Origin of the sequence: Enterovibrio nigricans DSM 22720 (assembly GCF_900167155.1) — a bacterium.
Taxonomy (GTDB): domain Bacteria; phylum Pseudomonadota; class Gammaproteobacteria; order Enterobacterales; family Vibrionaceae; genus Enterovibrio; species Enterovibrio nigricans.
Map to the genome: position 1 here is coordinate 1 of NZ_FUXU01000010.1, position 57401 is coordinate 57401.

At 47.6% G+C, this 57401-nt stretch carries 57 protein-coding genes and 1 riboswitch (1 of these 58 running past the window's edge); of the genes, 28 read left to right on the forward strand and 29 right to left on the reverse strand.

Annotated elements, in window-relative coordinates:
* The 5 genes from B5D35_RS05755 to B5D35_RS05775 form a co-directional block, all read left to right on the forward strand.
* Nucleotides 1–213, forward strand: a 213-nt coding sequence (locus tag B5D35_RS05755; RefSeq protein WP_170915131.1) for an ATP-binding protein, incomplete at its 5' end; no start/stop codon positions are given.
* A gap of 9 nt (nt 214–222) precedes the next feature.
* Nucleotides 223–1680 carry a helix-turn-helix domain-containing protein gene (locus B5D35_RS05760; protein ID WP_078751642.1) on the forward strand — a complete coding sequence of 486 codons (1458 nt, stop codon included), beginning with the start codon at nt 223–225 and terminating at the stop codon, nt 1678–1680.
* Nucleotides 1681–2189: 509 nt separating this feature from the next.
* Nucleotides 2190–2423: a FeoA family protein gene (locus tag B5D35_RS05765; protein WP_078751643.1), complete on the forward strand. Its 234-nt coding sequence runs from the start codon at nt 2190–2192 to the stop codon at nt 2421–2423.
* Entirely contained in the window at nt 2413–4698 is a 2286-nt protein-coding gene (feoB, locus tag B5D35_RS05770; protein ID WP_078751644.1) for a Fe(2+) transporter permease subunit FeoB, read from the forward strand. The genes B5D35_RS05765 and feoB overlap by 11 nt, the downstream gene beginning before the upstream one ends.
* Nucleotides 4695–4919, forward strand: coding sequence for a FeoC-like transcriptional regulator (locus B5D35_RS05775; protein WP_078751645.1), 225 nt, complete (start codon nt 4695–4697; stop codon nt 4917–4919). The genes feoB and B5D35_RS05775 overlap by 4 nt, the downstream gene beginning before the upstream one ends.
* 78 nt (nt 4920–4997) lie before the next feature.
* On the opposite strand, the gene B5D35_RS05780 is transcribed toward B5D35_RS05775, so the two are convergent.
* Nucleotides 4998–5426 carry an HIT domain-containing protein gene (locus B5D35_RS05780; protein WP_078751646.1) on the reverse strand — a complete coding sequence of 143 codons (429 nt, stop codon included), beginning with the start codon at nt 5424–5426 and terminating at the stop codon, nt 4998–5000.
* A gap of 291 nt (nt 5427–5717) precedes the next feature.
* Here B5D35_RS05780 and B5D35_RS05785 point away from each other — a divergent pair, with 291 nt between their 5' ends.
* Nucleotides 5718–6320 (forward strand): DUF924 family protein, encoded by a 603-nt coding sequence (locus tag B5D35_RS05785; RefSeq protein ID WP_078751647.1) that lies wholly within the window; start codon nt 5718–5720, stop codon nt 6318–6320.
* Nucleotides 6321–6369: 49 nt separating this feature from the next.
* Here the strand turns inward: B5D35_RS05785 and B5D35_RS05790 are convergent, their stop codons facing one another.
* Both B5D35_RS05790 and argS read right to left on the reverse strand, forming a co-directional pair.
* Nucleotides 6370–7392: a GGDEF domain-containing protein gene (locus B5D35_RS05790; RefSeq protein ID WP_078751648.1), complete on the reverse strand. Its 1023-nt coding sequence runs from the start codon at nt 7390–7392 to the stop codon at nt 6370–6372.
* A 132-nt stretch (nt 7393–7524) separates the two neighbouring features.
* Nucleotides 7525–9255: an arginine--tRNA ligase gene (argS, locus tag B5D35_RS05795; RefSeq protein WP_078751649.1), complete on the reverse strand. Its 1731-nt coding sequence runs from the start codon at nt 9253–9255 to the stop codon at nt 7525–7527.
* 339 nt (nt 9256–9594) lie between these two features.
* On the opposite strand from argS, the gene B5D35_RS05800 reads away from it, so the two are divergent.
* Entirely contained in the window at nt 9595–10167 is a 573-nt protein-coding gene (locus B5D35_RS05800) for a VOC family protein (protein ID WP_078751650.1), read from the forward strand.
* Between the two features lie 73 nt (nt 10168–10240).
* On the opposite strand, the gene purU is transcribed toward B5D35_RS05800, so the two are convergent.
* Entirely contained in the window at nt 10241–11077 is an 837-nt protein-coding gene (gene purU, locus B5D35_RS05805) for a formyltetrahydrofolate deformylase (protein ID WP_078751730.1), read from the reverse strand.
* Nucleotides 11078–11283: 206 nt separating this feature from the next.
* Between purU and yoaA the strand changes: the two genes are divergently transcribed.
* The 6 genes from yoaA (at nt 11284) to rnd (ending at nt 18357) form a co-directional block, all read left to right on the forward strand.
* Complete coding sequence (gene yoaA, locus B5D35_RS05810) at nt 11284–13242, forward strand: DNA repair helicase YoaA (protein WP_078751651.1); 1959 nt, start codon at nt 11284–11286, stop codon at nt 13240–13242.
* A complete protein-coding gene (gene tsaB, locus B5D35_RS05815; protein WP_078751652.1) occupies nt 13243–13938 on the forward strand; it encodes a tRNA (adenosine(37)-N6)-threonylcarbamoyltransferase complex dimerization subunit type 1 TsaB in 696 nt (231 codons plus the stop codon).
* A 50-nt stretch (nt 13939–13988) separates the two neighbouring features.
* Nucleotides 13989–14279: a chromosome segregation ATPase gene (locus B5D35_RS05820; RefSeq protein WP_078751653.1), complete on the forward strand. Its 291-nt coding sequence runs from the start codon at nt 13989–13991 to the stop codon at nt 14277–14279.
* A 137-nt stretch (nt 14280–14416) separates the two neighbouring features.
* Nucleotides 14417–15280 carry an alpha/beta fold hydrolase gene (locus B5D35_RS05825; RefSeq protein WP_078751654.1) on the forward strand — a complete coding sequence of 288 codons (864 nt, stop codon included), beginning with the start codon at nt 14417–14419 and terminating at the stop codon, nt 15278–15280.
* A 114-nt stretch (nt 15281–15394) separates the two neighbouring features.
* Nucleotides 15395–17080 carry a long-chain-fatty-acid--CoA ligase FadD gene (fadD, locus tag B5D35_RS05830; protein WP_078751655.1) on the forward strand — a complete coding sequence of 562 codons (1686 nt, stop codon included), beginning with the start codon at nt 15395–15397 and terminating at the stop codon, nt 17078–17080.
* A gap of 152 nt (nt 17081–17232) precedes the next feature.
* The gene (gene rnd, locus B5D35_RS05835; RefSeq protein WP_078751656.1) at nt 17233–18357 is read left to right on the forward strand and encodes a ribonuclease D; all 1125 of its coding nucleotides are present in this window, start codon (nt 17233–17235) and stop codon (nt 18355–18357) included.
* Between the two features lie 43 nt (nt 18358–18400).
* Here the strand turns inward: rnd and minE are convergent, their stop codons facing one another.
* From minE to minC, 3 genes are read right to left on the reverse strand one after another with little or no spacing between them, the layout of a single operon-like run.
* Nucleotides 18401–18664: a cell division topological specificity factor MinE gene (gene minE, locus B5D35_RS05840; RefSeq protein ID WP_078751657.1), complete on the reverse strand. Its 264-nt coding sequence runs from the start codon at nt 18662–18664 to the stop codon at nt 18401–18403.
* A 3-nt stretch (nt 18665–18667) separates the two neighbouring features.
* Nucleotides 18668–19480: a septum site-determining protein MinD gene (minD, locus tag B5D35_RS05845; RefSeq protein WP_078751658.1), complete on the reverse strand. Its 813-nt coding sequence runs from the start codon at nt 19478–19480 to the stop codon at nt 18668–18670.
* 19 nt (nt 19481–19499) lie between these two features.
* Nucleotides 19500–20162 carry a septum site-determining protein MinC gene (gene minC, locus B5D35_RS05850; protein ID WP_078751659.1) on the reverse strand — a complete coding sequence of 221 codons (663 nt, stop codon included), beginning with the start codon at nt 20160–20162 and terminating at the stop codon, nt 19500–19502.
* A 353-nt stretch (nt 20163–20515) separates the two neighbouring features.
* Here minC and B5D35_RS05855 point away from each other — a divergent pair, with 353 nt between their 5' ends.
* Both B5D35_RS05855 and B5D35_RS05860 read left to right on the forward strand, forming a co-directional pair.
* Nucleotides 20516–20791 carry a YcgL domain-containing protein gene (locus tag B5D35_RS05855; protein WP_078751660.1) on the forward strand — a complete coding sequence of 92 codons (276 nt, stop codon included), beginning with the start codon at nt 20516–20518 and terminating at the stop codon, nt 20789–20791.
* Nucleotides 20792–20801: 10 nt separating this feature from the next.
* Complete coding sequence (locus tag B5D35_RS05860; protein ID WP_078751661.1) at nt 20802–21779, forward strand: lytic murein transglycosylase; 978 nt, start codon at nt 20802–20804, stop codon at nt 21777–21779.
* Between the two features lie 188 nt (nt 21780–21967).
* Here B5D35_RS05860 and B5D35_RS05865 read toward each other — a convergent pair whose 3' ends face one another.
* The gene (locus B5D35_RS05865; RefSeq protein WP_078751662.1) at nt 21968–22366 is read right to left on the reverse strand and encodes an H-NS family histone-like protein; all 399 of its coding nucleotides are present in this window, start codon (nt 22364–22366) and stop codon (nt 21968–21970) included.
* A gap of 342 nt (nt 22367–22708) precedes the next feature.
* Nucleotides 22709–22890: riboswitch (Lysine riboswitch) on the forward strand.
* Nucleotides 22891–22979: 89 nt separating this feature from the next.
* On the opposite strand from B5D35_RS05865, the gene B5D35_RS05870 reads away from it, so the two are divergent.
* Complete coding sequence (locus tag B5D35_RS05870; protein WP_078751663.1) at nt 22980–24560, forward strand: Na+/H+ antiporter NhaC family protein; 1581 nt, start codon at nt 22980–22982, stop codon at nt 24558–24560.
* 171 nt (nt 24561–24731) lie between these two features.
* Nucleotides 24732–25310, forward strand: a complete 579-nt coding sequence (locus tag B5D35_RS05875) for a thymidine kinase (RefSeq protein ID WP_078751664.1) — start codon at nt 24732–24734, stop codon at nt 25308–25310.
* 48 nt (nt 25311–25358) lie between these two features.
* Here the strand turns inward: B5D35_RS05875 and B5D35_RS05880 are convergent, their stop codons facing one another.
* Genes B5D35_RS05880 through B5D35_RS05900 form a run of 5 tightly spaced genes read right to left on the reverse strand, consistent with a single transcriptional unit; the run spans nt 25359 to nt 29914 of the window.
* A complete protein-coding gene (locus tag B5D35_RS05880) occupies nt 25359–27125 on the reverse strand; it encodes a bifunctional molybdopterin-guanine dinucleotide biosynthesis adaptor protein MobB/molybdopterin molybdotransferase MoeA (protein WP_078751665.1) in 1767 nt (588 codons plus the stop codon).
* Nucleotides 27122–27706: a molybdenum cofactor guanylyltransferase MobA gene (gene mobA / locus B5D35_RS05885; RefSeq protein ID WP_078751666.1), complete on the reverse strand. Its 585-nt coding sequence runs from the start codon at nt 27704–27706 to the stop codon at nt 27122–27124. The genes B5D35_RS05880 and mobA overlap by 4 nt, the downstream gene beginning before the upstream one ends.
* Nucleotides 27690–28391 (reverse strand): ATP-binding cassette domain-containing protein, encoded by a 702-nt coding sequence (locus B5D35_RS05890; protein WP_078751667.1) that lies wholly within the window; start codon nt 28389–28391, stop codon nt 27690–27692. The genes mobA and B5D35_RS05890 overlap by 17 nt, the downstream gene beginning before the upstream one ends.
* A 12-nt stretch (nt 28392–28403) precedes the next feature.
* Nucleotides 28404–29102, reverse strand: coding sequence for an ABC transporter permease (locus B5D35_RS05895; RefSeq protein WP_078751668.1), 699 nt, complete (start codon nt 29100–29102; stop codon nt 28404–28406).
* The gene (locus B5D35_RS05900) at nt 29102–29914 is read right to left on the reverse strand and encodes an ABC transporter substrate-binding protein (protein WP_078751669.1); all 813 of its coding nucleotides are present in this window, start codon (nt 29912–29914) and stop codon (nt 29102–29104) included. Before B5D35_RS05900 ends, B5D35_RS05895 begins: the two co-directional genes overlap by 1 nt.
* A 291-nt stretch (nt 29915–30205) precedes the next feature.
* Between B5D35_RS05900 and B5D35_RS05905 the strand changes: the two genes are divergently transcribed.
* Nucleotides 30206–31588 (forward strand): sigma-54-dependent transcriptional regulator, encoded by a 1383-nt coding sequence (locus B5D35_RS05905; protein ID WP_078751670.1) that lies wholly within the window; start codon nt 30206–30208, stop codon nt 31586–31588.
* Between the two features lie 24 nt (nt 31589–31612).
* Nucleotides 31613–33646, forward strand: a complete 2034-nt coding sequence (locus tag B5D35_RS05910; protein WP_078751671.1) for a sensor histidine kinase — start codon at nt 31613–31615, stop codon at nt 33644–33646.
* An 8-nt stretch (nt 33647–33654) separates the two neighbouring features.
* On the opposite strand, the gene B5D35_RS05915 is transcribed toward B5D35_RS05910, so the two are convergent.
* Nucleotides 33655–34557 carry a helix-turn-helix transcriptional regulator gene (locus B5D35_RS05915; RefSeq protein WP_078751672.1) on the reverse strand — a complete coding sequence of 301 codons (903 nt, stop codon included), beginning with the start codon at nt 34555–34557 and terminating at the stop codon, nt 33655–33657.
* The gene (locus tag B5D35_RS05920; protein ID WP_078751673.1) at nt 34550–35380 is read right to left on the reverse strand and encodes a formate dehydrogenase accessory sulfurtransferase FdhD; all 831 of its coding nucleotides are present in this window, start codon (nt 35378–35380) and stop codon (nt 34550–34552) included. Before B5D35_RS05920 ends, B5D35_RS05915 begins: the two co-directional genes overlap by 8 nt.
* Before the next feature lie 173 nt (nt 35381–35553).
* Between B5D35_RS05920 and B5D35_RS05925 the strand changes: the two genes are divergently transcribed.
* From B5D35_RS05925 to B5D35_RS05965, 9 genes are all read left to right on the forward strand, one after another.
* Nucleotides 35554–36009 (forward strand): DUF3305 domain-containing protein, encoded by a 456-nt coding sequence (locus B5D35_RS05925; protein ID WP_078751674.1) that lies wholly within the window; start codon nt 35554–35556, stop codon nt 36007–36009.
* Nucleotides 35999–36607: a DUF3306 domain-containing protein gene (locus B5D35_RS05930; RefSeq protein ID WP_078751675.1), complete on the forward strand. Its 609-nt coding sequence runs from the start codon at nt 35999–36001 to the stop codon at nt 36605–36607. Before B5D35_RS05925 ends, B5D35_RS05930 begins: the two co-directional genes overlap by 11 nt.
* Nucleotides 36608–36832: 225 nt before the next feature.
* Complete coding sequence (locus B5D35_RS05935) at nt 36833–38599, forward strand: 4Fe-4S binding protein (RefSeq protein ID WP_332870299.1); 1767 nt, start codon at nt 36833–36835, stop codon at nt 38597–38599.
* A 9-nt stretch (nt 38600–38608) separates the two neighbouring features.
* Nucleotides 38609–39223 carry a TorD/DmsD family molecular chaperone gene (locus B5D35_RS05940; RefSeq protein WP_078751676.1) on the forward strand — a complete coding sequence of 205 codons (615 nt, stop codon included), beginning with the start codon at nt 38609–38611 and terminating at the stop codon, nt 39221–39223.
* Nucleotides 39224–39273: 50 nt separating this feature from the next.
* Nucleotides 39274–39483: a twin-arginine translocation signal domain-containing protein gene (locus B5D35_RS05945; RefSeq protein WP_078751677.1), complete on the forward strand. Its 210-nt coding sequence runs from the start codon at nt 39274–39276 to the stop codon at nt 39481–39483.
* A 26-nt stretch (nt 39484–39509) separates the two neighbouring features.
* The gene (locus B5D35_RS05950) at nt 39510–42365 is read left to right on the forward strand and encodes a formate dehydrogenase subunit alpha (protein WP_078751678.1); all 2856 of its coding nucleotides are present in this window, start codon (nt 39510–39512) and stop codon (nt 42363–42365) included.
* A gap of 15 nt (nt 42366–42380) precedes the next feature.
* Nucleotides 42381–42989: a formate dehydrogenase FDH3 subunit beta gene (gene fdh3B, locus B5D35_RS05955; protein WP_078751679.1), complete on the forward strand. Its 609-nt coding sequence runs from the start codon at nt 42381–42383 to the stop codon at nt 42987–42989.
* Nucleotides 42990–43034: 45 nt separating this feature from the next.
* Nucleotides 43035–44042: a formate dehydrogenase subunit gamma gene (locus B5D35_RS05960; protein WP_078751680.1), complete on the forward strand. Its 1008-nt coding sequence runs from the start codon at nt 43035–43037 to the stop codon at nt 44040–44042.
* 173 nt (nt 44043–44215) lie between these two features.
* Nucleotides 44216–44986, forward strand: a complete 771-nt coding sequence (locus B5D35_RS05965) for a 5'-methylthioadenosine/adenosylhomocysteine nucleosidase (RefSeq protein WP_078751732.1) — start codon at nt 44216–44218, stop codon at nt 44984–44986.
* A 74-nt stretch (nt 44987–45060) separates the two neighbouring features.
* On the opposite strand, the gene arsJ is transcribed toward B5D35_RS05965, so the two are convergent.
* From arsJ to hisB, 14 genes are all read right to left on the reverse strand, one after another.
* Entirely contained in the window at nt 45061–46287 is a 1227-nt protein-coding gene (arsJ, locus tag B5D35_RS05970) for an organoarsenical effux MFS transporter ArsJ (protein ID WP_078751681.1), read from the reverse strand.
* Between the two features lie 44 nt (nt 46288–46331).
* Nucleotides 46332–46826 carry a cyclin-dependent kinase inhibitor 3 family protein gene (locus B5D35_RS05975; RefSeq protein WP_078751682.1) on the reverse strand — a complete coding sequence of 165 codons (495 nt, stop codon included), beginning with the start codon at nt 46824–46826 and terminating at the stop codon, nt 46332–46334.
* 28 nt (nt 46827–46854) lie between these two features.
* Nucleotides 46855–47856, reverse strand: a complete 1002-nt coding sequence (locus tag B5D35_RS05980; protein WP_078751683.1) for an ArsJ-associated glyceraldehyde-3-phosphate dehydrogenase — start codon at nt 47854–47856, stop codon at nt 46855–46857.
* Nucleotides 47857–47867: 11 nt separating this feature from the next.
* Nucleotides 47868–48209, reverse strand: a complete 342-nt coding sequence (locus B5D35_RS05985) for a metalloregulator ArsR/SmtB family transcription factor (protein WP_078751684.1) — start codon at nt 48207–48209, stop codon at nt 47868–47870.
* 161 nt (nt 48210–48370) lie between these two features.
* A complete protein-coding gene (locus B5D35_RS05990) occupies nt 48371–49093 on the reverse strand; it encodes an RluA family pseudouridine synthase (RefSeq protein WP_078751685.1) in 723 nt (240 codons plus the stop codon).
* A 99-nt stretch (nt 49094–49192) separates the two neighbouring features.
* Entirely contained in the window at nt 49193–50248 is a 1056-nt protein-coding gene (gene pseI / locus B5D35_RS05995; protein ID WP_078751686.1) for a pseudaminic acid synthase, read from the reverse strand.
* Entirely contained in the window at nt 50245–51831 is a 1587-nt protein-coding gene (gene pseG / locus B5D35_RS06000) for a UDP-2,4-diacetamido-2,4,6-trideoxy-beta-L-altropyranose hydrolase (protein ID WP_078751687.1), read from the reverse strand. Before pseG ends, pseI begins: the two co-directional genes overlap by 4 nt.
* Nucleotides 51828–52529 carry a pseudaminic acid cytidylyltransferase gene (gene pseF / locus B5D35_RS06005; RefSeq protein ID WP_078751688.1) on the reverse strand — a complete coding sequence of 234 codons (702 nt, stop codon included), beginning with the start codon at nt 52527–52529 and terminating at the stop codon, nt 51828–51830. Before pseF ends, pseG begins: the two co-directional genes overlap by 4 nt.
* A gap of 9 nt (nt 52530–52538) precedes the next feature.
* Nucleotides 52539–53687 carry a UDP-4-amino-4,6-dideoxy-N-acetyl-beta-L-altrosamine transaminase gene (pseC, locus tag B5D35_RS06010; protein ID WP_078751689.1) on the reverse strand — a complete coding sequence of 383 codons (1149 nt, stop codon included), beginning with the start codon at nt 53685–53687 and terminating at the stop codon, nt 52539–52541.
* A gap of 236 nt (nt 53688–53923) precedes the next feature.
* Complete coding sequence (hisIE, locus tag B5D35_RS06015) at nt 53924–54556, reverse strand: bifunctional phosphoribosyl-AMP cyclohydrolase/phosphoribosyl-ATP diphosphatase HisIE (protein ID WP_078751690.1); 633 nt, start codon at nt 54554–54556, stop codon at nt 53924–53926.
* Nucleotides 54553–55326, reverse strand: coding sequence for an imidazole glycerol phosphate synthase subunit HisF (gene hisF, locus B5D35_RS06020; RefSeq protein WP_078751691.1), 774 nt, complete (start codon nt 55324–55326; stop codon nt 54553–54555). Before hisF ends, hisIE begins: the two co-directional genes overlap by 4 nt.
* Nucleotides 55308–56045, reverse strand: a complete 738-nt coding sequence (gene hisA / locus B5D35_RS06025) for a 1-(5-phosphoribosyl)-5-[(5-phosphoribosylamino)methylideneamino]imidazole-4-carboxamide isomerase (protein ID WP_078751692.1) — start codon at nt 56043–56045, stop codon at nt 55308–55310. The genes hisF and hisA overlap by 19 nt, the downstream gene beginning before the upstream one ends.
* A 2-nt stretch (nt 56046–56047) precedes the next feature.
* Nucleotides 56048–56644, reverse strand: a complete 597-nt coding sequence (gene hisH / locus B5D35_RS06030) for an imidazole glycerol phosphate synthase subunit HisH (RefSeq protein ID WP_078751693.1) — start codon at nt 56642–56644, stop codon at nt 56048–56050.
* Nucleotides 56644–57401, reverse strand: partial view of a bifunctional histidinol-phosphatase/imidazoleglycerol-phosphate dehydratase HisB gene (hisB, locus tag B5D35_RS06035; protein ID WP_078751694.1) — the 3' portion only. Its footprint extends 310 nt past the window's final position; 758 of the gene's 1068 nt are visible here — the last part of the coding sequence; its start codon lies beyond the right edge, outside the window; it ends in the stop codon at nt 56644–56646. The genes hisH and hisB overlap by 1 nt, the downstream gene beginning before the upstream one ends.

The following is a 57401-nucleotide window of genomic DNA, read 5'->3' on the forward strand; positions in this document are numbered from 1 at the left end:
CAGGGCAGCGTGGTTGTCACAAGCAATTTACCGTTCTCACAATGGTCAAATGCGTTCGCTGATGACACCACACTCACGGCTGCACTGCTGGATCGACTGCTTCATCACTCTCACATCATTCAGATAAGTGGAGAGAGTTATCGGCTAAAAGGGAAAAGGGCGTTAGGGACAGTGCCAACCGTTCTACAAAATGAATCGGAGAGGCAGGGATAACTACCATGGGTGGGTCAATTTTACTTCGGCGATAGCGTCGCTAAGTGGATCAGTTTTAAGTCGGCGTTGACAGCGCGTCTGTTATCAATTGTCGATCTAGACGAGGACGGTATTTGGTTGGGCACAACGCATGGTGTTATTCGCTACTTTGATGGCAGTTTTGAAGAAATAATCTCAAAAGGTGAGGTTGGTTCGGTTAAGTCACTCAGTGTCAGTGATGGAGGGGATTTGTGGCTGGTGGCAAGCGACGGGGTCTTGCGTTATTCCATGACAGAGAAAGCGCCTGCAGTGACTATTTTAAACCACCTCGAAAATGGTAGGGTCCTTTGTGCATATGTGCAAGATGAGGCGATCACTTACATAACAACGAATGGTGTCTTTAGGAAATACAAGGGGCACACGTTAAAACAAAGCGTACTGACCACTCAGCTTACTTCGCAGTCTGTCAGATACTTTTGCGAAATGAGTACGCAAGCCGTCTACTTTGCAGGTGATTTGGGTGTGTTTTATCTATCAACGAACACGCTTGATAAGCTCTTCAATTTGCCGCTAAGGCCATCGTTTGTCAGTACAGTGTACATTGATGATTTGCCTTATAGCTTGGGGCCTCTGAGTCAAACTCCGCTGTTTTCCGTGCTCGCTAAATCAACGGCAAGAATTGATATCAGCCAAATGCCTTTCAATCTTCGAGAAGGGGTAACGTACAAATTAGAGGGGGGAGGGAAAGATACTTGGCATAAAACGAAAGATAATCAGCTGATTTTCTCTGCGTTAGATTCTGGTGATTACACACTGGTCCTAAAAGAATCCACTGGCGGAGAAGAAACACAGCGGCAAGTTTTTTCGTTTACCGTTGTCAGAGTATGGTATGAAAAACTTGGTGTTATGATTGTCAGCATTCTTGCCATGGCTTGGTTATGCTTTTTTTATTTTCATAAGAAGAGCGCAAAAAGGGTGTCAAAAATAAACCTTTTTTCTCCAGATATCACTGAGAAAGTGCACCTGGCTGAGGAAACGGATAGTGCGGATCTCGTCAGTGTAATTAAACCTCATTTTCCTGAAATGGCTCTAGAACCCACCATAGAGCTTCGTGAGATCGCCTCACAACACGACCAGAAGGCGCTGGTGGCAAATGATGAGCTTTGGAAGAATAATGTGCAAGGTGAGATAGATAAGCATTATGGCGACCCTGAATATTCGACATCGTCTCTGGCAGGTGCCCTGTTTATATCAGAAAGAAGTTTACAGCGTCGGTTTAAGGCAGTATTTGGTTATACGTTCAAAGAGGCTCTGATTTCTGCTCGTTTAGAAAATGCTAAACACTTGCTTGCTAAAGGCGAAAAGGTATCCGATGTATCAATTGCTTGTGGGTTTAACGAGCCGTCCTACTTTTCGAAATCGTTCAAAGCAAGATTTGACTGTATGCCAACGCAATATAGAGAGAGATTTGAAGAGAAGAGTGTGTAAAAAAAAGAGCGTGGTATAGCCATCGGACTATACCACGGGCGTCAAAGACACCTTCGCTTGCTGCCGGAGGTATGTGGGAGGTCCACACACCATCTGGAATTTGGTTCCGTTTAACTTGAATTCATTTAATCGTTTTATCCGCTCTCCTCGATAGTAATTTCCCGCCATTTTTTCAATTCCATGAAAAACCCGCCTAAATTTTGTTACGCGTCGAAAAAAACACCGCCCCGTCAAAGCTTTGACAGTGGCAATTAACGATTTTGACGAATTTTCAACGGTTCTGTAATGGACATACTCGGGAAAGGGACCTTGTTGCATTCCGGCGAAAATGGCTGGTTTTTTACGTATTTAACGTGAGAATTAACGGTTTTAACGATCGACTCTAAACGTGAATGTTGACTGCGCGACATTCAATTCGGGGCTTACTTGATCAAAAACAACTTTATTTGTGACACATTTTGCAATACTTTACTCGCAAATGTGTCTGATTCTCATTTAAGTTGTGATCTATGAAGTTGTCTGAATTAAAGCCTGGAGCAAAAGGTAAAATCGTCTCGATGTCGAATGTTCCCGCGATCCCACGTAAGAAGCTAATGGCCATGGGCGTGCTGCCTGACACCGACGTCAGTGTGGTTCGATTTGCGCCAATGGGCGACCCAATACAGGTAAGGGTTAGAGGTTGCGATATCGCGCTTCGTTTGAGCCTCGCAGCGAATATTGAGGTTACAGCAAATGTTGAATAAAGAATTGCTGACAGTTGGTAATCCGAACTCCGGTAAAACAACGCTGTTTAATCGACTGACAGGTAGCCGTCAGGAGATTGGCAACTGGGCAGGCGTAACGGTCGATAAGAAGACAGGCCGTGCAATGCTCAATGATCACACTTTTTCTCTGACCGATCTGCCTGGTATTTATACGTTTGACCATGCTGATGGTGAGAATAGCTTAGATGAATCAATTGCAGTAAAAGCACTCTTTACACTGCCAAGTGACCTCGTCGTGAATGTGATTGATGCAAGCGCACTGGAAAGAAGCTTATATCTGACATTACAACTGCGCGAGCTGGGTCGCCCGATGGTCGTCGTCCTCAATAAAATGGATATCGTTGAACAGCAAGGATTCCATATTGATACCCAAGCCCTGTCCGATGTGCTTGGATGTGAAGTTCTGACGGTTACCGCCACTTTGCCCGAATCAGTCGAAAACTTTAAAACGTCACTTGCTGATATCTCAAGCATCAGCCAAGGCGTAACACCGACCGCGCTGAATTATGGCAAGGACATTGAGGCTGCGATCTCTGATTTATCAGCCCACATCAAAATACAAGGTTTGGATTACGCGCGAGCAAATGCAATTCGTCTTTTGGCGGGTGACCAACTTCTGTTGAATCAACTGAATGAAAAGACACAGCAATACGTTGCGGATGTCATCGCCGAATTAGAAAACCACGTCGATTTGGATTTGATGATTGCCGATGTCCGCTACACGCGCGTTGCCGAAATCTGTCACAGTGTAAAAACGCAGGTTGTACCACTAAAGACGCGAGTCACTGACGTCATTGATAACATCGTTTTGAATTGCTATTTAGGCCTGCCTATCTTTTTCGGTGTGATGTATTTGATGTTCATGTTTTCGATTAACATTGGTAGTGCATTCATCGACTTCTTCGACATCAGCGTAGGTGCAGTTCTGGTCGATGGTGGTCATCATTTGCTGGATAACCATTTACCAATATGGCTGGTAACGATTATTGCTGACGGCATTGGCGGCGGTATTCAAACAGTAGCAACGTTTATCCCGGTGATCGCCTGCTTGTATCTCTTTATGTCATTACTGGAAAGTTCTGGTTATATGGCACGAGCGGCCTTTGTTCTTGACAAAGCCATGCAGAAAATTGGTTTGCCAGGTAAAGCGTTTGTTCCTTTGGTGCTTGGTTTTGGCTGTAACGTACCCGCTATTATGGCAACGCGTACCTTAGATCAGGAAAGAGAACGTCGCTTGGCTGCGGCCATGGCCCCGTTTATGTCGTGTGGTGCGAGATTGCCAGTATATGCCTTGTTCGCGACGGCATTTTTTCCTGAAAATGGTCAGAACGTCGTGTTTCTGCTTTATCTAATGGGGATTGCCGTGGCGATCTTCACGGGCATTGTACTGCGCCATACCCTCCTCCCTGGCGACAGCGATGCGATGTTAATGGAAATTCCTCGCTACGAATGGCCTCGTGTCAAAGATGTCACTTTGAAAACGTGGCACAAACTGAAACGTTTTGTCTTGGGTGCGGGTAAAACCATTGTGGTGGTTGTGACGATTCTGAGCTTTTTGAACTCACTCGGCACGGATGGTTCTTTTGGACATCAAGATTCAGAGCAATCAGTGTTGTCGAAAGCAGCACAATTCGTGACCCCTGTCTTCGCACCCATCGGTATTGAAGAAGACAACTGGCCGGCAACGGTAGGTATTATCACCGGTATCTTTGCGAAAGAAGCCGTCGTTGGAACGCTAAATAGCTTGTACTCGACCACGCAAAGTGAACAAGCACCAGAATTCGATTTAGTGGCAAGTTTGAAAGAAGCGTTGCAGACAATCCCGGATAATTTGTTGGGGCTCAACTACGCTGATCCACTGGGTATTGATGTGGGTGATTTGCCGAATAAAGAAGCCGTGGCCGAAGATCAAGGCGTAGATATGAGCATCTTCGCGAATCTGAACCGCCACTTTACGGTTGAAGGTGCATTTGCTTACTTGGTCTTTATCTTGTTGTACACGCCATGTGTAGCTGCAATGGGGGCGTATGTTCGTGAGTTTGGTCGCCCATTTGCAGGCTTTATTGCCGGGTGGACGATGCTACTGGCGGTGGTGGTTACGGTTATCTGTTACCAAGCAATGATGCTGACTGTTACACCGTTGCCAAGCGCACTTTGGATAGTGGGAAGTGTGGCTATCATGCTGTTTACTGTTGTAGGGCTAAAACGGTACGCGAAAAGCGGCAATAACAAACTGAGTCCGGTGGCGATATGATCTTGATTGAGCTGAAACAGTACATTATTGATCATCCAAATTGTTCGCGAAAAGAAATGGCAAAAGCTTTTTCGCTGTCAGAAGATGGCGTTGACGCAATGCTGACTGTTTGGGCAAAGAAAGGCATGTTGAAAACCACTGTTCGCAGGAAAGGTAGAGAAGAAACCCTGCATTACCACTGGGTGCAAAAAGATGAGTTGGGGTTATTGGTTATTCAGTAACGTGGACTCACTGAGAAAAAAAGCGCGGAGGATGAGCCGCGCTTTTTTTTGCCTAATTTATTTGGAGCCAGAATTACTTTATGCCAGAACAAAGTGTTCAATGGATGATAAGTGCTGTTTCCAGGTAGCCGCTACATCATTCTGAACAGCTTCTTCGCGGATGATTCCTTTGGTGTTCCCCCAAATTGGCCCAGGCCAAGCTACGTCATCTTGGAAGCGGGCGATATGATGAATATGAAGTTGCGACACCATATTGCCCAATGCGCCGATGTTGATTTTGTCTGGATGGCTCTTTTGCTCAAGTAATGATGCTACTGCTGATGATTCTGTAATAAACAGCACTTGCTCTTCTTCAGACAAATGATGGATTTCTGTGATCCCTTCAATTTTCGGAACCAATATTAGCCAAGGGCCAATGTCCTCTTTACTGAGTAACACACGGCACAGTGGCAAATCGCCAAGCCAAGTGGTATCGGCATCCAGACGAGGATGAAGTGAAAAAGCCATTTTTGGTCTCTGTTTTGGTGATTTTCAAATAAAAGTAACGACTAATCCCTGCAATGTAAACCAAATCACTCCCCTGAAATGGATTACTCAATTCGTTGCGTAAAGTTGCGTGATAGTTGCTCAAATGTCACAAAAGGGTGCAAAGGGAAGGTTTTTACGCTCAATGAATCAAAAAGCGGATTAGTCTAAAAGTGTATACCCAATGAATGCAAAGGAGCTTGCACACTACGTCTGGGATGACGTCGCCGTACCTTTGGGAAGGGCGAGTGAAAAATACCGTGAGGGCGAAGAATGGATTATATCGAAGTGCTTGATTTCTGGTTTGGTGATGCAGAAATACCAAGTCCTAATGAAGAAGTTAAAGCGTTGTGGTTCGATGGTGTAAACAGCGCAGATAACACGATACGAGAAAGATTCTTACCTCATGTAAGTATGGCGGGGGAAGGGAAGCTTTCTCAGTGGCTATCGTCGCCGGAAGGCGCGTTGGCGCACATCATTTTGTTGGATCAGTTTAGTCGCAATATCTACCGTGGTTTGAGCGCAGCATTTCGCTATGATGACTTCGCATTGGCTCTATGTAAGCGAGGCATGGCGAGCGCGCAAGACATGGCGTTAGTGCCAGTACAACGTGCGTTTTTTTATATGCCTTTGCAACATTCAGAATATTTGGAAGATCAGGAAGAATCACTTTTCCGCTTCAGTCAGCTTTGTGATGAGGTATCAGAAAACGATGAAGCGGGCTTGTTAGAAAACTTCTATCGCCATGCGCGTTCTCATTACGATGTCGTGAAACGCTTTGGGCGTTTTCCCCACCGAAATGCTGCACTTGGGCGGCTATCCACAGAAGAAGAATTACAGTGGTTAGCGGATGGTGGCGCGCGGTTCAAGCAATAGAGCAATCACGCGCTCTGCTAGTATAAGCGCGTGACGTCAATACGGATGACTATCTGGTTCTAGGCATCACGCAGTTTCTACCTCTACCTTTGGCATCATACAAAGCCTCATCAGCACGAGACAGCAATTCACTCATGTCTTCTCCCGCGAGGCGACTGGCCACACCAAATGATGCTGTAATCGAGTTGATTTTCTGGCCCGATTTTTTATCAGTCACGGACAGTCGTTCGAGTGTTGCCCTTGCCTTTTCAGCGATACTCCATGCGTTGTTAAATGAAACGCTGGGTACTAAAGCGGCAAATTCCTCCCCCCCGAACCGGTATACGGATGCATAGTCTTTCATCGAATTCTCAAGCTTATTGGCGACAAGCTTTAAGACGTTATCACCCATTTGATGACCGTACTCATCGTTGAAGGCTTTGAAATGATCGATGTCGACGATGATGAGACTAACTTCAACATTCTGCACATTGAAATCGGCCATTTGTTGGTCGAACGCGCGACGGTTAAGGCAGCCAGTTAACGCATCATTGGTTGCCTGCGTTTTGTACTCCTCTAGCTTCTTTTTCAGCGTATCAATTTCCGCTTTTTGTGTGGTCACTTGAAGTCGATATTGGGATGTTGCACTGAGCAGGTGCTGAGAGCCTTGAAGCAATTCATGAATGACTTGCTGATTGTCTGCGCCAGAAGACGCTTTGATTTGCACGTCTTCGAGTTTGGTAACGGACGAAGACAAAATATCTTGAAACTCTTCGGTATCAGATACTGTGGTATCCATTGAATTGCCGAGGTCTGCGACAAGGTTTTCAACTTTCAGGCGAAAGTTATCGAGCTCTTTTTTGCTGTCACCAATTAAAAAGGATTCGATGAGGGAGTCACATCGATCTCTCGAACAGGTGCCAAATTTGGCGACGGTTGCATCGACGGCTTGGTTAAGCTCTGGATGGGTTCCTGCACAATAGGTGTACCAAAGCGAGAAATAATGCGGCGTAGTTGGCACCTTGTATTTCACCATTAGTGGCACCGCGCGCTTAAAAATTCGTGTAGCTTCGAAAAATGCGTATTCACTCATGCCTAAAATTCCAATATCACTTGTATCAATAATGATAATCAATGGTGTGTTAAAATTTAATGTCACATAAAAAAGCCCCGCAATAAAGACGCGGGGCTTAGTAGTTTTGTGAGAGCGGTTACGCTTTAGGGATTACATACGCTCTAGCGTTTTAATACCTAGCAGATCAAGACCTTGTTTGATGGTTTTTGCGGTCAGCGCTGCCAACTTCAAGCGGCTTTGCTTTGTCTCGCCTTCTGCATTTAGAACAGGGCACGCTTCATAGAAACTAGAGAAAGAACCCGCCAATTCAAACAGATAAGCACACATGATGTGTGGTTGACCTTCACGCGCTACAGATTGAACGGCTTCTTCGAATTGCAACAGCTTAGAAACAAGTGCTTTTTCTCTTTCATCGGCAATGATGATGGTGCCTTCGAGAGCATTTGCATCGATGCCCGCTTTGTTGAAGATTGATGTCACACGGGTGTACGCGTACTGCATGTACGGTGCCGTGTTGCCTTCAAACGCTAGCATGTTGTCCCAATCGAAGATGTAGTCAGTGGTACGGTGCTTAGACAGATCAGAGTATTTAACCGCCGCCATTGCCACAGTTTCAGCGATGTTCGCTTTCTCTTCTGCAGACAGGTCTGGGTTTTTCTCTTCGATCAGTTTTGCTGCACGCACTTCTGCTTCATCCAGAAGATCGGCCAGACGAACAGTGCCGCCAGCACGCGTCTTAAACGGACGACCGTCTTTGCCCAACATCATGCCGAAAGCATGGTGCTCAAGGCTCATTGATTCAGGTACGTAGCCTGCTTTGCGAACGATGGTCCATGCTTGCATCAGGTGCTGGTGCTGGCGTGAATCGATGAAGTAAAGCACGCGGTCCGCATTGAACGTTTCGTAGCGGTATTTTGCACATGCAATGTCAGTGGTGGTGTACAGGAAGCCGCCGTCACGTTTTTGGATGATGACACCCATCGGTTCGCCGTCTTTGTTTTTGTACTCATCCAAGAACACAACCATCGCACCGTCATCTTCCACAGCCAGGCCTTTTTCTTTAAGGTCTGCTACGATGCCGGCAAGCATGTCGTTGTACATGCTTTCACCCATTACGTTTTTGTCTGTCAAAGACACGTTTAGGCGGTCGTAGTTACGCTGGTTTTGCTCTAGCGTGATTTTAACCAGTTGCTGCCATTTTTCTTTGCAGTACTCGTCACCACTTTGCAGGCGTACAACATAGTTTCGTGCAGTTTTCGCAAACTCTTCGTCTTCGTCGTACAGCTTCTTAGATTCGCGGTAGAAGCCTTCAATGTCGCTTAGATCCATTGAAATGTCGCTACCTTGTGCTTCATGACGCTCAAGGTTGGCAATTAGCATACCGAACTGTGTACCCCAGTCACCCAGGTGGTTAGCGCGGATGACATCGTGACCCAGAAATTCCAGCGTACGCACAACTGCATCACCGATGATGGTTGAACGCAGGTGACCAACGTGCATTTCTTTCGCTACGTTTGGTGCGGAGTAGTCAACAACAATATTTTGTTTGTCGGCCAGTGCAACACCAATACGGCTGTCAGCCAGCGCAACATCCGCTTGTGCACCTAGCCATTCAGGGCTTAGGAAGATGTTGATAAAACCAGGGCCTGCGATTTCAGTTTTTGAAGCGACGCCTTCCAGGTCAAGAACATCCAGCACTTTCTGAGCGAATTCGCGAGGGTTGCAACCCAGTTGTTTGGCTACGCCCATGATGCCGTTAGCCTGATAATCACCGAATTGCGCTTTTGCAGATTGACGAACTGCTGCTGGGCTACCTTCAGGTGCACCTGCTGCAACCATTGCCGCAGCGACTTTATCGTTAAGAAGGGCTTGAATATTCACTTGTTTACCTTAATTTTGTTTCCCGACAAGAGTGCGTTGCCGGTTCAACTGAACTTGTCTGACGCTAAAGTGAAAAATCCGTCAACAATACCCAATGCAAGCGAGTGCAAACAGGGCATGGTTGACGGCTTTAGCTATGAGACTTCAGCACTCAGAGACATCCGCAATAATACCCACAAACGGTAACTGTTTAAAAGCTGAATCCTACGAAATCCTATTATTTAAGTGCCATGAAGGCAGTCGTAGCGGGGATATGGTATTTATCAATCTGCTTGCGTCTTTATCACGGGCAAGGCTGTGGTACATTACGCCTCTAAAAACACGACCCAGAGAAAGTAAATGTCTGTGCTAACCATTGCCACTTTAAAGTCTTCATTGCCACAATTTTCTGAGCGTATGTTGAACTTGCTCGACACCCTTGGTTTGGATTTAACCGCCTATCAGGCTGATCATATTGCGCTGCGTGTCAATGATCTCGCGTTGGCTAAGTCATTGCATCAGGCGTGGCTGAAAGAGTCTGAAGAATTATCGGTAAACACAATCAATGGTAGGCCAATTGTGGTCGTAAAAGCCAAAGAACCGTTGGCTTTTGGCGTGTGGCAAACACAATGTGTTGAATTGCCTTATCCTGGGGACAAAGTGTATGCGGAAGAAGGTTGGGAGCATGCCGAATGGGTGATTCCTTCGAAAGCGACGACACCAGAGACCTTTTTGGAAGATGTGTTTGAGACGTTTCCTGAACTGAAAACAGGTTGGTCAGAACTCAACGCTTTGGGTGTAAAGGTAAAACTGAGCTCGCCATCTGGTGAGGGGGAACGTTTATCCAACCCGACAGTAGCATTTAAATATAAAGGTGTGTGCGTCAAGCTACACCCTGTATCACTTGAACAAGTGATTGAAAGCGAAAAATAAAAAGAGATCGAAGCGTAGAAAAGGGGCGAAAGCCCCTTTTTAGATCACTATGTACTGATTGCTAAGTGGTCCGCTATAGAATGACAGTTTTGTTGCCGTAAACAAAAACCTTGTCTTCTAGCACCATGTGCAGTGAATTGCTCAAGACTGTTTTTTCGACATCGCGGCCCGCTTTTACCATGTCTTCTGCACTGAAGGTATGGTCCACGTGTTTAATGTTCTGATCGATGATGGGGCCTTCGTCGAGATCATTGGTCACGAAGTGGGCGGTTGCACCAATGATTTTCACACCACGTTGGTAAGCCTGATGATAGGGACGAGCGCCAATGAAAGCAGGCAAGAAACTGTGGTGAATATTGATGATTTTGTGAGGGTGGCGCGCGACAAACTTCGGTGTCAGTACCCGCATATATTTGGCGAGGACAATGTAGTCTGGCGCATAAGACTCAATAATTTCGGTGATATTGTCTTCGTGCTGTTCTCTTTCCAATCCATCGTGATTGACAAAGTGGAAAGGAATATCAAACTTTTCCGTTAGCGCTGCAAGGTTATTGTGATTACCTATTACCGCAGAGATTTCCACATCCAACGAGCCGTCATACGCCTTCATCAGAATGTCGCCGAGACAGTGTGACTCTTTGGTCACTAGGATCACCACACGCTTACGTTGTTTAGTGTCTACCAACGTACGGCGACTACCTGTAGGCAGCGCTTGATCAATATCCATTAAGAAAGTGGCGTCATTAAAGATGCCATCCAATTCCGTGCGCATAAAAAACTGCCCAGTGGAATGGTCAACGTACTCGTTGTTGTGGATGATATTAAGCTGGTGTTTATAACAAATGTTGGTGATCTTGGCGATGAGGCCTTGGGCGTCAGGGCAATCCGTCAGCAGAATTTTTCTTTCCATAGAAACGTGAATCTCACATAAAAACATCGTCATGTATTGCTTCTCGTTTTACTCTTAATTTGCTTCTAGGTCAAAAACTCACTGAATTTGCGCGGAATAAATGTGCAAATGAAGGTCGCAAAGAAAACAACAATCAACGTGATCAATGGCAGTGAAGAGTGTTTGTTGGCATAATGCAAGGCTTTCCAATACTGTATAAATGAACAATGATTTCGAAGGTTTTTTCCACAGAGGGTGCGCTGGCAAAAGCCATTAAAGGGTTTCAGCCCCGCCAGCCACAAACTGACATGGCGTTGTCCGTTGAACGTGCAATTCAAAAGGGATCTCAGCTGGTGGTTGAGGCCGGAACGGGTACGGGCAAAACATACGCCTACTTGGCACCCGCGTTACTGAGCGGGAAGAAAACCATCGTCAGTACGGGGTCCAAAAACCTTCAGGAGCAGTTGTTTCATCGCGATTTGCCACTTATGGTCGATACGTTGGGTTTCACAGGGCGAGTTGCGCTATTGAAAGGGCGCGCAAATTACCTGTGCCCAGAGCGTTTATCTCGACAGATCATTGAAAATCATGATGGGCAAGCTGATCCGACCTTGCTCTCGCAACTTGTGAAAGTGCGAGGCTGGTCGTCTGAAACCAAAACGGGCGATCTGGGTGAATGCGCAGATTTGGCTGAAGACAGCCCCATCATTCCCACTATCACCTCGACGAACGACAATTGTTTGGGAAAAGAATGCCCAAGCTATGAAGATTGTTTTGTTGTGAAAGCGCGTAAGCGCGCGATGGATGCGGATCTGATCGTGGTGAACCACCACCTTTTCTTAGCGGATCTCGCCATCAAAGAAACGGGATTTGGAGAGTTAATTCCCGAGGCTGAAGTTTTCATTTTTGATGAAGCGCATCAAATTCCGGATATCGCCAGTCAGTATTTTGGCCAAAGCCTGTCTAGTCGACAGCTTCAAGAACTGGCGAAAGATATTCATATCGCGTATCGCACCGAACTTCGCGACACCAAGCAACTAGAGAAAGTGGCTGAACGCTTGTCTCAGGCGGCCTCTGATATGCGAATTGTTTTGGGAGAACCGGGTTTCCGTGGCAACTGGCGAGAGATATCGACATCCCCCTCTGTGTCGCGTGAGATGGTGCGCCTGAAAGACGCGTTAGATTTAGCGCATGATGTGATTAAGCTTTCGCTGGGGCGTTGCCAACTGCTGGATGCGGCATTTGATCGCGCGACGATATTCAAAGCACGCTTGGATCGTCTCAGTGATACCAGTATTCCAGGTTACTCCTATTGGTACGAGTGCAGCCGTATGCACTTTAGCCTGAATATCACGCCACTTTCAGTGGCAGAGAAATTCAGAGAGCAAATCCAGCAACAGCAAGGCGCGTGGATATTTACCTCCGCAACACTGGCAGTCAACGATGATTTCAGCCATTTCAGCCATCGTTTGGGATTAGAGCCTGCCGAGCAGTTCACCTTACCAAGTCCGTTCGACTATGAGTCACAGGCCATCCTGTGCGTGCCCCGCTTTTTGCCTGAACCTAATAGTTATGGCCTGGCCGACAAGCTGGTGGATATGCTTCAGCCTGTGATAGAGCAAAACAACGGACGTTGTTTCTTCCTCTGTACGTCCCACCAAATGGTCCGTGATTTGTCTGAGCGTTTTCGTGAGCGCATGGCATTGCCTGTATTGGTTCAAGGTGAAACATCCAAGCAGCAATTGTTGGCTGAGTTTTTGGAACTGGGAAATGCCCTGTTGGTAGCGACAGGCGCATTTTGGGAAGGGATTGATGTTAGAGGCCAGACACTCAGCTGTGTTATTATTGACAAATTGCCCTTTACTGCACCTGATGATCCGCTGTTAAAAGCGCGAATTGAAGATTGCCGTATGCAAGGGGGCGACCCGTTTGCTCAAGTGCAGATCCCCGATGCGGTCATCACATTGAAACAGGGCGTTGGCCGTCTAATTCGAGACAAAAAAGACCACGGCGCACTGATCATCTGTGATAACCGATTGGTGAGTCGACAGTATGGCCAAACGTTTCTGCGCAGTTTGCCACCCATTCCGCGAACGCGGGATTTGGGTAAAGTCAGCGAATTTCTCGCTGCAGTAGAAATAAACGATAACGATGTGGCAGACAGTCTTGCCGCACCTGAGGTGTAAATGACATCTAAGATCCTTGCCGTTGATACGGCTACCGAAAATTGTTCCGTCGCCCTTAAAGTTGGCAACGATATTATTGCTCGCTGTGAAATTGCACCGCGTGAACACACCACCAAAATTTTACCCATGGTGGATAGCGTATTGGCGGAAGCTGGGCTGACCCTGAACCAACTGGATGCACTGGCATTTGGCCGTGGTCCAGGTAGTTTTACCGGTGTACGTATCGGTATCGGGATTGCCCAAGGCCTTGCATTTGGTGCTGACTTACCGATGGTAGGTGTATCAACGTTGGCCGCAATGGCACAGCAAGCTTACCGTCTAAACGGTGCTCAACAGGTGCTGTCTACTATCGACGCGCGAATGAACGAGATCTATGTAGGTGGCTACCAACGTCTTGAAAATGGTGACTGGTCAACAGTGGTTTCAGAAGCCGTATTACCGCCTGAAATGTTCAAACCAAATTGTGGTGAAGGTGAGTGGTATGTAGCAGGAACAGGGTGGCAAGCTTACCCTGAATTGACAGGCCAGCTACAATTAGCAGTATCGGAAAGTGGCGTTCTTTACCCAGAATCTGAAGACATGCTTATTCTTGCGCATTGTGCGCTTGAGCGCGGCGAAGCTGTCGATGCTGAGAACGCGAGTCCTGTTTACCTTCGTGACACGGTTGCGTGGAAAAAGCTGCCTGGTCGCGAATAAGCTTCCTCGCCATTTGATAACGCGTGGCGAACTATTGAAAAAGGTCAGCGATGGTATCAATCCAAGGATTACCGCAACACGTTCAGCGCACTAACAACGCAAAACGTAAAAAACCGGAACAGCCCCAGAATGATACGGAGACCGTCAAGCCTTCGTTGGTGGCGAAAGCGGTATCACGCGGTATCCGAAATCCTGAGCTGGCCCAAGAAGCCCATCAGCAGATCCACTATGATTTACCCGATGGCCGTAGCAGAAATGCGTTAGAGGCCTATATGGATGTTAAAAATCAAGCGAGGCGAGACGAGTTAATTGCCATGTTTGGTGTTGATATTTTTGTATAGGCATACCTAAAAAACTGAAGTTTACGTCCCTAATTTGTGTGGATTTAACTCCTCGTACCACTTTACCAACCCTTACTGTGATAGGCTTCGCGCGCTAAAAAAGAGTGCGCGACCTGCAAGGTATTCAATAGCGCACTATGGCACTACAAGAAACAAAATATGCGGTGAGATTTGGAAATCTTGCAGCACAAGTCCAGCTAACGGATAAACGCAAACCACTGTTGCTGTTGCTTCATGGTTGGCAGGACAACAGCGGTAGTTTTGAGCCGCTCGTTCCATCGCTCCAAGACCACTTCGATCTTGTATTGCCTGACTGGCCTGGGCATGGTCTTTCTGACCACAAAGGGGCAGACAGCTTCTATCCTTTTTTTGACTATGTGGATGACCTTCATCAGTTGATTTTGCAGCTTGGTGAGCGTGATATTTATTTAGTTGGACATTCTCTGGGGGCGTTGGTGGCATCATGTTGGTGTGCCGCATTTCCTGAGCGAGCGAAAGGGTTGGTCATGATCGAGGCACTCGGCCCAATGTCTGAGTGCGAAGACAAGGTGGTCGATCGCTTGAGACGAGGTATCGATAGCCGATCAGAGATGAAAGGTCTTCGCTCACTCCCTTCGTTCGAAACTGCACTAAAACTTCGACGTGGTATTAACAAAGTTGCGATTGAAGAGCTAACGCCGCTGGTGTCGAGAGGCATCCAGCAAGTGGGTTCAGAATGGCAATGGCGACATGATGCCAAGCTGAAAACCGAATCGGTATATCGCATGTCAACTGAACATGCCGAGCACCTTATTCGTGGTATTCGTTGTCCTGTATTGGCAATCATCGGGGATGACGGTTACCCAGAGTTACGCGGTCCCCTCGCGAAAAAGCGTGAGGAATGGTTTGAGAATCTGACTGTAGAGAGAGTGGCGGGCACGCATCACTGTCATCTTCAAAGTCAGGCGGAAACCACCGCGTTGATAAAAGATTTTGTGACCAAGCTACATCTCACACAGTGAGTTGATGTTAATTAATTGTTAGTCATGGTCTAATTGCAGCGTTTAAACGCCTGTTTAATTTTTTTGCGTCTGGCGCGTGCGTATTCGCACGCAATATACAATAGGAGTATTCACGTGGATAAGGTTTGGTTAAACCGCTACCCATCAGATGTACCAGCAGAGATCTCTACAGAACAATACTCGTCTCTGGTGGATATGTTTGAAAAGTCGGTTCAAAAGTATGCCGATCAAACTGCTTTCATTAACATGGGTCAGGTCATGACTTTCCGTAAGTTAGAAGAGCGCAGCCGTGCTTTTGCCGCTTACCTGCAAAATGACTTGGGTTTGAAAAAAGGCGATCGCGTTGCGGTCATGATGCCGAATTTGCTCCAATACCCTATCGCTCTGTTCGGTATTCTTCGTGCCGGATGTGTAGTTGTTAACGTTAACCCTTTGTACACGCCTCGCGAATTAGAGCATCAGCTAAATGATTCAGGGGCGGCAGCCATTGTTATCGTTTCTAACTTTGCACACACGCTGGAAAAAGTCGTTGAGAATACTGGTGTTCGCCATGTCATTCTGACAAGCCTTGGTGACCAATTGCCACGCGCTAAAGGCACCATTGTTAATTTCGTGGTGAAATACATCAAGAATATGGTACCTAAGTACTCACTTCCTCATGCAACCTCTATGCGAAAAGCCTTGCACAAAGGCCGCCGTATGCAATATGTCAAACCGTTTATCACGGGTGATGATGTTGCTTTCCTGCAATATACGGGTGGTACGACAGGCGTTGCAAAAGGTGCTGTGCTGTCGCATAACAACATGCTTGCAAATGTTTTCCAAGCGAAAGGCACTTACGCGCCAGTGCTCAACGAGGGGCGTGAGCTTGTCGTGACTGCGCTGCCGCTTTATCACGTCTTTGCGTTGACGGTTAACTGTCTGCTGTTTATTGAATTGGGTAGTCAAAACCTGTTAATCACTAACCCACGTGATATTCCGGGCTTTATTAAAGAGCTGAAGCAGCATCCATTTACTGCATTGACGGGCGTAAACACCTTGTTCAATGCACTGCTTCACAACGAAGATTTCCACGAGCTTGATTTCTCTAATCTCAACCTGACTGTAGGCGGCGGCATGGCCGTTCAGCGTGCTGTCGCAGAGCAGTGGAAAAAGGTAACGGGTAAACACCTGCTGGAAGGCTATGGCCTGACTGAGTGTTCGCCACTGGTTGCTGCGTATCCGTATGATCTGGTTGAGTACAATGGTTCCATCGGGTTGCCTGTGCCATCAACAGATGTTCGTATCGTTGATGATGAAGGCAATGTGGTTGGTAACGACCAGATTGGTGAACTTCAAGTGAAAGGTCCTCAAGTGATGCAGGGTTACTGGCAGCGTCCAGAAGCCACGAAGGAAGTTCTGACTGATGATGGTTGGCTGTCGACCGGCGACATAGTGAAATTTGATGACGAAGGCTTCCTGCACATCGTAGACCGTAAGAAAGACATGATCTTGGTCTCTGGTTTCAACGTCTACCCGAACGAGATTGAAGATGTAGTTGCATTGCATGGCAAGGTGCTGGAAGTCGCAGCCATTGGCCTGCCACATGAAACATCGGGTGAAATCGTGAAGATCTGTGTGGTTAAGCGTGACCCGAGTCTGACCAAGGAAGAGTTATTGGCGCATTGTCGCGAACATTTAACCGGCTATAAAGTACCTAAAGTGGTTGAGTTCCGCGAGGAATTGCCAAAGACCAACGTCGGAAAAATACTTCGTCGTGCATTGCGAGAAGAAGAAGACGCGAAAACAGAGCAGGCATAATCCGCAACGGGCTCGTGCTATCGGATGCAGGAGCGCGTACAATATGTCTATGCCTTTGAAAAATATGCTGGCACTTGCCAGCATATTTTGTTTTTGCTCCATGACTTAACTTAAACTTTGATCGTCGCAGCGACCCAATATTGGAAAACAGCGTGAATTTTGAAATCGTAACTGAACTATCCCAACTTGAGCATGTTTGTGAACAAGCGAGAAAAGTGCCAGCGGTCATGCTGGACACGGAATTTGTTCGTACCCGTACGCTTTACCCTCAACTCGGTTTAATACAGCTGTATGATGGAGAAACGCTTTCTCTTATCGACCCTATCGAGTTGGAAGATATGTCTCCACTTTGGGCGTTATTGGGCGATGAGTCGGTCGTGAAAGTGTTGCACGCTTGCAGTGAAGATTTGGAAGTATTCCATCACTACGCAGGAATGATGCCCAAACCTATGGTCGATACGCAAATCATGGCGGCTTTTTTAGGTCACGGTTTATCAACGGGTTTTGCGGCACTGGTTGAGGAGTATCAGGGGGTTACGTTGGATAAAGGTGAGGCGCGTACCGATTGGTGTGCACGTCCTTTGTCTGAGAAGCAATTGGAGTATGCAGCAGCCGATGTGTATTACTTGCTACCACTCTATAACTTGCTAGCTGAAAAAATTAAAGCGGCGGGTTGGGAAGACGCGGTGCTGCAAGAATGTAACTTGATGATGAGTAAACGCGGCAAAACACCAGATCCAGAAAAAGCGTATCTGGACATTAAAAATGCGTGGCAACTTCATCCAAAACAATTAGCCGTTTTACAAAAACTGGCGAGTTGGCGTTTACGTGAAGCGCGACGACGCGATCTTGCGTTAAATTTTGTCGTTAAAGAGCTTCACCTATGGAAGATGGCACGCTTTGATATCCGGTCACTAAGCAAAATGGCCGATGAAGGGTTCGATCGTTTTGAGGTTGAACGACACGGCAATCGTCTGATTCGCATTGCGCAGGAAGCAGAAAAAACACCTGCCGCACTTTACCCAGAAACTATCGTCCGTCTTGTGGATATGCCTGTGTATAAGCAGATGGTGAAAGACATTAAAACGCAAACCAATGCTGTCGCTGAGAAACTGGGGTTTGTTCCTGAGTTTATTGGTTCGAAAAAGCAAATTCATCAGGTGCTGAAATGGGCATGGATTAACGAACGTAATCCAGAAAAAATGCCGGACCTAATGACGGGTTGGCGGAAAACGTTTTTAGAAGAAAAATTGTTGTCGTTGTTAGATCGAAAATAACAAGCGCACAGAAAAAGAAACCGGCCAGAAGGCCGGTTTTTGTTTATTTGTCTTCGTCTGGAAGTGTAACGTTCAACTCCAAGACTGAAATGTCGTCATCGCGTTGCTCCAACGCAACGGTCACCTGCTCAGGTGATATATCCACGTACTTTCGGATAACGTCCAAAATATCCTTTTTCAGCTGGGGTAGGTACGTAGGTTCAGGACTCCCTGCTCGTCGACGTTCAGCAACGATAATTTGCAGACGCTCTTTGGCCAACGATGCAGACGATTTCTTGTTCGGACGAAAAAACTCCAGCAATGCCATGTGTTACCCTCCAAACAAGCGTTTTAAGAAACCTTTCTTTTCCTCTTCCAAGAAGCGGAATGGACACTCGTTACCCAATAAACGGGTGATAGCATCGCCGTATGCCTGACCTGCATCTGACTCGGAATCCAGTATGACGGGCTCACCCTTATTCGATGCATGCAGAACAGATTCACTCTCTGGAATAACACTCAGGAGTGGTATGCGCAGAATCTCTTCCACATCGGCCACACTTAGCATTTCACCACGATTTACGCGTGCAGGGTTGTAACGTGTCAGCAATAGATGTGTTTTTACTGGCTCCTCGCCATTCTCAGCTCGGCGCGATTTTGAGTCCAAAATACCTAGGATGCGGTCTGAGTCCCTAACCGACGACACTTCAGGGTTAGTGGTGACAATCGCTTCATCGGCAAAATACAATGCCATCAGGGCGCCAGCTTCGATACCCGCAGGTGAGTCGCAGATAATGAATTCAAAACCCATGGTTTTTAGTTCTTCAAGTACGCGATCAACGCCATCTTTGGTTAGCGCATCTTTGTCACGTGTCTGTGAAGCAGGAAGAACAAAGAGGTTCTCGACACGTTTGTCTTTAATTAACGCTTGATTTAGGTTGGCTTCGCCGTTGATCACATTCACGAAGTCATAGACCACTCGGCGTTCGCAGCCCATGATGAGATCGAGGTTACGCAGACCAATATCAAAATCGATAACGGCGGTTTTTTTTCCTGATTGCGCAAGGCCAGTAGCAATGGCGGCACTTGAAGTGGTTTTACCCACGCCACCTTTACCAGACGTAATTACTATAATTCGGGTCATTCCTCAGTCCTTTGTAAGATTAGAGTGTGAGGTGTTCTATATTGATTGAATCATTTGATAGCGAAACTTTTACCGATCGAGCAGCAAACTCTTCTGGAATGGTCTCACTGAGCCAATAAGTGCCCGCAATAGATAACAATTCTGATTGCAGGTTATGGCAGAATATATGGGCTTCTTTTTGTCCGCTTGCGCCAGCAATAGCGCGTCCTCGTAAGACGCCATAAATGTGGATGCTACCGTCAGCGATAATTTCAGCACCAGCACTGACGTGATTCAGTATTACTAAATCCGCGTTTTTGGCATAGATTTGCTGTCCAGATCGAACTGGTGACGTAATCACTTTGGTCGGAGTCTGAATTGGGTCGTTAACACGGCTTTGTTTCGCCGGATTCATGACCGCCAGACCTGCTTTATTCGCTGCTTCGCGGGCTTGGTTTTGTTTACACCCTGTAACGCCTACGACCAACATACCCGTTTGTTCTATGGTAGATTTTAACGAAATGAAGTCAGGTTGTGTGTGCAGTTGCGATATGTCTACCACGACGGGGGCACCTTTGAAGAAAGCGGGGGCTTGATTCACTTTTTCAGCCAGCACCTGCAACGCACTGGCCAGATCGTTGTCCAACAGGTGTAATACGGAAAGGGTGAACGAACTGCCTTTGAGTTCAGCATTTTTTGTCATTATGTCATATCCAGCTAGCGCAAAGCGAAAAGACGAGGCGATCAGGGTGCTTGTGATCTTCCGACGGGGTGATAAGCAAAGCGTGAATCTAGCGCTGTTACTTCACGACGAAAGGTGGATGACTACACAATAGAACAACAACGTCAAAAACTGTGTGCATTTTTGGCACGTAGCCCAATAAATAAGCGGCTTACATGCATTATCAGACAGTGTATTGCATGGTATATTCCCGTTAAGTTTGCGGCAAGCGCCAAGGCCGTTAGTGATGAAAATGTGGTCGAATTAGTGATAAATTTATAAGCTATTTCTCTAATTTGGGATTGGTTCGAAAGAAATTGACGGAGAGATACAACGTGTATTGCGCGATTTATAAAAGCAGCAAAAAAGATTCCACTTATCTTTACATTAATCGCAAAGACGATTTTAAGGATGTCCCAGAGCAATTATTGAAAACTTTTGGGAACCCTCAGTTCGTTATGATGGTCAATTTAGAAAAGCGACAAAAGCTGGCAATAGCTAACATTGAAAGTGTTCGTGAAAAGCTGAACGAGGATGGGTTTTATCTACAACTTCCGCCTTCCCCAGATACGGCACTACAACACATTAGAGAGAAAAACACCAAATTATAAAAGGATCGTTATGCGCAAAGGGTTAATTAGCATTCTGATTGGAGTTGCGTGTGCGATGACAGCACCCGCAATGGCAGAGAAGCCGAGTTTTGAAAGCTACGTAGCAGGACTTAAAGAAGAAGGTGCTGAGAAAGGCATTGATTCTGTATTGCTGGAAGATGCTTTTGACGGTATTCGTTATCGTGAAAAAGCGGTTAAAGCAGACAGAAATCAACCTGAGAAACGTTTGACGCTTGATGAATATATTCCACGAGCAGTTCCTGACTGGAAAGTCGCGAAGGCGAGAAAACTCTATGACCAGCATTACAACGATTTAAAACGTATTGGTGATGAGTTTGGTGTTCAACCGAGATTCTTGGTCGCGTTGTGGGGTGTTGAAAGTAACTTCGGCGCGTTCACTGGAAATTATAATGTTGTGGAAGCACTAACAACATTGGCTTATGACGGTCGACGAGAAGCCTTTTTTAGAAATGAAGTTTTTGCGGCATTATCGATATTGAACGAAGGTCATATTAGCGTTGATTCAATGAAAGGATCTTGGGCTGGGGCCATGGGACAATGCCAGTTTATGCCGAGTTCTTTTTTATCCTACGCAGCGGATGGAAATGGCGATGGGAAAAAAGATATTTGGAACTCTAGACCTGATGTTTTTGCTTCCTCTGCCAACTATTTAAAAAATGCTGGCTGGGACGATGAATTCACATGGGGGCGCCAAGTCGCGTTGCCGAAAAAACTTGATAAAGATTTGATTGGCTTAGATAAAGAAAAGGCAAAAACGTTATCTGAATGGCAAGAACTTGGTATTCGACGTCTGAATAATGGTGATTTACCTGATGTTGATATTCAGGCTTGGCTGATTCAACCTGATGACGAAAAAGGTCGAAGCTATTTAGTGTATGGAAATTATCAAAGCTTGATGAGGTGGAACCGCTCTCATTACTTTGCATTGGCAGTGAGCCATTTGGCGGACCGAATCAAGTTTGGATAATAGAACCTTTACCCATTAACCGTACGGTACGACGATAGCAGTGAGCATGTGTTTTTCTCTGCTGAATGTTCACAACGAATTTCGCTTTTCATCGGAAAATAAAAAGGAGCCTAAGGCTCCTTTTCTTTCTCATATTTGCTACAACGGAAAACTCTCAGGGTTTTCAATTGGCGAAATATTGATGCAATTTAGATTAGAAAATCTTCAATCTTAGCACCGCCGTCCAGTGCATCTTTAATTGCTTTAGGTGTGCGACCTTGGCCAGTCCACGTTTTCTCACTGCCGTCTACGTCAGTGTATGTGTATTTTGCTGGACGCGCTGCACGCTTAGATTTAGGTTTTGCGCCACCCAGAGATGCCAATAATTCTTCTGGATCAATACCATCTTTAACCAGCATTTCACGGTATTTTTCCAATTTTTCCAGACGCTCTTTTTCTACTGCTTGAGCTTCTTCTTCTGCTTCTTCACGCTCGCTAACAACTGCTTGCAGTTTTTCTAGCGCTTCTTGAAGTTGCTCAAGAGTTAGTTCGCGTGCAACTGCACGCAGGCTGCGAAGATTCAACAGAACTTTCAGTGCATCAGACATAATGTTTTTCCTATTCTCTCGTTTCTAATAATTTGTAACTTAGGTAAGAATAGCAAGAATATTTATTTCTTTGCAATATTCGACGAATTAAATTCTATATTATTTGATATTAAAATTAAAGGAAGTACGAGTTTAAATATAAATTAGGTCAAAACTAATGCCTGATTAGTCATTTTAACGTATGGCTGTACAATAATTTTGTCACTATTGTTTGCCTTTGCATGCGATTTGACCATGCAAACAACGAAATGTTTAATACTTGTAATTAGTATGGTTTTTAAGTGTAAAACTTTGCAAGTTTGTATTGCATGTGCGCAAATGTCACATAAAATGATTCAGCTTTATGCACGTAGAGGTGCATTGTTTATCAGTATTTCGTCTTAGGGTGATGCCTAAGAGGGCGAAGGAAAGGAAACAATGCCGAAGCAGACATTTGATTATCGGTCTATTCTGCTGGGGTTGTAACCGAAGAGGTACAACACTGCCATAGTATTGGGATTTAACTATGGAGCGCTACTGTAGGGTTTTAATTTGTGTGTAACCATTGTTTTCACAATGTCTGGTTTTCCACGTCTGCAGTAGATCTCCAACCTTAAAGGTTGATATAGAGATCATGAACTTAGTCGATTTTTCCGCTTCTTCTTTTTCCATTTTACCCGCCATTTTTGCGCTGGGTTTAGCCATAGTTACGCGTCGCGTATTATTGTCATTAGGCTTGGGTATCCTTTCGGGCGCTTTATTGCTGAATGATTTTTCTATTGCGAATACGACGTCATATATTTCTTCGCTAGTTTTCAGCATGTTTGTATCTGACGGAGCGATTAACTTTGGCAAAATGAGCATTGTTATCTTTCTTGTTTTCGTTGGAATGATAACGGCGTTAATGACGCTTTCAGGCGGTACCGCAGCATTTGCTGAATGGGCGCAGTCGCGAGTTAAAAGTAAGCGAGGTGCAAAACTTCTTGCGTCTTTCTTAGGCGTTTTCATCTTCATTGATGATTATTTCAACAGTCTGGCAGTTGGCGCAATTAGCCGCCCAGTGACAGATCGCTTTCATGTTTCACGTGCAAAATTGGCTTACATTCTAGATTCAACTGCTGCGCCAATGTGTGTGATCATGCCTGCATCAAGCTGGGGGGCTTATATCATCACTGTGATTGGTGGCATCTTAGTTAGCCACGGTGTGACTGAATATACGCCTCTGAGCGCCTTTGCCCATATGATCCCGATGAACTTTTATGCCATTTTTGCGTTGTTGATGGTATTCGCCGTTGCATGGTTCCAAATGGATGTGGGTCCAATGCGCCGTTTCGAATACCAAGCATCAACGGGTAGCCGTTTGGGCGATGATGAAAATTCATCTGCGTCGATTGAAGACGAACTTGGCATCGAAGAGAGCAGCAACGGTTCTGTGTCTGATCTCATTGTGCCAATTATGGTTCTGATCATTGCGACTATTTCTTGGATGATTTTCTCTGGTGCTAAAGTACTGGATGCTAATGGTGTTGCGTTCTCAGTATTAGGTGCGTTTGAAAATACCAATGTTGGCGAATCACTGCTTTACGGTAGTGGTATGGGCTTGCTGTCTGCGTTGTTCACTGTGTTTAAGCAAGGCCTGCCAAAAGCCGATATCGCGAACACCATGTGGATCGGTGCAAAATCTATGTTCGGTGCGATTCTCATTCTGTTCTTTGCATGGACAATTGGTAGCGTCATCGGTGACATGGAAACGGGTAAATTCCTGTCTAGCTTGATTGAAGACAACCTGTCACCTCAGCTTCTGCCAGTCCTATTGTTCTTGCTGTCAGCGGCAATGGCGTTCTCAACGGGTACGTCGTGGGGGACATTCGGTATCATGCTGCCAATCGCCGGCGATCTGGCTGGCGCTACTGACATCGCGCTTATGCTACCTATGCTGTCTGCTGTTCTGGCTGGTGCGGTATTTGGTGACCATTGTTCACCCATTTCAGACACCACCATTCTGTCTGCAACGGGAGCGCGTTGTGGCCACATTGACCATGTGTCTACCCAGTTACCTTATGCATTGGCGGGTGCCGTTATTGCAGCGATTTCATTTTTGGTTCTGGGATATACAGATTCATTAACTATTTCATGGTTAAGTGGTTTCAGTGTGTTTGTACTGGTTTGTCTGTTCTTTGGTTGGCTATCGCGTCGACCGGGTAAACTGGCATAAGTGCAAAGGGCCTCCTTCTTGGAGGCCTTTTCGTTTTATCTCACTTAAATCCCTTTAACCTTCAAGTAGTTTGGTTATGGAATTCACTTTCCTGCACTTTCCTGCACTTTCCTGCTTTTACATATCCTTCTTTTTTTGTAGCATGCCACCGTATTTTTTCGGGAGACTCTCATGGCCCAGCTTTATTTCTATTACTCTGCGATGAACGCGGGTAAGTCGACGACCTTGTTGCAGTCGTCTTTTAACTATCAAGAACGTGGGATGAACCCTCTTATTTTTACGGCTGCCATTGATGACAGATATGGCGCAGGAAAAGTGAGTTCGCGAATTGGTCTTCAAGCGGAAGCGCAGATTTACGGGAACCAAGATGACATATTCGCATCGGTCAGTGACATTAACGCGAATAAAAAAGTGGATTGTGTGCTGATTGACGAGTGTCAGTTCCTGACCAAAGAGCAAGTGCACCAAATTACCGAAGTTGTCGACAAATTACGTATTCCCGTACTTTGTTATGGCTTACGTACAGACTTCCGCGGTGAACTGTTTGAAGGTGCCCAATATTTGCTGGCATGGGCTGACAAACTGGTAGAACTGAAAACCATTTGTCATTGTGGTCGTAAAGCGAACATGGTGATTCGAACTGACGCGGAAGGGAATGCGATTGCTGACGGCGATCAAGTGGTGATCGGCGGTAATGACCGTTACGAATCTGTTTGCCGAATGCATTACAAAGACGCGTTAGGTCAATAACGCTAAGAAGTGAGAGTACGAACGGTCGACAAATGTCGGCCGTTTGTTTTAAATGCGAGAAGCGAGCGGGATGATGGTGACGTTATCACCGACTTCTGCACATTCCACATCAGGCGAGACTTCAATCAGGCAATTCGCTTCATGCATTGATCGCAATATTCCCGATCCCTGCGACCCTGTAGATCTGACTTCAAGTTGTCCATTTGCATTTATGTTGTAACTACCACGCGTATATTCCGTGCGTCCGACACGAGAACGTATCCTTTCTTGCGTAATAGCGACGATACGTTGCGGCTGCCAGCCTTCTTCGCCTTGCAGTTTTCGAATAGCGGGTTCTACAAACTGCAAATAGGTGACCATGACGGCTACAGGATTGCCCGGTAAGCCAAAGAAGGGTGTATTCCCGAGCTTCCCAAACGCGAGGGGACGACCAGGGCGCATATTCACTCGCCAGAAATTAATATCGCCGAGTGCTGTTAACACCGTTTTTATATAGTCCGCGTCGCCGACTGAGACACCGCCGGACGATATGATGACATCGGCACTCGCTATGGCCTGTTTCAGTGTGTCACTCAGTGCTGCTTCATTGTCTTCGATAATACCGAAATCAAGAACGTCACAACCCAGTTTTTGTAACAGCCCTTTAAGCGAAAATCGGTTCGTATCATAAATACAGTTTTGTTTAGGCGGCGTGCCCGGTGCTTGAACTTCATCACCCGTTGAAAACAATGCGACTGTGACGTTTGTATAAACGTTTACCCGATCAAACCCAAGAGAGGCGATCATGCCGAGCACTGGTGCATTGATACGGGTTCCTGCTGGAAAAACCTGGCTGCCTTTTCGAAGATCTTCTCCAGCTTGACGGACATTCTGCCCTGCACGTATCTTGCCTTTGCTCGTATCGAACTGTACGGCTCCGTTAACGTCGGAGGCTTGCTCACGCATGATGACAGTATCTGCATGCTCTGGCACGGGCGCACCGGTCATGATACGAACGCATTGCCCTTTTTGCAGCGGATGTTCAAAACGGCTACCCGCGAAGACGTCGCCGACTTTGACATAGGTTCCTGTTTCCAAATCATCACTGCGAATTGCGTAGCCATCCATCGCGGAATTGGTGGATGAAGGGACATTAACAGGTGCAATGATTGGCGACGCTAATACGTGATTTGTGAGCACGTCGAGATCCACAACGTGTGTTTGTTTGGGGGATTCAAGTGCCGCCAATATTTTCTCGCGACCACGCTTGACAGAAAGCATTGTAGGAGACAGAGAGTCACAGGTTGCGGTTTGTGCTTGATGACTTTCCATTTGCTTGAGTACAAATGCCAGTACGCTTTCAATATTGTTGATATCAAGTATTGGTAGTGATGTGTCTGGGAAAGAATCACAGGCAATCGCGATAATGTTTTCGTCCGTGGGGTAGAGGAAGGGCTTGTTTATCGTTGCGCGGTTCAGTTCAATTTTGGGAAAGCTTTCATGTTTAAACCCTTCCACCACAATAAGATCTGCTTGGTTCTGATTCACTTTTTGGATGAGCTGACGGAGGGCTTCATCATCATCTGGCGTTTCTGTCATCAAGGCATTGCGGTAGCGAGAGCTGATTAACATCTGAGATGCTCCCGCCTTCCGAAGTCGATAACTGTCCTTGCCGGGTATATCGACATCGAAATTGTGGTGCGCGTGTTTGATCATTGCAACCCGCACCCCAGAGTCCACCAAGCGAGGCAGTAGCGCCTCTAACAAGGTCGTTTTGCCCGTACCGCTATAGGCGGCAAATCCAATAATCGGTATCGAGCAATTCGATAAATTCATGAGAGGGTGCCGTACTTCTCAAGTTCATCGGGTGTGTTTAGGTTAATAAAGGCATCGTGCTCTTCGCTGAAGTCAACGAATGCCGTGTTGCAAAGGTCATAAAGCAGTACGATTTTCCTGTCCCCATTGGCAAGGAAGTTATCTAAACGTTCGAAAATTTTCTTGCTCATCAGCGTGACTACGGGCTGAACAGATTCACCATCGTGTGCGACAACAATTTCAGTATCTTCTTCGATGGCAGCGTACATCTTCTCCAAAAGGTTGTGCGGGAGGTTTGGGCAATCACAAGGCACAAACCCTATCCACGCGGAATCCAGATGAGACATTGCGGCATGCATACCGCCCAGTGGTCCAGGAAAGCCTTCGAATACATCACTGAACACATTGCCATATTGCGCATAGACGTCCTGATTTCTATTGGCATTGACCGCAATGGTTGCGTTCTGTGATGACAAACGCGCGAAGACATAATCAATCAGCGGTTTGTTGTTCAATGTGACAAGGCCTTTGTCTTGACCGCCCATTCGGCGAGCTTGTCCGCCAGCAAGAATGACCCACGTGGTTTCAGGATGCGAAGGCATGGTTGTCCTTTTCGATAATATTGAGTTTTGGTTTTTGAAGTAGACGTTGGTTTTCAATGATCCAGCGCTGGTGACAACATGCGGTCAATTGATTGGAATGGTGGCTCGTGATCACCAGACTAGATCCACGATCCAGAAGATCATCCACCATGATTTTTTGAGCATCAATGGCATCAGGATCCAAGTTGGCGCTTGACTCATCCATCAGCAAAATCGAGGGGTTCAATATCCACGCCCGCGCCATTGCCACCTTTTGCTTTTCACCACCAGATAGCAAGGAAATGTGCTCTCGGCTCAGTGATTCCAATCCAATCAAACGCAATGCTTTCATTGTAAGCTGTCGTTTTGTTCTTTGACAGAAATGCTTTCCTTTCAGCCCATACGCCACATTCTCCGCGACGGAACCATCGAAGAGATAAGGCGTCTGATGCATGTAAATCACGCCGCTTTGTCCCTTAAAACCCGCCAGTCGTTGAAGTAAAGAAGGGCGCTTTAAATTGAGGTTTCCACTGGTGGGTTTTTGAATGCCAGCAAGGACTTTCAGCAAGGTGGTTTTGCCAATGCCATTTTGTCCTGTGAGATAAATAGAATCGCTCGGGAAAATCCTCAGCGAAGGGATATGAAAGAGCAAACGGTGTTTGTACTTCACGGAGAGATCATCGGCTTCTAGCGTAATTTGGCTCATCATTGCACTCCATCAAGTCCGTAAATAACCATTGCCCCGCCCAAAACTGATAAAAAAATTGAGTGTGAGCGCCAGTACCAAAAGGACAATGCCTAAAGCCACACCTTGCGCGAAAGCCCCTTTAGAGGTTTCAAGCGCAATGGCAGTGGGGATATTTCTGGTGTAATTCAAAATGTTGCCCCCGACCATCATGGAACAACCTACCTCGGTAATAATGCGGCTGAACGCTGTGATAACCGCAGCGAGCAGTGGAAATCGAATTTCCCACATCAGTGTCACCATCGCCCTTGGAACCGATGCTCCAAGCGTATAGGCGGTTTCCCAAGCGCGTCTGTCGCTGCTTTGAAACGCGGCATGCATCATGGATACGAGGATGGGAAGGCTGATCAACATCTGTCCGAGGATCATGGCCTTTTGGGTAAACAGCATCTTCCAGTCACCCATAGGACCAGCTCTTGATAGCAGCATGTAAAGCAAAAGCCCAATGACAACCGTAGGGACAGATTGAAGGGTGTTGACCAAGGACAGCACAACCCATTTCCCCGGAATGTGCCAGTAAGCTAAAGCGAAGCTGATAAAAAGAGCAGGTAAAATGACCATCCCAATGGCAATGCCTGAAACGGAAAACGACACACCAACAATGCCCCATAACGTGGTGTCACCACTGAAAAGGAGTGCAATGGCTTGTTGTGTCGTGTCCCACATGTTCATTAGCCTGCGTCTGCCACAAAGAGTTGCTGACCGTTAACCTTGTAGCTGTCAATGAGAGATTGGGCGCGTTTATCAACCAGCCAATCGCTCAATGCTCTCACCCCTTTACTGTTTAGATCGGGGTAACGGTCAGGATTGATCAAAATAACTTGGTAGGGATTAAACAGGCGGCTATCACCTTCGACGAGTACAACCAGATCTAACTTGCTTTGATAGGCCAGCCAAGTGCCTCTATCTGTCAAGGTGTAACCAAGCAGTTCATTTGCCATGGTCAGCGTGGGTCCCATTCCTTGGCCTATCGCTTTGTACTGACTAAATGAAGGCTCTGAGCCTGATGCCTTCCAAAGCAATAGTTCTTTTTTATGGGTCCCAGAGTCATCCCCTCGTGAGACAAATTCAGCGTTAGCCATTGCCACGTTTTTCAATGCATCAGTGATATCTTTGCTTCCTCGCACCGCTGCCGGGTCGTTTTTGGGCCCCACCAATACGAAATCGTTGTACATAAATGCGCGTGGTTGCACGCCAAACCCCTTTTGAACAAACGCGGCTTCTGCGTTTGGCGCGTGTGTCATCACGACATCAACATCGCCATTCTCTCCCATCTTCAAAGCTTTGCCTGTTCCTGCCGCCATGACTTGTACGTCATAGCCTGTGTCCTTTTTAAATTCAGGTAGCAGGAAGCCTAATAATCCGGAATGGTAGGTACTGGTCGTTGTTGCAAGCCGAACGATTTCAGCAGCATTGCTTGTAACGGAAAAGGTGAGCGCAATAGCCAAAAGGAAAAGTGTTTTTGTTTTATTTATAAATCTCATTGTGTCTTCCTGACGTGGGTGACAGTTCTAAATTTCTTCTTTGAGCATTGTTCCCGACATCGGCGGGCAAGGGTGTGAAATACAAACATCACAAATTACCTATAGCAACAAAAATGCCACATTTTTAACGTTAGAGATTTTAAGTATAACGCATTGTTTATTATGGATTATATTGTTTTTCATGTTGATGCTGAGGTCAGCAAAACGATGAGATGTGTTGTATAAAAATTGGACTGCGACAAAATGTCTCATGTAGTATAAATGTTAAATGTCGTGAGGGTTTGTTACGTAATGAAAGATGCGCTGCAGCAGTTTGGGTTCTCAGCACTGGTCGTTGACGACGAGCCGGGAATGCGAACGATTTTAAACAAAGCTTTGTCAAAGAAACTGACGCAGGTAGAGACGGCGTCTTCTCTGGAAGAGGCGGAGGCCCTCAGAAAGCGGAATCACTTTGACCTTCTGATCGTCGATATTAACCTCCCTGGACGTTCGGGTATTGATTGGCACGAAGCCTTTAATGACGAGTCCCGTCGTAGTGACATCATTTTTATGACGGGGTTTGCAGAACTAGAAACCGCCATAAAAGCGCTTCGTGCGGGGGCGTCCGACTTTATTCTCAAGCCATTTAATTTGGAGCAAATGCTGCAATCCGTTCAGCGTTGTCTCGATAAGCGCATGATGGAAAGACGTAATGTTGCCTTGCAGCGCGACGTCGCGCGTTCCTTTCCTGTCGATATCATTGGAACCGCGCCGAAAACAGAAGCAATGCGAGAAATGATTTCCCGTCTTGCGCCTTCTCCAGCAGCAGTGCTTATTGAAGGGGAGTCAGGAACAGGTAAAGAGTTGGTGGCGCGTGCACTGCATGCGCTCAGTGCGCGAAGAGGACCGTTTGTACCACTCAATTGCGGTGCTATCGCCCCTGAACTACTCGAAAGTGAGCTGTTTGGTCATGTGTCTGGTGCGTTCACCGGCGCCAGAAAGAGCAAAGACGGGTTGTTTCGTGTTGCGGACAAAGGCACCTTGTTTCTTGATGAGATTGGCGAAATGCCACTTTCTATGCAGGCATCTTTGCTTCGAACCCTTGAACAACAAACCATACGGCCCGTTGGCGCAGAGCGTGAAGTCAATGTTGATGTGCGGATTGTCGCAGCGACAAACCGAAATCTGTTGGAGGAAGTGGAAGCGGGGCGATTCAGGAAAGATTTGTTTTATCGCTTAAATGTCTTGTCGGTAGAGTTACCTCCACTTCGGGAACGCAGTGATGATATCGGATTGCTGCTCAATCATTTCTCTGAAATGCTGGCTAGGGATATGGGGCTGAAGCCCGTGGTTTGGTCTGATGCTGAGTTATTTGCCATGCAGCAATACGATTGGCCGGGCAATATCCGAGAGCTGAAAAACACCGTCGAACGAGCGATCTTGCTTGGGAAACCTGATGTAGGGCATTGGTTGGGAGAACCAACACTACAAGTGCTTGAATCACCAGATGGCTTTGATACTCACGCCTTAACGGGAGAGGGGTATCCTTTAGGCTGGGCTTTAAAAGACGTGGAGCGGGCACATATTGAAAAAGTGGTTTCAGCTAATGAAGGCAATAAGTCTGCGGCAGCACGTCAGTTAGGTGTGGCGAGAAAAACACTGGAACGTAAGTTCAAAGACTGGCTTTACGACTAAGCCAAAAAGTAGAGGCAAAACTGAATGAGGCTCGTGCACAAATGGCGTCAACGACTTCGTACCATGGTGCGATATCGCCTTCTTGTTTTGACTTCCGAGCCTATTAACTTGACCTTGTTGGTGTTGATGGCACTGACGGGTTACTGGACGCTCGCTTACACATGGCAAAGTGCATTAGCAGGTGTACGTGCTGATCTCGCCGTGGCAAGCAACAGCATGGAGGTCTTACAACGAGAGCAGCGTAGTCAGCTTCACGCGATTGCAGACTCATATGATTTTCAAAACCAACTTCGTCAAGCTAATCCCGACATCCTGTCATGGGCGCAGTCTCGCGCTGATAAGTATGGCGTCGATTTTCTTGCTGTTTACTCAGCCAGCGATATCGAACGTCTTCCATTGGCACTGCGGCAACCTCTGATTGAAGGCCGTGAGAGAACGTTCTTCCAAGTCATGTCTGCAGTGGAAATGGATGTGCTAACGCCAGACCTGTCCGCCCAAGCCAAAATTTCATTACGTAACGAAAACCGTACAGAAACGCGGGGGTTAATCAGTCGAAGTCTTCTCCCCTTGTTTGATGAAAATGGCAAATTGGAGTGGATTGTCGATGGTGGGATCTTACTTAACAACAGCACTGAACTCGTTGATGAAATCAGGGATCTTGTTTTCCCTGTTGGCACGTTGCCAGAGTCGAGTGTTGGTACGGTCACCTTGTTTATGGATGATATCCGCGTCAGTACCAATGTGCCTTTGGACAGCAGCAACAAACAAGGTCGCGCCATCGGCACCCGTGTGTCTGATGAAGTACGAGAAACGGTTTTGCTTAAGGGGGATGACTGGGTAAACCGGGCTTACGTGTACAACGCTTGGTATATCTCGGCCTACAAGCCCATTCGTGATTTCAATAACAATGTGATTGGCATGCTATACACGGGGTATCTCGAATGGCCGCTCATCAGCCAATATCTGACGAACATCGTTGAGTTAGGAATCGGGGTATTGTTGACGTTGCTGGTCTCTGGACTTCTGGTTTATCGCGGTGCAAAAGACTTGTTTCGGCCGATTGAAAAAATCCACCGTGTGGTTCGCTTAGTGAGGTTTGATCAAGATGCGCGGATTGGAAAGCTAGGCTTAGATCCAGAACATGAGCTGGCAATCCTCGCGCGTCAGTTCGACACCATGTTGGATCAGCTCAAGCAACAAAACGAAGCAATAAAGCAAAATGCGCTGGAACTGGAAGATAAAGTGAAACAGCGCACCGCGAGCCTGCATGAAAAAACGGCACTTCTTGAGCAAAACATTAAGCTGTTAGAGCAAACCCGCAACAAGTTGCTGCTTAATGAAAAGCTTGCTGCCTTGGGGGAGTTAACGGCGGGGATCGCCCATGAGATTAATAATCCGACGGCAGTGATCCTCGGAAATATCGAGTTGATGGAATACGAGCTTGGCAGAAATGCAAGTCTGGTGTCGGAAGAAATGGAAGCGGTATTGGAGCAAATCGATCGGATCAGGAACATCACACGAAGTCTGCTGCAATACAGCAGGCAAGGTGGGGTACAAGATCAGATCACTTGGCAGCATGTGAATCCAGTGATTGAAGAAAGTGTCACCTTAGTACGCTCAGGGATGAAAAAGCATGACGTGGAAGTGATCACCCAGCTTGAGGCAAAATGCAGCGTCGAAATAAATCGCCATCAGTTACTTCAAGTCTTGGTCAATCTGCAAATGAACGGCATTCATGCGATGAACGATGAAGGTAAACTGATCGTTCGCTCCGAAGATTGGTTAGATGATGCGGGCAATGCGGTAGGGACGAAAATTTCTGTGCAGGATTTTGGCTGCGGCATTGCGAATGAAAACCTCACTAAAATTTTTGACCCTTTCTTCACGACCCGACGCTCTGGGACAGGGCTGGGGTTATCCGTGACACAAGGTATCGTCAGCGGGCTTGGCGGAGAAATAAAAGTGGACTCTGAGCTCGGTAAAGGCAGCACGTTTACGCTTTATCTCAGGTCCAAAATTCAGGGTGACAACATCGCCTCGTTAAAAGTGGTGGAGTAGCTTCTGGCTTATTGATTTGCCGACCAAACCTGTTTTCCTGCGTGCTGAAAATTGTAACCGCCGAATTGTTCGCTTTTTTTCCGTGTGTCGGGCGCATCCAAGTGATGGATAACTTGCTGAACCAGTGCGCGGAAGAAAATGTTTTTTGGGATCACCAGTTCAAACGCTTCGTCGGCAACAGCATGAAAAGCAAGGCCAAACTCACCCGCCGCACTTTTACTTCCAAACCCGATATCTGCCGCGCCCCGTGCAATGGCTGAGCCCAACTCTCGCTCACTTAAACAGGTGTCGACCACATTGAGCATGTCGTCGGTTTTTCCGTTTCGAAATAGCCATTCTTCAAGTGCCCGGGCACTCCCAGCACCTTCTTGCCTTCCTACCCAACGCCAATCACTGTTGATGAAATGGTGTGGATCGTTAAGGTATTCAACCAACTCAGGACGAACAATAAGACCTTGCTGACGTTCAAAGGCATGCAACAGCACCCAGTTCTTGTGTCCCGTGTATTGCTGTAACAATGCGGGATGGCGTAATCTGGCTTCTTCTGCGGTTCCCCAATGTATCGCACACATGTCGACATGGCCTTTCTCTAGCATTGAAAGCCCTTGTTTCGTGCCAGTTGCGGTGTAACCTACTAGTGCTGTGCTGCCCAAGGTTGCGGCCATTTTTCCTACGATGTGCTGAAGCAAGGGGTCATCGGAACCCGCAATCAAAAGTCTGTCGTTGAAAACACCGTTGTGGCTGGATTCAAGCAACCACCTGTCGAGAAGGCTTTTGGGAAACAGCCATTTCCCCGTTACTTTTGTGGCGGGTAATACGCCATCATTGGCCAGGCTATAAACTTTCTTTTCATTAAGGTCGAGATATTCAGCGACTTGTCGCGCATTCATAAATTCGGGGAAATCACTCATGTTTTCCGCCTTTCACATCGAACACAATGTTCTCAGCACCGTTAAAAACCTGAAAACGATGGCCCTTGGCGCGGGCAATCATGGTAATCCCAAGCTGATTCGCGAGGTCATAGCCCATTTGGGTGACACCAGAGCGTGACAGCAAAACAGGGATCCCCATTTGCGCGACCTTGATAACCATCTCTGAGGTGAGTCTCCCTGTCGTGTAGAAAACCTTGTCGTCACCGGATTCCCCTTCTAACCACATTTCACCGGTTAACGTATCAACGGCATTGTGCCTGCCGATATCTTCAACGAACGAGAGGATTTCTGTCCCTTTACACACGGCGCAACCATGAACAGCCCCAGCGGCTTTATAGGTGTCGTTGTGGTGAGTCAGGGCTTCTAAAAGCCCATAAAGGGTAGATTGTTTGATGGTTGGCGTTTGAAGTTTAAGCGTTTCAAGGCGTTTCATGACGTTACCAAACATGGTGCCTTGACCACACCCAGAGGTTACTGTTTTTTGCGAAAGTGTTTCTTCAATGCTTGCATTTTCTTCTCGCGTCACCACGGCGGCGGACTGCGTTTCCCAATCGATAATCACCGAGTCCAGCGCATCTGCATCATTAATTAGCCCCTGATTTTTCAAATATCCAAGCACCAACATATCGGGCCGCGCACCGAGCGTCATGAGTGTGACGATCTCTCTCCAGTTTAAATAAACGGTCAGTGCTCGTTCACACGCGATCTGTTTTGTTAGCGGATCCCCGTACTCGTCGTAAACCGTGACATCCGTGGTTTGCGGGACGTCGTGTTGTGTTTTTATCACTTTGGGGTGGGTCATATCTCCGGCTTCCTTTGCATCGGGAGTCTTATCCAGGGTGAAGGAACAGAAGTAGCAATTCCTGTTCCAGCCTTACTGATATTTTTGTCGCTGGTATGCGTTTTGCTTTTTGGTCTGTATCTGACACTGCATCAGATGGCATTTGAAGGCCGAAAAAATGCAAGGAGCGATACGTGACAGAAGTGATAAAAAGCCCCAACCAATGGCTGATCCAATACGAGTTGGTTAATGAAGACGTCGAAGTCGGACGGTGGATGACAACCCGCCGAACCGTGGGGCGTCTAAACCTCCCTACACAAGAAAGCGAAGTTGAGGAAGGGCTGCCTTCCTTGTTATTGACGCTCTATCGCGATGAGCGGACTGACTACCGTTTCAATCTCAGTTCCAGTGACCCTCACTTGTTTTTTATCTTTGAAGTGAACGAGGACGAATCTGTGGTGCCGCTTAGGGTGTCCGCATCTCAAACAATCGCTGCGACGCATTTGGATGGGGATTACCTCGTATTAGCTGTGACCATACCTCTTGCGGTTCAAGCGTGGATGGAAGCCTTTATCGGGCGGCACGGTGAACTGATTGAAGAGCCTAAGAAGAAGCGCAAAAAAGGCGCGGGGAGGGCGAGTGGAAGATAAACCATTTCTAAGTCGTTGGTCGAAACGCAAGCGTGAACAAGAACCGGAAGAGGAAGACACATCGATAGCCGAGGTGTCCGAAGACGTTATTGATACAGAGATAGCGTTGGATACATCGGAGGAAGATGTTGAGGCGACCGAAGATGAGCCTGAACTGACGATGGAAGATGTCGGCAAGCTTAAAGACGGTGATTCTGCAGTCGCGTTTCTCGCCAAGGGAATCTCTGCTGAAGTGAAAAAAGCGGCGCTGAGAAAGTTGTTTCAGGGCGAGGCCTACCATGTGCTCGATGGGATGAATGATTACGATCTCGACTACTCGAAAGCGAAAAATCTGACGGCGGAAGCCGCTCAGGCGTTGCGGCATTGGACTAAAGACAAGCTGGAAAGTGTCAAGGAGGAGGCGCTCGATAAGCTGCAGCAAGAACAAGAAACATCACCCAATGCAGAGCAACCAGTAAAGCCAATGACGCAGGAAGAGAATGAGCTTGTTGAAGATGGGACAAAAAGTACCCATGAGGAAAAAAGGGACATTTTGTCTGATGAGGTGGGACAAATTGTCTCACCCGAACAACAGGAAAAGAATTCAGACGGATCCTGACTCCGTTTAGGTCATTTTTTTCTTTTCAATGCTGGTTCGGTACTTGCTCTTACTACTCTGCGTTATTTGAAAGTTTTTTCTCCCGCAGTGTTTGAAGAGCATCTTGGTTGATTAACAAGCGGAATAGTTCGCTAACGGACAGGTTTCGCTAACGGATTAAACGCGAAGCCGTTAACGCCAAAGAAAAAGCCAGCGCAAATTACCCCAGCGCAAGGGTGGAGAAATATGGACGTAAATAACAAGGCAGTCAGCACTTTTGTAGGTAAAGCATCACAACCAGCAACAAAAGAAACCTTAACTCAAAAAAACATAACCAAAGAGACAATGTCGACAGCAGAACAATCAATCGCAAAGGTTGTAGAGGATCAATCCAACATAGATAACGCTGCGCGCTTAGAAGCGATGCAGCGCTCTGTGCGTAGAGGAAATCTGATCCCTCCTACTGTGAGTTTTGAGTCACGTGGTATCACCTTGGTGGTGGGCGAGGGTGATGCGGTGTCGCGTTTTGCTGCATCTATGCTCTCTGAGTCATGTAACCACAGCGTATTCCTGTATATGGATGATTCGTCATACAGCCTGCCTCACGATATGCAGCCATATCATGCGTCGGCGGTTCGGATTTCTGGTTTCTTGGGCGCGTTTGATGTGTCGGTGACCCACAATATGACCGAGCAGAATTTGGCGAAAATAGCAGTGGGAACCTCGCATTTTGATTTGATCGTTGATTTGACAAAAAGCGGGCTACATAACGCGGAGCTTCCACCTTTGGGTTACTACGCGGTTGGACGAGGCGTGGTAGAAGAGGCTGACGCCATTGAGGCGGTTTCAGACACAGTCGGTACGTTTGATAAACCGAAGTACTTCCGGCTTGATACGGATAAATGCGCGCACTTTTCTCGTGGAATAGAAGGATGTACGCGTTGCATAGATGCCTGTTCGGCGAATGCGCTTGAGTCGGTAAAAAACAAAATCACGATTAACCCGTATCTATGTCAGGGACTTGGGTCGTGCTCAACGGCATGCCCGACAGAAGCCATCAGTTATGCGTTGCCCGAAGCGGAACACACGCAGCAATTCGTTCACCAACTATTGGGTCACTACTCGAAGGCTGGGGGCGCGTTTCCGATCATTCTATTTTATGCAGAAGCAGATGAAGCCTTCGTCAATCAGCACTTAGCTAATTTACCTTCAAATCTGTTGCCCGTGAGATTGGAAGAGCTGGCATCAGTTGGCATAGATACTTGGTTTAGCGCGATAGCGTCTGGTGCCTCTCAGGTACTCTTGCTGGAAACCGACACACTTCATCCGAAAACTCGAAACGTGTTGGACGGCGAACTTGCCATTGCCTCGGGTTTTTTGACTAACCTCGGTATGCCAACACAATGTGTCGCGCTGTTTAACCCGAATCATCTCACTTCATTTTCTTTTCTATCGCAGCCTGCAACGTCCGGCTCAGCCCCCATTTCCGGAAGCAAACGTGACAGATTAGCGGCTGCATTAGATGCCTTATCAGAGGGGCACGATTTAACGACGCGTAGTGAGGTTCCTTTGGGGGCACCGTTTGGGCGCATTGAAATCGATACCCAAGACTGCACGTTGTGCATGGGGTGTGTGGCGGTTTGTCCGACAGATGCACTTAATGCCCTCGGTGATACACCGGGTATTGCGTTTAGAGAGCAGGACTGCGTGCAATGTGGGCTGTGTGAAAAAAGCTGCCCCGAATCGGTCATTACCCTTTCACCTGGATTCAATTGGGATACGGAATCTCGCCAAGCTCGGAACGTTATTCATCAAGAAGCCGCTGCGGAATGTATTCGCTGCGGTAAACCTTACGCGCCCGCTTCGATGGTCAACATGTTGATCGAAAAGCTGCGTAGTCACAGCCATTTCCAGGACGACGCCATTAAACGGTTATCAATGTGTGAGGACTGCCGAGTTCGCGACATTGTATCCGATTTGGCGGAGCACCCTGAAAAGCAACTCAAGCTATAGGAGGCGGAAATGGCGATGCAAGAGACGATTCAAATCGACGATATCAGCAACGAAGAGAACCAAATCCGCCAAAGCATTTATAGCTTACTGGCTCACTTGTTCAGACAACCCCCAGACGCTCAAACGTTGGAGTGGTTATCGACCGTCGAGATTGATGGCGATGAGCACGTACTGGGCATGGCTGCAGCGTGGTCAGTGCTCAAGCTTTCCGCGGCAAAAACCAATGCTCTACAGAGTGCAGATGAATATCAGCTTGTATTTATTGGTGTAGGCAGGGGGGAGATTGTCCCGTTTGGGTCTTGGTATCTCACGGGCTCTCTAATGGAGTTGCCGCTTGCCATTTTGCGGCAGGATTTACGTCGATTGGGCTTTGAGCGTCAGCAAGAGACGAAAGAGCCAGAAGACCACATTGCGGCATTGCTGGAGGTGATGGCAATGCTACTGGAAGACACGGAATCTAGTGAGCAGGCGGCGTTTTTTAATCGCCACCTCGCGCCTTGGTTCGAGACGTTTTGTGATGATGTCAAGCAAGCCCCGTCGTCGGTGTTTTACACCGCAGTGGCTGAGTTGGCCAAGCAATTCCTCATTATAGAAAAGACCCGTTTTACACAGCGCCCTTGGTAAACCTCGCGGTTAGCTAACAACATGGTGCTGGGAAGCATAAGGAGCAAGTTATGTCGGATAGCAAGAAAGAAACAGAAAAGCAGAGTGAATCTCGGCGTCAGTTTCTCAAGGGACTGGGTGTTGCAGCAGCGGCAAGTGCGGTTTCAACGGTAGCGAGCACATCGGCACAGGCTGATGTGGTTGAGGTGAAGCCGGAAGACAAACCAGCGTCAGGCTATCGCGAAACGCAACATATTCGTGACTATTACGACTCTCTGTAACCCACTGTGATGGATGGAGTTTGAAAATGAAACTAACCAAACGTTCAGATTCAGTCAGTAAGGATGAAAAACAGCTGGGTGTCTCTCGCCGTGCCTTTATGCGCAATTCCACCCTCGCAGCAGCAGGTGGGGTGGCAGCGGCAGGCATGTTTGCTCCCGGTATGATGAAAAAAGCCAGTGCAAAGGATGTTGACTCCAGCAAACCAAAAGAAATGAAGCGTACCATCTGTACCCACTGCTCCGTGGGTTGCGGTGTGTATGCTGGTGTTCAAGATGGTGTCTGGACAGATCAAGAGCCTGCATTTGATCACCCATTTAATGCGGGTGGTCACTGTGCAAAAGGGGCTGCGTTGCGTGAGCACGGTCATGGTGCGCGTCGATTGAAATACCCCATGAAGCTGGTGGACGGAAAATGGCAAAAGATCAGCTGGGATCAGGCCATTACCGAGGTCGGTGATAAGGTTCTGGAAATTCGTGAGAAGCTTGGGCCAGACTCGATCTACTTTCTAGGTTCTGCGAAGTTCAATAATGAACAGGCCTACCTCTTCAGAAAAATGGCGTCCCTTTGGGGAACCAACAATGTCGATCACCAAGCGCGTATTTGTCACTCCACCACGGTTGCAGGCGTAGCAAATACGTGGGGCTATGGTGCAATGACGAACTCGTTCAATGACATGCATAACTGCAAATCGGTGCTATTCATTGGTTCGAATCCGGCGGAAGCACACCCCGTTGCCATGCAACACATTCTGATCGCCAAAGAGAAGAATGACTGCAAAATTGTGGTAGCCGATCCACGTCGTTCTCGCACGGCGGCAAAAGCCGATCATCATTTCTACCTTCGTCCGGGTACGGATATCGCGGTTGTTTGGGGTTTGCTCTGGCACATTTTCAAAAACAACTGGGAAGATAAAGAATTCATCCATCAGCGTGTGTTCGGCATGGATGAAATTCGTGAAGAAGTCGCCAAGTGGCCACCGGAAGTGGTGGAGCGTGTTTCTGGTGCAACCCCCGAACAAATGGAAACTGCCGCGAAAATGCTGGCGCAGAACCGCCCGGGTTGTGTGGTCTGGTGTATGGGCGGTACCCAACATACCACGGGGAACAACAATACCCGAGCTTACTGCATACTCGAACTTGCGCTAGGGAATCTCGGCAGAGCGGGAGGCGGTGCCAATATCTTCCGTGGGCACGATAATGTTCAAGGTGCAACGGACCTCGGTGTTTTGTCTCATACTCTTCCTGGTTATTACGGACTGTCTGAAGGTGCTTGGAAGCACTGGTCAAAAGTATGGGAAGTGGATTTTGACTGGGTAAAAGGTCGCTATGACCCAAGCGAATACGAAGGTACTTATCCGATGCACAGTGCAGGGATCCCTGTCTCGCGTTGGATAGACGGTGTATTAGAAGACAAAGATAAGATCGCGCAGAAGAACAACATCAGTGCCATGTTCTACTGGGGCCATGCGGTGAACTCGCAAACCCGCGGTCAGGATATGCGTAAAGCAATGAACGAGTTGGAGATGATGGTCATTGTGGACCCTTATCCCACCGTTGCCGCCGTTATGAACCAACGTAAAAACGGCGTCTATCTTCTGCCTGCGACCACCCAGTTTGAAACGTTTGGTTCGGTTACAGCCTCTAACCGTTCAATTCAGTGGCGAGACAAAGTCATTGAGCCATTGTTCGATTCAAAACCTGATCATGAAATCATGTATCTGCTTTCTAAGAAGCTTGGTTTCTCCGATCAGCTATTCAAGAACATCCAAATCAATGGGACAGAGCCAGTCATCGAAGACATTACCCGCGAGTTTAATCGGGGAATGTGGACGATAGGCATGACAGGACAAAGCCCAGAGCGGCTGAAGCTTCATCAACAGAACTGGCATACCTTTAACTTTACGTCGTTGGAAGCAGAAGGTGGCCCATTGAACGGTGAAACCTACGGCCTGCCTTGGCCGTGCTGGGGAACGCCAGAACTGGGGCACCCTGGCTCTCATATTCTTTATGACACGTCGAAAGAAGTCGCACGAGGCGGCGGTAACTTCCGTGCCCGCTTCGGGGTGGAATATGAAGGTAAAAACCTGTTGGCTGTGGACAGCTATTCCAAAGGGTGCGAGCTGGAAGATGGCTACCCAGAATTTACCGACAAGATGCTCAAGCAACTCGGCTGGTGGGATGATTTGACCGCAGAAGAGAAAGCTGCCGCAGAAGGCAAGAACTGGAAAACAGACCTGTCAGGTGGCATTCAGCGTGTCGCGATCAAACACGGTTGTATGCCGTACGGAAATGCGAAAGCGCGTGCGATTGTCTGGACTTTCCCAGACCGCGTGCCACTTCACAGAGAGCCGCTGTTTACGCCGCGTCGCGATCTTATTGCGGAATACCCAACTTGGGATGACAAAGCGGATATCTACCGTTTGCCCACGCTCTACAAATCGATTCAGGACATTGATGTTGCCTCCGAGTACCCAATCATTCTTACGTCTGGACGAATCGTTGAGTATGAAGGTGGTGGTGAAGAAACCCGTTCTAACCCTTGGCTTGCGACGTTACAACGCGAGATGTTTGTTGAAATCAACATTGTGGATGCAAACAACATCGGCATTAAAGACGGACAGGATGTTTGGGTTGAAGGTGCGGAAAAAGGCCGCGTGAAAGTGAAAGCGATGATCACTCCTCGCGTAAAAGAAGGGCTGGCATTTATGCCGTTCCACTTTGGTGGCGTGTTCGAAGGCGAGAGTTTGCTGTCAAAATACCCAGAAGGCTCTCAGCCTTATGTTGTGGGTGAAGCGGCGAATACGGCAACGACCTATGGTTATGACCCTGTGACAGTGATGCAGGAAACCAAGGTTACCCTTTGCAAAATCTCAGCAGCATAACGGAGGGAACACATTATGGCTGATATGAAATTTCTCTGCGATACCAAACGCTGCATCGAGTGCAACGGGTGTGTGACCGCATGTTCGAACGCAAACTCAGAAGTGGTGACGTGGGGTATTCAACGTCGTCGTGTTGTGACGCTGAATGATGGTGAGCCGGGTGAAAACTCGATTTCCGTAGCCTGTATGCATTGTGCAGATGCGCCATGCATGGCGGTTTGCCCAGCGGACTGTTTTTATCGCACTGATGAAGGCATCGTGCTGCACAACAAAGAAACCTGTATCGGTTGTGGCTATTGTTTGTTTGCTTGTCCGTTTGGTGCCCCGCAATTCCCAAGTACAGCAGCGTTTGGTGAGCGTGGGAAAATGGACAAATGCACCTTCTGTGCAGGTGGGCCAGCCCCCGACGGTTCTGCGGAAGAGAAAGAACTCTACGGCGCGAATCGTATTGCGGAAGGTAAGTTGCCATTGTGCGCAGAGTTTTGCTCAACCAAAGCACTTCTAGCGGGTGATGCGTCGAAAATTTCGGACATTTTCCGTCAACGGGTGGTCGAGCGTGGCGCGAAAGGTGCGGGTTGGACGGATGGTGATGAGCTTGCATACGACGCTTCAGGTAACTCATAAGCATGGAAAATGGCGGGCAGGTGCTCGCCATTTTGAGGAGGAAATATGTTACGTACATTGATCGCCATGCTTTTGGTGATAACAACCTTTGGTGCATATGCAGACCTTGAAAAGCAGGATAAATTTAATGCCGAAGGCGAAATGATCCAGCTGACTGGGGCAGAATTCTGGCACAAACTTAGAGAAGGTGAAGACGGCAAAAGTACCTCCGTGACATTGGAACACACTCAGCTTATCAACGTCGTGGGCCAGCGTTGGCGCGAAGTGAGGAATGAATGGGTAACGCCGCTTGGGCTACTTTTCCTTGGTGGGTCAGCGGGCACCTTATTGCTGTTTTATCTTTGGGCGGGTCGTATTCAATTAGCCAATGAGCGAACGGGGAAAAAGGTGTTGCGTTGGACGCCATTTGAAAGAGCGATGCACTGGTTCACTGCTATTAACTTTCTCATTCTTGGCTTTTCCGGCGTGGTGTTGCTCTATGGCAAGCACTTCATCTTACCCATAGTGCCATTAGATGTGTGGGGAGCCATTATTAACGGGTCTAAAGTTGCCCATAACTACCTTGGCCCTCTGTTTGTGCTTGGCCTGCTTTGCATGCTGATAAAGTGGATGAAGAACAACTTCTTAAACAAAACAGACATAGAGTGGTTCAAGCAAGGTGGTGGGCTACTTCCTAATGGGAAACACCCCGATGCTGGATTTTGTAATGGTGGCGAGAAAATTTGGTTCTGGTTGTTAGCGACGGTTGGCGTTGTGGTGTGTATTAGTGGCCTATTCCTTGATTTCCCCATCTTTGGCCAAACACGTCAAGAGATGCAGATTGCAAACGTCATTCACGCCGTTGCTTCCTTACTCTTGTTTGCTGCCGCGTTAGGGCATATCTATATCGGTACTGCAGGTACTGAAGGTGCACTGGAAGGCATGGCGACAGGCTATGTCGACGAAACTTGGGCGAAGCAACATCATAAATTGTGGTTCGATGAAGTGGAAAACGCGTCAGAATCGACAGAGCAAAAATCACAAGCATCAGGCGATGAACAGCGAAGTACCTGATGCAAAAAATAATCTCTCTCAAGAGCTCGCACATTGCGAGCTCTTTTTCATTCAACTAATTGCTCGCTCTCTCCAGTGCACTGGTTATCGTTTGCGCAAACGTTTGCATTCGTTTTTTCTTTTATAGATTTGAGGGTATGATGCGCGTCTCTCAACCTTTTAGCGCGGCAGTTATGCGTAAACTACTTTTAGCTTTTTCCTTAGTACTATCGACGTTTTCTTTCACTCTACAAGCTGCAGAACAACCCATTGCCTTGCTAGGCGCGATGGATGCAGAAATTGAAAAACTGTTACCTGAAATCGACAACAAGCAAGTCCATACCATCTCTTCAAACACTTATTACACCGGCACTATTGATGGTCAGCCCGTAGTTGTTGCGCGCTCTGGCGTGGGTAAGGTCAACGCGGCGATTACCACCTATGTGCTGGTTAACCATTTCAAAGTAGAAAGCATCATCTTTACCGGTATTGCCGGTGCTGCATCTCCAAAGCTCAACGTTGCCGACGTTGTTATTTCGACAGCACTGGTTCAGCATGACGTAGATCTAACGACGTTCGGTGCGCCGAAAGGTCAACTTAGTGGCTACGATGACAGATACTTCTACGCAGATAAGAAGCTTCAGGCGTTAGCGTTGGAAGCCGCGAATGATGAGATCGGTAAATCGCGTGTGCATGCCGGTATCATTGCTACGGGCGACCAGTTCATCGCTGACAAAACCGTGGTAAAAATGCTGCAAGAAGAGTTCGATGCACTGGCGGTAGAAATGGAAGGCGCAGCGGTCGCTCAAGTGACGGACATGCTGAATATCCCGCTGGTGGTGATTCGCACGATTTCTGATAAAGCAGACGGCTCTGCTCACATGGTCTATTCAGAAGCGAAGCAAGTGACGGCAGACAATTCAGTTGCGATCACGCTGAATATGCTGAGCCGCATGAAGTCGTAACCGTTGATTAGCTTTGTGTGCTATTCGCCGGGCTTGTAACGAAGCAGGGAAGGCAATGGCCTTCCCTGAACTGCTTACGGGTGAATCACTTGCTCGGGTTTGCTCGTTGGCAGCCAGAATGAAATCACTGTGGTGATAGCAAGAAAGGCAAACGACACCCACAGACACGCCACAAAGCCCCACATTTGAAATACCCAACCAGACAAGATGGTGCCGATCAATCGACCCATCGCATTGGCCATGTAGTAGAAGCCAACATCCAATGAAACGCCATCTCCCTTTGCGTAGCTGACAATCAGATACGAATGCAGGGAAGAATTCACAGCAAACACCGCGCCGAATAGCATGAGGCCGACAATAATGACCATTTCTGGGTGCCACTCTTGCTGCACGCTAAATGCGATCAGGCCTGTGACGATAGAAAGAATCAGGGCCCAGTAGATAGCGGCTTTGCCTTCTGGTGTGCGACCTGACGCTTTTCCCGTAATATTGGGGGCAATACCCTGAATCACGCCGTAGCCAATTACCCAAGTCGCCAAGAACGCGCCAACGGCACTATGGTCCCAACCAAAGGTAGAACCGAGGTAAATCGGAAGAGCAATGACAAACCATACATCTCGCGCGCCAAACAGGAACATACGTGCAGCAGACAGAATATTCACGCTACGAGATTTTGAAAAGATTTCGGAAAACTTAGGCTTGGTTTTCGCTTTACCCATGTCTGATTTCAAGAAAAGCAAACTGCCGATAAACACTAACAGCAACACGCTTGCCATAGCCGCGACAGCATATTGAAAGCCAATCGAGGCCAGTAGAGCACCGCCGAGGAAAAAGCCTGCGCCTTTCAGTGCATTCTTCGAACCCGTTAAAATCGCGATCCACTTGTACAATGCACCTTGTGCATTTTCTGGCACCAGTGTTTTGATGGCACTTTTTGCGCTCATCTTGTTGAGATCTTTGGCGATACCAGACAGAGCTTGTGCCGCCATAACCGAAGGAATGCTGAGCCAAGAAGCGGGAACCGCAAGCATGGAAAGGGCGAAAATCTGCATGCCTAAGCCGATATTCATGGTGCGGTTTAAGCCTAGCCTTGCGCCTAACCAGCCTCCAATCAAATTAGTTACGACGCCAAAAAATTCATAGAAAAGGAACAGGGAAGCGATTTCGAGGCTGGAGTAACCGAGATCGTAGAAATAGAGCACCACTAACATGCGCAGTGCACCATCAGTGACGGTGAAATTCCAGTAGTTAAATGTCACCAGCATGTACTGGCGAACATGAGAGTTAAGTTGAGACAGCATGAAGACTCTCTTAAAAGGCACTGCATAAGCAGTGCCTTTGGGTGCTACTTGTTAGCAAACTGATTGATGTACTGAACTTGGACTTCTTTGGTGAAGGCACCTGGTCTCAGAGCTTGCACTTGCGTGACGATGTCAGGCAACGCCCAGCCTTTTTCCAATAGAATATGAGCGGCAAGAAGACCGGTACGGCCTGAACCGCCCATGCAATGCAGCGCGACTTTCTCTCCGTTATCTAAAGCCTGATGAACTGAAGGTGAAATTCCCTTCCAACCAGTTTGAAATGCGTCTTCTGGGGCGCAGTCATCTTCGATAGGCGCGTGAAACCATGCTAGCCCGGCCTTTTTGACTTCTTCAGGCAGGGAGCCAACGCCTTTGGTGTCCATTTCTTCTTGATTTAGCGCAGTAACGACAACCGTTACGCCTTGCTCTTTCAGCTGAGCGATGCTGTCGCTAAGTGTCACGTCTTTGGTTCCTGGGCACGGCGTTAGCACCAAGCCTGCCGCGTTTTCTAACGGCAATTCCCACGTTGGATGTGTCATTTTTTTTCTACCTATTTCTGCCAACCAATTATGCTAAACCGACGTTACGAACCAGTTCTGCTGTGCGTGTCGCGTAACCCATTTCGTTGTCGTACCAGGCGTAGATTTTCACCATGCGTTTGCCAACAACCATGGTGGAAAGGGCATCTACGATGGTTGAGCGTTGGTCGCCTTTATAATCGATGGAAACCAGCGGACGTTCTTCAAAGCCCAGAATGCCTTTCAGTTCACCCTCTGAAGCTTCCTTCAGAAGGGCGTTCACTTCTTCTGCCGTCGTGTCACGTTTCACATCAAAAATGATGTCAGTCAGCGATGCGTTTGCCAGAGGTACACGAACTGCATGGCCGTTAATCTTGCCTTCCAATTCAGGGAAGATCTCTATGATCGCTTTCGCTGAACCTGTGGTGGTTGGGATCAAGCTCATGCCACAAGCGCGAGCACGGCGCAGATCTTTGTGTGGTGCATCCAGAATGGTTTGCGTGTTGGTCAGATCGTGGATCGTGGTAAACGCGGATTGTTCGATGCCAAGCTTCTCGTGGATCACTTTCACGACAGGCGCAATACAGTTTGTGGTGCACGATGCTGCTGTCACGATACGGTGAGTTTCCGGGTCGAATATGTGGTCATTGATACCCACTACAATGTTTGCAATGCCTTCTTCTTGCACGGGGGCTGAAACAACCACGCGCTTTACACCTTGCTCAAGGTATTGGTTTAGAAACTCTGATTTACGGTGAACACCCGTCGCTTCAATCACCACGTCACAACCAGACCAATCAATATCTGCAATGGCTTTTTTCTGCGTGGTTAGGATGGTTTTCCCGTTGATGAGCATGGTGTCGCCATCCGTGGATACTTCGTGATGCCAGCGACCTTGGATTGAGTCGAATTCCAACAGATGTGCGAGTGTGGCAGCATCTCCGGCGACATCATTGATCTGCACAAACTCCAACTCTGGCCAATCAAAAGCCGCTCGCAGTGCTAAACGGCCAATACGACCAAAACCATTAATTCCTACTTTGATAGACATCTTGCTTCCCTCTATTTGCAGCATGCTTGGCGAGATTTCATCTCTGACAAACGCTGGGTATCTTGCTGGTATTCCTGTTTTAGGCAGTTCGAATCGATCAGCCCTTGAATTTGTTTTCTCATCCAACCCGGCAGTTGGTCTGAAAGGCGGTAAAACACCCATTGCCCCTGTCGGGTATCGATAATGACACCGCTCGAACGTAGCTGAGCCAAGTGGCGGGAGATCTTAGGTTGGCTCTCGTTGAGTGCCTCCGTTAACTCGCCCACACAGGCTTTCTCTTCACGAGCGATGAGTAATAAACATCTCACTCGGGTTTCATCTGCGAGTAGTTTGAAGAACTGATGCGGTAACATTTGCATATCTCTATATATGGATATGCATATATTAAAGATTGTAGATACTCAGTCAACCATCACACAGGGTTGTCATGAAAGATTAATATTGGAGGGAAAGCTAACTGGGGCGACTCGGTGCCACTGTATTTTTCAATGACACCGAGGCTGTCTTCAATAGATTAGTCGTGTGCAAACCGGCAAGGGCATGTCGCGTGAATTTGCTGGCCGCTGGTTGGGTGCGTAAAAAACAGTTCACTGGCATGTAACTGTAATCGCGTCGCCAGTTGCTCGCTGTGCTCACTTTTGTACAAGTCACAACCGAGGATAGGATGGCCAAAAGTTTTGCTGTGGATCCGCAGTTGGTGGGTGCGTCCTGTAATGGGCGTAAATTGGACCAAGGTTCGAGGAGGGTTATCGAATCGCTGCAGTACCTTGTATCCGCTTGTTGCCGCTTTTCCCGTCTCCTGACAGATTTTCACGCAAGGGAAAAGTGCGTTGTCTTTTGCTATCGGTGCGCTGATTTCACCCTCATCATTTTGCACCCAGCCTTCCAGCATCGCCATGTAACGTTTTTGAATGGTGCGAGTTTGAAATTGTTTATTCAGATGCTGCCCCGCCATGGCGTTTAGCCCTACAACCATGATGCCAGAGGTACCCATATCTAGGCGGTGCGGCAAGATAGCATTAGGAAATGCAGGCGTGTGTCCCTCTTGGCCATGAACCAAACGGTAATGCACAGAATCCCAATTTTCTGGATTTTTGCCAGAGAGGCTAAACAATCCGCTGGGCTTATTGATGAGTAAGATATCGTCATCTTGATACAAAATTTCCACGAATTCGTTGCAGGCATCGGCAACAAAGTTATCCACGATGGCGGTTTTTTGTGGTTCAGAACGAGACATTGCAGGTTTCCAGAAAATAGCGGGTGAGGTGCTATTCGCACCTCCGATTCATGGCAGATTAATGGGATTGGCTGATGAAGGGAAGGACTAAAAAGCCATTCAGTCTTTGATGATTAAATCCCAATGTAGCGCAGTACCGGTTTTGATGTCTGTGCTCGCAGTTTGGCCGATAATATTGTCATAGTGCTTTGGTGCGAGACCAAAGCCGGGCCTGACGCTGCGCACGTTATCTGCGGTAAAGAACTCGCCTTTTTTGATGTCCTTGCTGACATAAAGGGAGCGACGGAATTGGGCGTTGGCTTTTTCCGCTTCTTTCAGTTGATATCCAGCATTGCCGAGTGCCTGCCAAGCTGTTTCTGTGTCTCGGCAAAGTGTTGTGAGCTCATCGGGCTCTAATGAAAAGGTCGAATCAGGACCCGGATCATTACGGCTCAATGTGACGTGTTTTTCGATGACACAAGCACCCAAGGCAACGGCGGTTACCGACACTGTTGTGCCCAAGGTGTGGTCTGAAAGCCCGCCAATTACATCAAAGCGCGCGGACAAATCGGGGATAGTGCGCAGGTGACTTTGCGAGGCGGGAGCAGGGTAGGCACTGATGCAATGAAGCAGCACCAATTCCTTGCAGCCGTTATCTCTTGCTGTTGCAACTGCTTCTGCAATTTCCTCGTCGTTCGCCATGCCCGTAGAAATGATCATTGGTTTACCCGTTTGGGCAACGTAGCGAATCAGCGGCAAATCGACGGCTTCAAACGAGGCAATTTTATATGCTGGCGCATTAAGATCTTCGAGTAAATCTACTGCTGTAAAATCAAAAGGCGTGCTGAACAGGGTGATGCTGACATCCCTTGTTTTATCAAACAACGGCTTGTGCCATTCAAACGGCGTGTGCGCTTCTTGGTACAGGTCATACAGTGTACGTCCATCCCATAATCCGCCTTTGATTTGAAATTCTTCAGCGTCGCAGTTGAGCGTGATGGTGTCGGCAGTGTAAGACTGCATTTTAATCGCATCGGCACCTGCGCGTTTTGCCATTTCAATGGTCTGAAATGCACGCTCAATGGAACCGTTATGGTTCGCTGACATTTCTGCAATGATATAGGGCTTATGATCGGGCCCAATTCTACGCCCGTCGATAGTGATAAATGGAGTCATGATTTTTCACTCATAGTTTTGGCGCGCTTGTTTTTCTGCCAACCTGCTTTAGTGAGATTAAAGGCAAAGTACGGCGTTTCCGAACCATCGGCCTGTAGCATCATTTTCTGCTGTACGTATTTCTGAAAGCCAAGCATCTCATGAAGGTGAAGTACTTTCGGGTTTTTGGCGAGTACGCGACTGTCAATCTGGTTAAGACCGAGGCATTCAAAGCCAAGCACCAGAGATTCACGAAGTAACTGCTTGCCAGTGCCTGCGGGAGCTTGTGGTGATTTATAAAACCCCCATTCCGCGACGCCGTCTTTGATATCAGTGAACGACATCATGCCAACTGGCTTTCCTTGAGATAACGCAATAAAGAACTGCTTGCTTTCATCGCCTTGGATTGATGCAAACCAACGCGCATGTTCTTCTGGTTGGATTACATGCTGGGAGAACATTTTTTCGCGAATTTCCGGTGCATTGCGCCAGTTTCTGACCATCGATAGGTCTTGGACTGCCATAGGTCGAAAGGTGATTTTCTCACTTTCCATTTCAGCAACGACACGCTCCGCACCCTTGCCATCAATGTCTGATGGGGGCAGCCGATGTGGAAGAGATTCCCAATTGTCTGAAAGCCAAGTTAGTTCGCTGAAATACGTGTCTGCGGTCGTCAAATCGCTATTGCCCAAATAGCGGTAAATACCACTACTCGCCAAATGTTCTGCCATCAGACGCTGGTTTTCTGCAACAGAGACTAACGTGCCAGGAACGCCAAGGCTTGCTCGTTCAATGGCACTGACACCAGCCCCACCAAATGCATAACGGCACGCGGCCAAGTCGGCTTCAAAGTCTGGAAGCACTTCCGTCAACGTGACAAAAGGTGGTAAGGGTTCGCTTAACAATTCGGCTTTGCGAGGATTCGCCATCCCAAAGACAATGGTGAGTTCAAAGGGCAATTCAGAAAACTTCTGGCTCGCGTTGAGAAGCTTCAGACATTCGCCACTTGGATCGGTGCCACTAAAAAAGGCAATCACTTGATTATTGAGCGGCTGCACAGGGTTAGCGCGTAATGTGGCAAACGTAGGTCGTAAAAGCCCGTATTTCGGTCCTAGAAGTGGTGTGCAGTGTGTTGGTATAACGGCGTTATAACGATTTTCGAAATCTGGCCAAGGGTTATGGTCGAGCACAATTTCGCAGTTAAGCGGTCGATTGGCGAGGTCATCAATAGCGAGGATGCTTGCCCCGCTTACTTTCATCGCACCGTGCCAGTTTTCTTCAATCGCGTAGTGATCGACGACAATCCAATTTGGGTGAAAATCTTTTAGATTCGCCAAGCACTCACGCGCATCTTCTTGGAGAGAAACACCGAGCCAGTGTTGGTAGTCATCGGGCGCAGAAGGTGCTGCTTGCTGAATCGTGTTCAATACAATGACATCAATGCCTTGTTGCTGCGAATAGGCAATGAAATTGCCCTCTAACTCGCGGCTTAGCATCACAACATCATGACAATGCTCTTTCAATTTTTGTGCAAGGACGAGGCAGCGCATAACATGCCCCGTTCCAATAAAACGGGACGCGTCTACACGGATGGCTACCTTCATAGCTCTCCTCGCTGAGAGAGTATTTGATAGAGCATTTCTGCGCGGATCCAGTCATCTGGCTCGTCGATGTCTTGAACACGGTAGTGCGGAATTTGAACCACTTTCGAGTGCGGTGCAAAAATCGGTAAACCCGCTAAGAAGGTGTCAGGTCGACCCCAATAGAACATACCTGCATCGTGGTAAGCAGGCTCTAAATCCTGCGAGCGAGTAGAGAAATGTTCAGGCCAAAACATCTCCACGTTTTCGTCACTGTTTAGCCGAATACTGCGCTGAATGGGAAACGAGAAACGCGTTGCTGCGAAGGTGTATTGGGTATCGTGACTTTCCAGGAGTGCAAGCCCTTCGACCAGGTCCATCGCTCTTGTAAATGGCACTGTTGCATAGAGGCAACATACCGCTTCAATCGTTTGGCATTTATCGGCTTGTAGCCACTCGATTGCATGTTTAATCACATCGAGTGTTGTGGCGTGATCATCAGAAATACTTGCAGGGCGAATGAAAGGAACCTCAGCCCCTAATTCATTCGCAATAGCTGCAATCTCATTGTCATCCGTAGAAACAATGATTCGATCGAAAAGTGCACATTTCTTTGCAACGTCAATAGCATACGCAATAATTGGGCGACCGATAAATGATTTCAGGTTTTTACCTGGAATCCTTTTACTGCCACCTCTCGCGGGAATAATACAGACTCTCATGTAACCCTTCTATACAAGTACTTTAGCCAATGATTCTACGATGAAGTCTTGTTCTTCTTCTGTCATATCTACAAATAAAGGCAACGTAAGTGCAGCGTGATAATAGTTTTCTGCGGCAAGAAACTGCCCCCAGTCAAAACCGAGTTTGCGGTAATAAGGCTGAGTATGAACCGGAATATAGTGCACATGGACACCGACGCCAGCAGCGCGCATAGCATCGAATACTTGTCGGCGGCAATCAGGGTTGTCCAGTTGAATGACATACAAATGCCATGCTGATAAGGAGTTGTCTGCGACTACTGGTGTTTTTATCGGCAGTTCAGACAATTTTTCGTGGTAACGTTTGGCTAAATAATTTCTGCGAGCGATGAAGTCGTCAAGGCGTGATAGTTGCGAAATGCCAAGCGCGGCTTGAATGTCCGTCATTCGATAGTTGTAGCCAAGGTCGTGCTGCTCGTAATACCAAGCTCCTTGGTCTTTGTCGTTAAGCGAATCAAGTTCCCGGGTGACCCCGTGGCTGCGCAAGCTTTCCATTGATTTTGCGAGGTTGGCACTATTTGTTGTCGCCATGCCGCCTTCTGCTGTTGTTATTATTTTTACCGGATGGAAGCTAAAAATAGTGATATCGCTGTACCGGCAATCTCCTATATATCGATCCGCATATTTTCCGCCAATAGCATGCGATGCGTCTTCAATTACCCTGAAGTTGTAAATTCTTGAGAGTGCGTTAATTGCTTCCATATCAGCACTTTGCCCACACATATGCACAACGACAACAATGCTCGGTAGTTTGTTATCAATTTTTGCTCTTGCGAGTTTTTTTTCTAGCTGGATAGGACAAATGTTATATGTAATCGGGTCAACATCTACAAAATCTACTCTGGCACCGCAATAAAGGGCGCAATTTGAAGATGCTACAAATGTAACGGGTGAAGTCCAAAGATGCTGACCTTCTTTCAGGCCTAATGCTAAGCAAGCTAAGTGTAGGCTTGAAGTGGCACTGTTACTTGCTACTGCATATTCAGCACCGACTTTCGAGGCGACCATTTTCTCGAACGATTGTACTTTTGGACCCTGTGTAATGAGTTCAGACTGTAAAGCTTCCACTACAGCTTGAACATCAGCATCGCTGATTGATTGTCGACTATAACTAACCATTGAATCTCAGTATGAAAGCAGTAAGTAGTACTTTAAACGTACCAGCAAAATTGATGCCGATATTCTGCGACGGCAGAACATAACGTAAGGCGAGGTTTTTGCGATAGCGGTTAACTTTTGACGAGATTGTATCTCAGAGGTAGATCATAGATCGCAGAAAAATACGCACTCCGTGATTGGTTGTCCAAAAAAAAGCAACCCATTGGGTTGCTTCGGTGAAGTTTTGTGTAATTTGATTACTTATGACGCTCTTTTAGCTTGTTTGCTACGTCTTCCAGCGAGAAGCCTTGATCTTGCAGCAACACCATCAGGTGATACATCAGATCGGCGGATTCGTTAATTAACTCCTCCTTATCGCCCGACGTCGCTGCAAGCGCGACCTCGACGCCTTCTTCGCCCACTTTTTGCGAAATACGCTTGGTGCCCTTAGCATACAAGGACGCCGTATAAGACGTTGAAGGATCGGATCCTCGACGGGAAGCCAACACTTGCTCCAGTTGATGAAGAAACACCAAAGAGGGTTTGTTTGCGTCGTCTTCTCCCCAGCAGGTTTCCGTACCCAGGTGGCACGTTGGGCCGATGGGGTCAGCCTGAACCAGTAAGGTATCTTTATCGCAGTCGACGGAGATATGCTTAAGCTGCAGTATGTTGCCTGAGGACTCGCCCTTGGTCCAAAGACGCTCCTTTGAGCGGGACCAGAAGGTGACTTGTTGGGTATCTAGCGTTTTAGCCAAAGCGTCTTGGTTCATGTAACCCAACATCAGTACCGCACCACTTTTGGCATTCTGCACGATGGCAGGAATCAAGCCTTGGGTTTTTTCCCAATCGATTTGTTCCGCCAGTGCAGCATTTCCTTGTGTCTGACTCATAAGCGGATCTCCACGTTTTGCTGTTTTAAGTATTGTTTCAGGTCGCCGATATTAATGACCTGTTTGTGGAAAACAGATGCTGCCAGCGCACCGTCAACATTTGCTTTTTCGAAGGCGTCAGCAAAGTGAACCATTTCACCTGCACCACCTGAAGCAACAAGTGGTACATGACAGACTTCACGTACCATATTCAGTTGCTCAAGATCGTAACCGTTGCGAACACCATCTTGGTTCATCATGTTCAACACGATTTCGCCCGCGCCACGTTTTTGCACTTCCTGGACCCAATCACGGGTTTCCCATTGGGTTGCCTTGGTGCGATGTTCATCGCCCGTGAATTGGTATACCTGATATTTGCCCGTCTCTTTGTCGTAGTAAGAGTCCACGCCGACAACGATACATTGCACACCGAACTTCTCTGCTAGTTCAGTGATCAGCTCTGGGTTTGCCAGTGCAGGGGAGTTGATGGAAATTTTATCTGCACCGAATTCCAGAATGCGTTTTGCGTCTTCGGCTGACTTAATACCGCCTGCCACACAGAAAGGAATGTCGATGACTTCTGCAACGCGAGCTACCCAGCTTTTATCGACGACTCGGCCATCACTGGATGCGGTGATATCGTAAAACACCAATTCATCCGCGCCTTCCTCGGCATAGCGAGCGGCGAGGGGAACGATATCACCAATGATTTCGTGGTTGCGGAACTGAACGCCTTTTACCACCTGACCATCACGAACGTCCAAACAAGGGATTATCCTTCTTGCCAACATGCGAATGCCTCCTCTGCGGTAAATTTACCGTCCAATAGGGCACGGCCTACGATGACCCCTGCCACACCAGAGTCCTTTAGTGCTTCGATGTCAGCGAGTGATCCGATACCACCGGAAGACTGGAATTGTACTTGCGGGTAAGCCGCACTAAGGTCTTTGTAGAGCTCGACGTTAGAACCCGCCAAGGTGCCATCGCGGGAAATATCCGTGCATAACACGTGCTTGAGACCCACTTTCAGGAAGTCTTCCAAAAGTTGCTCAATCGTCACGCCAGAGTCTTCTTGCCAGCCGGACACGGCAACCATGCGATTTCCGTTTTCATCAATGTTGATGTCCAGTGCCAGCACAATGTGTTCAGGGCCGTACTTTTCCATCCACCCTTTGACGATTTCGGGCTGTCTAACGGCGGTCGAACCAATCACGACGCGCTTTGCGCCAGCACGCAGAAGCTCAACCACATCACTTTCTTTACGTACGCCACCGCCAATCTGAATATTGGCAGGGGTGCTGGCAATCAGTTTTTCAATCAGTGGCAGTTGACGAGCGGTCGTATCTTTTGCGCCCGTCAGGTCAACGAGGTGCAGCCAGTTTGCGCCGGCATTGTGATAAATCGCGAACTGTTCGCTTGGGTCGACTTTATACTCAGTGACCTGCCCGTAATCGCCTTGATAAAGGCGGACGACTTGGCCTTCAATCAAATCTAATGCAGGAATTATCATCCTTATAACTCCAAAAAGTTCTTAATCAGTTGTGCGCCCGCTTTGCTGGAACGCTCTGGGTGGAATTGCACACCGTAGTAATTTCCACTTTGTACCGCAGCAGTGAAAGGCTTGCCGTAATCGCACTGGCCGATGGTGTAATCACCAACAGGCATGGCGTAGCTGTGCACGAAGTAGAAATAGCTGTTTTCAGGAATATCTTTGAACAGAGGGTGATTGTTGACAGGGGTTACTGTGTTCCAACCCATGTGAGGCAACGGAAGATCACCCGTTTCCATCAAGGTAGTGTCGGCATTGACGTGACCCAGACAGTTCACTGCCTCTTTCCCTTCTTGTGAAGATTTACCGAGAAGTTGCATGCCAAGGCAAATGCCCAAAAGTGGCTGCTTTACCTGACGGACAAGCGCAATCAAATCGCGCTCTTCCAAGTTTTTCATGGCTTCGGTTGCGGTTCCGACGCCTGGTAAAAACAGTTTGTCTGCGGCTAGAACAACGTCGGGGTCGCGACTGATTGTCACATCGTAGCCCAATCGCTCAATGGCGAAGCGTACTGAGCTGACGTTGGCACAACCGGTATCAATGATAACGATCTTGCTCATTACAACACCCCTTTGCTGCTTGGCAATTCATTACCTTCCACGCGAATTGCCTGACGCAATGTACGTCCGAACGCTTTAAACAGACTTTCTACGATGTGGTGCGTGTTGTCACCGTTTGAAGACAGGTGCAGGGTGCACGCCAGCGTATCAGTCAACGAGCGGAAGAAGTGTTCCACCATTTCGGTAGAGAGGTCACCGACTTTCTCTTGTGAGAAGGTGGCGTCAAATTTCAGATAAGGACGGCCAGACAAGTCGAGCGCACACTGTGCAAGGCATTCATCCATCGGAAGACTGAAACCAAAACGGCCAATACCGCGCTTGTTACCTAAGGCATCTTTCAGTGCTTGGCCTAATGCCAGAGCAGTGTCTTCCACCGTGTGGTGGTCATCAATGTGCAAATCACCTTCAACTGCCACTTCCATGCGGAAACCGCCGTGCGTGGCGATTTGATCCAGCATGTGGTCAAAGAAACCGAGGCCAGTATTGATGCTGTTACCGCCGCTTTCATCTAGGTTCACCGTAATACGGATGTCGGTTTCTTTCGTGGTGCGCACAACCGTCGCGATGCGTGGATTGGTGGTCAGGTCCTTGAGGATTTTTTGCCAGCCCATGGTGTCTGGGTTGTACTGAATGCCGCGAATAGCCATGTTCTCGGCCAATTGCAGATCAGTTTGACGATCGCCAATCACGGCCGAGGTTTTGAAATCGACGCGGCCTTGCTGCAAATAGTCTTTCACCAAGCCCAGTTTTGGTTTGC

What these genes read in the sequence shown, in the direction of transcription:
- mobA (WP_078751666.1), bottom strand. Translation starts at nt 27,706, where the DNA reads ATGCCTTCGCATCCTGAAACCACGTGGGTCATTCTTGCTGGCGGACAA.
- B5D35_RS05820 (WP_078751653.1), top strand. Translation starts at nt 13,989, where the DNA reads ATGGTATCAATCCAAGGATTACCGCAACACGTTCAGCGCACTAACAAC.
- pseC (WP_078751689.1), bottom strand. Translation starts at nt 53,687, where the DNA reads ATGGTTAGTTATAGTCGACAATCAATCAGCGATGCTGATGTTCAAGCT.
- minC (WP_078751659.1), bottom strand. Translation starts at nt 20,162, where the DNA reads ATGACAAAAAATGCTGAACTCAAAGGCAGTTCGTTCACCCTTTCCGTA.
- B5D35_RS05985 (WP_078751684.1), bottom strand. Translation starts at nt 48,209, where the DNA reads ATGTTACCGCATCAGTTCTTCAAACTACTCGCAGATGAAACCCGAGTG.
- arsJ (WP_078751681.1), bottom strand. Translation starts at nt 46,287, where the DNA reads ATGCTGTCTCAACTTAACTCTCATGTTCGCCAGTACATGCTGGTGACA.
- tsaB (WP_078751652.1), top strand. Translation starts at nt 13,243, where the DNA reads ATGACATCTAAGATCCTTGCCGTTGATACGGCTACCGAAAATTGTTCC.
- B5D35_RS05775 (WP_078751645.1), top strand. Translation starts at nt 4,695, where the DNA reads ATGATCTTGATTGAGCTGAAACAGTACATTATTGATCATCCAAATTGT.
- pseI (WP_078751686.1), bottom strand. Translation starts at nt 50,248, where the DNA reads ATGACTCCATTTATCACTATCGACGGGCGTAGAATTGGGCCCGATCAT.
- hisIE (WP_078751690.1), bottom strand. Translation starts at nt 54,556, where the DNA reads ATGAGTCAGACACAAGGAAATGCTGCACTGGCGGAACAAATCGATTGG.
- B5D35_RS05965 (WP_078751732.1), top strand. Translation starts at nt 44,216, where the DNA reads ATGCGTAAACTACTTTTAGCTTTTTCCTTAGTACTATCGACGTTTTCT.
- fdh3B (WP_078751679.1), top strand. Translation starts at nt 42,381, where the DNA reads ATGGCTGATATGAAATTTCTCTGCGATACCAAACGCTGCATCGAGTGC.
- pseG (WP_078751687.1), bottom strand. Translation starts at nt 51,831, where the DNA reads ATGAAGGTAGCCATCCGTGTAGACGCGTCCCGTTTTATTGGAACGGGG.
- feoB (WP_078751644.1), top strand. Translation starts at nt 2,413, where the DNA reads ATGTTGAATAAAGAATTGCTGACAGTTGGTAATCCGAACTCCGGTAAA.
- B5D35_RS05765 (WP_078751643.1), top strand. Translation starts at nt 2,190, where the DNA reads ATGAAGTTGTCTGAATTAAAGCCTGGAGCAAAAGGTAAAATCGTCTCG.
- B5D35_RS05780 (WP_078751646.1), bottom strand. Translation starts at nt 5,426, where the DNA reads ATGGCTTTTTCACTTCATCCTCGTCTGGATGCCGATACCACTTGGCTT.
- minD (WP_078751658.1), bottom strand. Translation starts at nt 19,480, where the DNA reads ATGACCCGAATTATAGTAATTACGTCTGGTAAAGGTGGCGTGGGTAAA.
- B5D35_RS05975 (WP_078751682.1), bottom strand. Translation starts at nt 46,826, where the DNA reads ATGACACATCCAACGTGGGAATTGCCGTTAGAAAACGCGGCAGGCTTG.
- hisF (WP_078751691.1), bottom strand. Translation starts at nt 55,326, where the DNA reads ATGTTGGCAAGAAGGATAATCCCTTGTTTGGACGTTCGTGATGGTCAG.
- B5D35_RS05800 (WP_078751650.1), top strand. Translation starts at nt 9,595, where the DNA reads ATGTCTGTGCTAACCATTGCCACTTTAAAGTCTTCATTGCCACAATTT.
- B5D35_RS05865 (WP_078751662.1), bottom strand. Translation starts at nt 22,366, where the DNA reads ATGTCTGATGCACTGAAAGTTCTGTTGAATCTTCGCAGCCTGCGTGCA.
- B5D35_RS05785 (WP_078751647.1), top strand. Translation starts at nt 5,718, where the DNA reads ATGGATTATATCGAAGTGCTTGATTTCTGGTTTGGTGATGCAGAAATA.
- hisA (WP_078751692.1), bottom strand. Translation starts at nt 56,045, where the DNA reads ATGATAATTCCTGCATTAGATTTGATTGAAGGCCAAGTCGTCCGCCTT.
- B5D35_RS05880 (WP_078751665.1), bottom strand. Translation starts at nt 27,125, where the DNA reads ATGAATTTATCGAATTGCTCGATACCGATTATTGGATTTGCCGCCTAT.
- B5D35_RS05940 (WP_078751676.1), top strand. Translation starts at nt 38,609, where the DNA reads ATGGCGATGCAAGAGACGATTCAAATCGACGATATCAGCAACGAAGAG.
- B5D35_RS05980 (WP_078751683.1), bottom strand. Translation starts at nt 47,856, where the DNA reads ATGTCTATCAAAGTAGGAATTAATGGTTTTGGTCGTATTGGCCGTTTA.
- B5D35_RS05990 (WP_078751685.1), bottom strand. Translation starts at nt 49,093, where the DNA reads ATGTCTCGTTCTGAACCACAAAAAACCGCCATCGTGGATAACTTTGTT.
- B5D35_RS05905 (WP_078751670.1), top strand. Translation starts at nt 30,206, where the DNA reads ATGAAAGATGCGCTGCAGCAGTTTGGGTTCTCAGCACTGGTCGTTGAC.
- B5D35_RS05950 (WP_078751678.1), top strand. Translation starts at nt 39,510, where the DNA reads ATGAAACTAACCAAACGTTCAGATTCAGTCAGTAAGGATGAAAAACAG.
- B5D35_RS05900 (WP_078751669.1), bottom strand. Translation starts at nt 29,914, where the DNA reads ATGAGATTTATAAATAAAACAAAAACACTTTTCCTTTTGGCTATTGCG.
- B5D35_RS05960 (WP_078751680.1), top strand. Translation starts at nt 43,035, where the DNA reads ATGTTACGTACATTGATCGCCATGCTTTTGGTGATAACAACCTTTGGT.
- B5D35_RS05890 (WP_078751667.1), bottom strand. Translation starts at nt 28,391, where the DNA reads ATGAGCCAAATTACGCTAGAAGCCGATGATCTCTCCGTGAAGTACAAA.
- B5D35_RS05945 (WP_078751677.1), top strand. Translation starts at nt 39,274, where the DNA reads ATGTCGGATAGCAAGAAAGAAACAGAAAAGCAGAGTGAATCTCGGCGT.
- B5D35_RS05915 (WP_078751672.1), bottom strand. Translation starts at nt 34,557, where the DNA reads ATGAGTGATTTCCCCGAATTTATGAATGCGCGACAAGTCGCTGAATAT.
- minE (WP_078751657.1), bottom strand. Translation starts at nt 18,664, where the DNA reads ATGGCATTGCTGGAGTTTTTTCGTCCGAACAAGAAATCGTCTGCATCG.
- B5D35_RS05790 (WP_078751648.1), bottom strand. Translation starts at nt 7,392, where the DNA reads ATGAGTGAATACGCATTTTTCGAAGCTACACGAATTTTTAAGCGCGCG.
- hisH (WP_078751693.1), bottom strand. Translation starts at nt 56,644, where the DNA reads ATGAGCAAGATCGTTATCATTGATACCGGTTGTGCCAACGTCAGCTCA.
- yoaA (WP_078751651.1), top strand. Translation starts at nt 11,284, where the DNA reads ATGATTTCGAAGGTTTTTTCCACAGAGGGTGCGCTGGCAAAAGCCATT.
- B5D35_RS05910 (WP_078751671.1), top strand. Translation starts at nt 31,613, where the DNA reads ATGAGGCTCGTGCACAAATGGCGTCAACGACTTCGTACCATGGTGCGA.
- B5D35_RS05920 (WP_078751673.1), bottom strand. Translation starts at nt 35,380, where the DNA reads ATGACCCACCCCAAAGTGATAAAAACACAACACGACGTCCCGCAAACC.
- B5D35_RS05860 (WP_078751661.1), top strand. Translation starts at nt 20,802, where the DNA reads ATGCGCAAAGGGTTAATTAGCATTCTGATTGGAGTTGCGTGTGCGATG.
- B5D35_RS05895 (WP_078751668.1), bottom strand. Translation starts at nt 29,102, where the DNA reads ATGAACATGTGGGACACGACACAACAAGCCATTGCACTCCTTTTCAGT.
- B5D35_RS05870 (WP_078751663.1), top strand. Translation starts at nt 22,980, where the DNA reads ATGAACTTAGTCGATTTTTCCGCTTCTTCTTTTTCCATTTTACCCGCC.
- B5D35_RS05935 (WP_332870299.1), top strand. Translation starts at nt 36,833, where the DNA reads ATGGACGTAAATAACAAGGCAGTCAGCACTTTTGTAGGTAAAGCATCA.
- pseF (WP_078751688.1), bottom strand. Translation starts at nt 52,529, where the DNA reads ATGAGAGTCTGTATTATTCCCGCGAGAGGTGGCAGTAAAAGGATTCCA.
- B5D35_RS05825 (WP_078751654.1), top strand. Translation starts at nt 14,417, where the DNA reads ATGGCACTACAAGAAACAAAATATGCGGTGAGATTTGGAAATCTTGCA.
- B5D35_RS05875 (WP_078751664.1), top strand. Translation starts at nt 24,732, where the DNA reads ATGGCCCAGCTTTATTTCTATTACTCTGCGATGAACGCGGGTAAGTCG.
- purU (WP_078751730.1), bottom strand. Translation starts at nt 11,077, where the DNA reads ATGGAAAGAAAAATTCTGCTGACGGATTGCCCTGACGCCCAAGGCCTC.